Origin of the sequence: Streptomyces sp. NPDC057438 (genome assembly GCF_042802995.1) — a bacterium.
Taxonomy (GTDB): Bacteria; Actinomycetota; Actinomycetes; order Streptomycetales; family Streptomycetaceae; genus Streptomyces.
The window spans coordinates 115,344-156,141 of the sequence record NZ_JBHVDD010000007.1; the positions used below are offsets into that span (position 1 = coordinate 115,344).

At 71.3% G+C, this 40,798-nt stretch carries 41 protein-coding genes and 3 pseudogenes (1 of these 44 running past the window's edge); 19 read left to right on the plus strand and 25 right to left on the minus strand.

The genetic code is table 11. The annotated features are described in order from the left end of the window. The 7 genes in view from ACFU5F_RS06940 to ACFU5F_RS06970 are tightly spaced (at most 23 nt apart) and all read right to left on the minus strand, a layout consistent with a single transcriptional unit that may run on beyond the window. A protein-coding gene (locus tag ACFU5F_RS06940) for a V-type ATP synthase subunit A (protein WP_383883009.1) crosses the window boundary here: on the minus strand, positions 1-73 show its 5' portion. 1,688 nt of this gene lie to the left of the window's left edge; the window shows 73 of its 1,761 coding nt (coding positions 1-73); its start codon is at positions 71-73; its stop codon lies off the left edge, out of view. After that, positions 70-597, minus strand: a complete 528-nt coding sequence (locus ACFU5F_RS06945) for a hypothetical protein (protein ID WP_383883012.1) — start codon at positions 595-597, stop codon at positions 70-72. The genes ACFU5F_RS06940 and ACFU5F_RS06945 overlap by 4 nt, the downstream gene beginning before the upstream one ends. Beyond that, positions 594-827 (minus strand): hypothetical protein, encoded by a 234-nt coding sequence (locus ACFU5F_RS06950; protein WP_383883015.1) that lies wholly within the window; start codon positions 825-827, stop codon positions 594-596. Before ACFU5F_RS06950 ends, ACFU5F_RS06945 begins: the two co-directional genes overlap by 4 nt. After that, on the minus strand, positions 824-1,240 hold the full coding sequence (locus ACFU5F_RS06955; RefSeq protein WP_256905926.1) for an ATP synthase subunit C: 417 nt from the start codon (positions 1,238-1,240) through the stop codon (positions 824-826). Before ACFU5F_RS06955 ends, ACFU5F_RS06950 begins: the two co-directional genes overlap by 4 nt. Continuing rightward, a complete protein-coding gene (locus ACFU5F_RS06960) occupies positions 1,237-2,718 on the minus strand; it encodes a V-type ATPase 116kDa subunit family protein (RefSeq protein WP_383883141.1) in 1,482 nt (493 codons plus the stop codon). Before ACFU5F_RS06960 ends, ACFU5F_RS06955 begins: the two co-directional genes overlap by 4 nt. Positions 2,719-2,737: 19 nt before the next feature. Then, positions 2,738-3,673, minus strand: coding sequence for a hypothetical protein (locus ACFU5F_RS06965; protein ID WP_383883019.1), 936 nt, complete (start codon positions 3,671-3,673; stop codon positions 2,738-2,740). A gap of 23 nt (positions 3,674-3,696) precedes the next feature. Further along, positions 3,697-4,200 (minus strand): hypothetical protein, encoded by a 504-nt coding sequence (locus tag ACFU5F_RS06970; protein WP_383883022.1) that lies wholly within the window; start codon positions 4,198-4,200, stop codon positions 3,697-3,699. Positions 4,201-4,374: 174 nt separating this feature from the next. Between ACFU5F_RS06970 and ACFU5F_RS06975 the strand changes: the two genes are divergently transcribed. Next, positions 4,375-5,235, plus strand: coding sequence for a CBS domain-containing protein (locus ACFU5F_RS06975; RefSeq protein WP_383883025.1), 861 nt, complete (start codon positions 4,375-4,377; stop codon positions 5,233-5,235). A gap of 25 nt (positions 5,236-5,260) precedes the next feature. Here the strand turns inward: ACFU5F_RS06975 and ACFU5F_RS06980 are convergent, their stop codons facing one another. From ACFU5F_RS06980 to ACFU5F_RS07015, 8 genes are all read right to left on the minus strand, one after another. After that, on the minus strand, positions 5,261-5,482 hold the full coding sequence (locus ACFU5F_RS06980; protein WP_383883028.1) for an acyl carrier protein: 222 nt from the start codon (positions 5,480-5,482) through the stop codon (positions 5,261-5,263). A 26-nt stretch (positions 5,483-5,508) separates the two neighbouring features. After that, positions 5,509-6,969: a 2-oxo acid dehydrogenase subunit E2 gene (locus tag ACFU5F_RS06985; RefSeq protein ID WP_383883031.1), complete on the minus strand. Its 1,461-nt coding sequence runs from the start codon at positions 6,967-6,969 to the stop codon at positions 5,509-5,511. A gap of 2 nt (positions 6,970-6,971) precedes the next feature. Beyond that, the gene (locus ACFU5F_RS06990; RefSeq protein ID WP_383883034.1) at positions 6,972-7,970 is read right to left on the minus strand and encodes an alpha-ketoacid dehydrogenase subunit beta; all 999 of its coding nucleotides are present in this window, start codon (positions 7,968-7,970) and stop codon (positions 6,972-6,974) included. Between the two features lie 2 nt (positions 7,971-7,972). Beyond that, entirely contained in the window at positions 7,973-9,055 is a 1,083-nt protein-coding gene (gene pdhA / locus ACFU5F_RS06995) for a pyruvate dehydrogenase (acetyl-transferring) E1 component subunit alpha (RefSeq protein WP_383883037.1), read from the minus strand. Continuing rightward, positions 9,052-10,842 carry an acetate--CoA ligase gene (gene acsA / locus ACFU5F_RS07000; RefSeq protein WP_383883040.1) on the minus strand — a complete coding sequence of 597 codons (1,791 nt, stop codon included), beginning with the start codon at positions 10,840-10,842 and terminating at the stop codon, positions 9,052-9,054. Before acsA ends, pdhA begins: the two co-directional genes overlap by 4 nt. 69 nt (positions 10,843-10,911) lie before the next feature. Next, positions 10,912-11,940 carry an alcohol dehydrogenase catalytic domain-containing protein gene (locus ACFU5F_RS07005; RefSeq protein WP_383883144.1) on the minus strand — a complete coding sequence of 343 codons (1,029 nt, stop codon included), beginning with the start codon at positions 11,938-11,940 and terminating at the stop codon, positions 10,912-10,914. Between the two features lie 89 nt (positions 11,941-12,029). After that, complete coding sequence (locus ACFU5F_RS07010) at positions 12,030-13,550, minus strand: AAA family ATPase (protein WP_383883043.1); 1,521 nt, start codon at positions 13,548-13,550, stop codon at positions 12,030-12,032. Continuing rightward, complete coding sequence (locus ACFU5F_RS07015; protein ID WP_383883046.1) at positions 13,543-14,412, minus strand: universal stress protein; 870 nt, start codon at positions 14,410-14,412, stop codon at positions 13,543-13,545. Before ACFU5F_RS07015 ends, ACFU5F_RS07010 begins: the two co-directional genes overlap by 8 nt. Positions 14,413-14,618: 206 nt before the next feature. Between ACFU5F_RS07015 and ACFU5F_RS07020 the strand changes: the two genes are divergently transcribed. The 12 genes from ACFU5F_RS07020 (at position 14,619) to ACFU5F_RS07075 (ending at position 26,894) form a co-directional block, all read left to right on the plus strand. Then, entirely contained in the window at positions 14,619-15,440 is an 822-nt protein-coding gene (locus ACFU5F_RS07020) for a universal stress protein (protein ID WP_383883049.1), read from the plus strand. Positions 15,441-15,692: 252 nt separating this feature from the next. Further along, positions 15,693-16,211, plus strand: coding sequence for a hypothetical protein (locus ACFU5F_RS07025; protein ID WP_383883052.1), 519 nt, complete (start codon positions 15,693-15,695; stop codon positions 16,209-16,211). Positions 16,212-16,241: 30 nt separating this feature from the next. After that, positions 16,242-17,639, plus strand: coding sequence for a nicotinate phosphoribosyltransferase (locus ACFU5F_RS07030; protein WP_383883055.1), 1,398 nt, complete (start codon positions 16,242-16,244; stop codon positions 17,637-17,639). A gap of 11 nt (positions 17,640-17,650) precedes the next feature. Beyond that, on the plus strand, positions 17,651-17,938 hold the full coding sequence (locus ACFU5F_RS07035; RefSeq protein WP_383883058.1) for a DUF1876 domain-containing protein: 288 nt from the start codon (positions 17,651-17,653) through the stop codon (positions 17,936-17,938). Between the two features lie 49 nt (positions 17,939-17,987). Further along, entirely contained in the window at positions 17,988-18,446 is a 459-nt protein-coding gene (locus tag ACFU5F_RS07040; RefSeq protein WP_383883061.1) for an Hsp20/alpha crystallin family protein, read from the plus strand. Positions 18,447-18,576: 130 nt separating this feature from the next. Continuing rightward, positions 18,577-19,482: a DUF1918 domain-containing protein gene (locus tag ACFU5F_RS07045; RefSeq protein WP_383883064.1), complete on the plus strand. Its 906-nt coding sequence runs from the start codon at positions 18,577-18,579 to the stop codon at positions 19,480-19,482. A 57-nt stretch (positions 19,483-19,539) separates the two neighbouring features. Further along, on the plus strand, positions 19,540-20,532 hold the full coding sequence (locus ACFU5F_RS07050) for an Acg family FMN-binding oxidoreductase (RefSeq protein WP_383883067.1): 993 nt from the start codon (positions 19,540-19,542) through the stop codon (positions 20,530-20,532). Between the two features lie 306 nt (positions 20,533-20,838). Continuing rightward, a complete protein-coding gene (locus ACFU5F_RS07055) occupies positions 20,839-21,738 on the plus strand; it encodes a universal stress protein (protein ID WP_383883070.1) in 900 nt (299 codons plus the stop codon). Between the two features lie 52 nt (positions 21,739-21,790). Then, a complete protein-coding gene (locus ACFU5F_RS07060) occupies positions 21,791-24,202 on the plus strand; it encodes a glycoside hydrolase family 65 protein (RefSeq protein ID WP_383883073.1) in 2,412 nt (803 codons plus the stop codon). A gap of 95 nt (positions 24,203-24,297) precedes the next feature. Beyond that, entirely contained in the window at positions 24,298-25,176 is an 879-nt protein-coding gene (locus ACFU5F_RS07065) for a potassium channel family protein (RefSeq protein ID WP_383883076.1), read from the plus strand. Positions 25,177-25,671: 495 nt separating this feature from the next. Further along, positions 25,672-26,091: a CBS domain-containing protein gene (locus ACFU5F_RS07070; protein WP_383883080.1), complete on the plus strand. Its 420-nt coding sequence runs from the start codon at positions 25,672-25,674 to the stop codon at positions 26,089-26,091. A gap of 53 nt (positions 26,092-26,144) precedes the next feature. After that, a complete protein-coding gene (locus ACFU5F_RS07075) occupies positions 26,145-26,894 on the plus strand; it encodes an SDR family oxidoreductase (RefSeq protein WP_383883083.1) in 750 nt (249 codons plus the stop codon). Positions 26,895-27,475: 581 nt separating this feature from the next. Here the strand turns inward: ACFU5F_RS07075 and ACFU5F_RS07080 are convergent. Together ACFU5F_RS07080 and ACFU5F_RS07085 are read right to left on the minus strand one after the other, a co-directional pair. Further along, positions 27,476-27,583 (minus strand): annotated as a pseudogene (locus ACFU5F_RS07080) (NfeD family protein); the annotation flags it as partial. A gap of 332 nt (positions 27,584-27,915) precedes the next feature. Then, the gene (locus tag ACFU5F_RS07085) at positions 27,916-28,497 is read right to left on the minus strand and encodes a rhodanese-like domain-containing protein (protein ID WP_383883086.1); all 582 of its coding nucleotides are present in this window, start codon (positions 28,495-28,497) and stop codon (positions 27,916-27,918) included. Positions 28,498-28,579: 82 nt separating this feature from the next. Here ACFU5F_RS07085 and ACFU5F_RS07090 point away from each other — a divergent pair, with 82 nt between their 5' ends. Next, the gene (locus ACFU5F_RS07090; RefSeq protein WP_383883147.1) at positions 28,580-28,867 is read left to right on the plus strand and encodes a metal-sensitive transcriptional regulator; all 288 of its coding nucleotides are present in this window, start codon (positions 28,580-28,582) and stop codon (positions 28,865-28,867) included. Positions 28,868-28,888: 21 nt separating this feature from the next. Here ACFU5F_RS07090 and ACFU5F_RS07095 read toward each other — a convergent pair whose 3' ends face one another. From ACFU5F_RS07095 to ACFU5F_RS07105, 3 genes are all read right to left on the minus strand, one after another. After that, entirely contained in the window at positions 28,889-29,632 is a 744-nt protein-coding gene (locus ACFU5F_RS07095) for a sulfite exporter TauE/SafE family protein (protein WP_383883089.1), read from the minus strand. Continuing rightward, positions 29,629-30,018 (minus strand): rhodanese-like domain-containing protein, encoded by a 390-nt coding sequence (locus tag ACFU5F_RS07100; RefSeq protein WP_383883090.1) that lies wholly within the window; start codon positions 30,016-30,018, stop codon positions 29,629-29,631. Before ACFU5F_RS07100 ends, ACFU5F_RS07095 begins: the two co-directional genes overlap by 4 nt. A 76-nt stretch (positions 30,019-30,094) precedes the next feature. Next, positions 30,095-31,462, minus strand: a complete 1,368-nt coding sequence (locus ACFU5F_RS07105) for a rhodanese-like domain-containing protein (protein WP_383883093.1) — start codon at positions 31,460-31,462, stop codon at positions 30,095-30,097. Between the two features lie 173 nt (positions 31,463-31,635). Here ACFU5F_RS07105 and ACFU5F_RS07110 point away from each other — a divergent pair, with 173 nt between their 5' ends. The 4 genes and pseudogenes from ACFU5F_RS07110 to ACFU5F_RS07125 all read left to right on the plus strand — a co-directional run bounded on the left by ACFU5F_RS07110 (position 31,636) and on the right by ACFU5F_RS07125 (position 33,791). Beyond that, positions 31,636-32,040, plus strand: a complete 405-nt coding sequence (locus ACFU5F_RS07110; RefSeq protein ID WP_383883096.1) for a DUF302 domain-containing protein — start codon at positions 31,636-31,638, stop codon at positions 32,038-32,040. Positions 32,041-32,282: 242 nt separating this feature from the next. Beyond that, positions 32,283-32,429, plus strand: a pseudogene (locus ACFU5F_RS07115) (IS5/IS1182 family transposase); the annotation flags it as partial. Positions 32,430-32,512: 83 nt separating this feature from the next. Next, positions 32,513-33,214 carry a hypothetical protein gene (locus ACFU5F_RS07120; RefSeq protein WP_383883098.1) on the plus strand — a complete coding sequence of 234 codons (702 nt, stop codon included), beginning with the start codon at positions 32,513-32,515 and terminating at the stop codon, positions 33,212-33,214. 358 nt (positions 33,215-33,572) lie between these two features. Further along, positions 33,573-33,791 carry a dodecin gene (locus tag ACFU5F_RS07125; RefSeq protein WP_383883101.1) on the plus strand — a complete coding sequence of 73 codons (219 nt, stop codon included), beginning with the start codon at positions 33,573-33,575 and terminating at the stop codon, positions 33,789-33,791. A 39-nt stretch (positions 33,792-33,830) separates the two neighbouring features. Here ACFU5F_RS07125 and ACFU5F_RS07130 read toward each other — a convergent pair whose 3' ends face one another. After that, the gene (locus ACFU5F_RS07130) at positions 33,831-34,319 is read right to left on the minus strand and encodes a hypothetical protein (protein WP_383883104.1); all 489 of its coding nucleotides are present in this window, start codon (positions 34,317-34,319) and stop codon (positions 33,831-33,833) included. A gap of 136 nt (positions 34,320-34,455) precedes the next feature. Between ACFU5F_RS07130 and ACFU5F_RS07135 the strand changes: the two genes are divergently transcribed. Beyond that, positions 34,456-35,559 (plus strand): NAD(P)/FAD-dependent oxidoreductase, encoded by a 1,104-nt coding sequence (locus ACFU5F_RS07135; RefSeq protein ID WP_383883107.1) that lies wholly within the window; start codon positions 34,456-34,458, stop codon positions 35,557-35,559. An 81-nt stretch (positions 35,560-35,640) separates the two neighbouring features. Here ACFU5F_RS07135 and ACFU5F_RS07140 read toward each other — a convergent pair whose 3' ends face one another. From ACFU5F_RS07140 to ACFU5F_RS07155, 4 genes and pseudogenes are all read right to left on the minus strand, one after another. After that, positions 35,641-36,168: a MarR family winged helix-turn-helix transcriptional regulator gene (locus tag ACFU5F_RS07140; protein ID WP_383883109.1), complete on the minus strand. Its 528-nt coding sequence runs from the start codon at positions 36,166-36,168 to the stop codon at positions 35,641-35,643. Between the two features lie 40 nt (positions 36,169-36,208). Then, positions 36,209-37,903, minus strand: coding sequence for a hypothetical protein (locus ACFU5F_RS07145; RefSeq protein WP_383883112.1), 1,695 nt, complete (start codon positions 37,901-37,903; stop codon positions 36,209-36,211). Next, positions 37,900-39,753: a flavin-containing monooxygenase gene (locus ACFU5F_RS07150; RefSeq protein ID WP_383883115.1), complete on the minus strand. Its 1,854-nt coding sequence runs from the start codon at positions 39,751-39,753 to the stop codon at positions 37,900-37,902. Before ACFU5F_RS07150 ends, ACFU5F_RS07145 begins: the two co-directional genes overlap by 4 nt. A 72-nt stretch (positions 39,754-39,825) precedes the next feature. Next, positions 39,826-40,345 (minus strand): annotated as a pseudogene (locus tag ACFU5F_RS07155) (oxidoreductase C-terminal domain-containing protein); the annotation flags it as partial. Positions 40,346-40,798: the final 453 nt, after the last annotated feature.

The following is a 40,798-nucleotide window of genomic DNA, read 5'->3' on the forward strand; positions in this document are numbered from 1 at the left end:
GCCCGGTAACGCGCAGGATCCTGGAGACCGGCTGCCGGGCGACAGGCGGGCGGTCCGTCCCGGTGAACGTCATGGCTCCCACAGGCTGCGCACCTCCGCCCCCATGCTGTCCAGGGCGCGATCGGCCAACGCGGTCAGCGACAGGTCGACCCGCCTGCCCGGTACCTGGGCCACCACTCCCCCGTCGGCGGGCTCGGTCACCTCGGCGCCGGGACCGAGGAGCACCCGGGCGCGCTGCTCCAGCCGCTCCCGGAGTGCCACGTAGCCGTCGGCCCGACGCAACTCCCGGACCCGTTCGGCGGCCTCGCGGCACAGTTGCTCGTATGGCTCGCGCCGAGCGGCGACCGTGCGGGACCTGGCCTCCCGCCTGGCCCTGACGAGGCGGTCACGGGCGGCGTCGGCTCCGTCGGCCTCGCCTTGGCGCCGGGCGTCTTCGAGGATCGCCCGGGCCTCGGCCCTGGCCTGATCGAGCCGGGCGGCGGCTTCCCGCTCGGCGTGGGCCAGGAGCGCGTCCGCATCGGCGTGAGCGGCTCGCAGCAGCTCTGACCGGACCGGGTCGAGTGCGTCCGTCGTCGGATCGGCAGTCGGTGACGTCATGGCGTCATCACGGTGGTCAGTCGGCGGCTGCCCGCAGGCAATCCGTGGTCCTGCTCCAGCGCCTGGGCCGCTGCAGGGGTAAGGATCACCAGGTCGACGCCGTCCGGCAGGCTCCGCCAGCCCCGGCGTACGGCCTCGGGATCGTCGGCGGCGAGGACGACCGCTCCCGCCAGGGCGAGACCGGCAACCCGGGCCCGCTCTCCGAGGGCGGCGACGCGTCCCATGGTCATGCCTTCCCGATGAGGATGACCGCGACGACCAGCCCGTAGATGGCGATGCCCTCGGCCAGGCCGACGATGACCATGGCCCGGCCGAACAGTTCGGGCCGTTCGCTGAGCGCCGCGAGGGCGGCCGCCCCGGTGTAGGCGACGGCGATGCCCGCGCCGATGGTGGAGGCGGCCACCGCGATCGCGGCTCCGATCAGAGCGGCGGAGCCGGAGCCCGAGTCCTGAGCGGCCGTGGTCGCGGCCTGGGCGGATCCGCCGCCGAGCGCCAGGGTCAGCACCACGGTGGCGGCCACCAGGAGCACCGCGTCGGCGGCGACCATCCACCACAGGGCCGTCCGGCCCGAGCGCCGCAGCACCAGGCGTGCGGCGACGAATCCCGCCGCGATGACGGGCAGAGCCAAGAACCAGGTGATCACGAGTGCTCCTCCCTCGCCGGGCCGAGCCGGGCGGCCTCCCCATCTGCGGGCGGCGCTGCTGCGGGCGGCCCGTGGTCGGCGGCCGAGTCCGTGATGTGTTCGACGGGCAGATGCCAGGGTCTGAAGGGACGGCCCTCTCCCTCGAAGAGCCGGGAGAAGAGTTCGTAGTACTCCAGGCGGAGCGCCTGGACCCCGGCCACCAGCGCCTCCAGCGAGAAGGCCAGGGCGTTGCCCGCGAGGAACACCAACAACGCGGCGACGACTCCGGCCGGACCCCGGCCGGCCAGAGCCCGCGTGCCGTCCCAGACGATGGCGCCGAGCGCCGCATGGGTCAGCCCGAAGGCAGCGAGTCGCGCGAAGGACACGACGTTGGACCCGATCCGGACCAGAGCGTCGAGGAGCTGGATGCCGGTCTGTACGGCTCCGCCCGGGCCGCCCGCCGTGCTCGCGTACAGCCCCGCCCCGGCCAGGCCCAGGCCGCCGACGGCGATCGCGGCCCCCACGGCGGCGAACGCCGGCTCGCCGAGCCACACACATCCGGCGACGGCGCCGAGACCGAGGTAGAGCGCGGCCCCGGCGACACCGGTCGTCGAATACACGGCCGCAGCCGGTCCGCCCTCCCGCCACCGGTTCACGATGCCCACGGCATAGGCGAGGGCCAGCAGCACGGCGCCGAACACGACGGCAGAGGCCAGCAGCCGCATGGGCTCCTCCAACGGTGCCAGCCACAGCACGGGCAGCACGCCGGTCGGGCCGAAGAACTCGCCGTACGCCATCCCCGCCAGGGTGGCGGCCAGTCCGGCCCCGGCGACGAACGGCCACAGATGGCGCAGCGGCCCCAGTCGGCGCGGCCGGCCGGTGCGCAGCGCAAGGGCGAGGGCGACGAGCAGCAGCCCGTGCCCGGCATCGCCGAACATCACGCCGAACATCACTGCGTAGACGATCCCGGCCGGCAGGGTGGGATCGAGGTCGGCGTAGGGCACGGTGCCGTACGTGCTGACCAGAGGTGTGAAGGAGCGCCGCACGGTTCTCGCCGGGTGTACCGAGGTTGCGGTGTCCGCTCCGGTCAGCAAGGTCGGCGGATCGATGCCGCGCGGGGTCCTCAGCACCACCAGCGCGCCCCCGGCACCAGCGATGCGCGCCGCCGTGGCGCCCACCTCCGCCTCGGGGCACCAGCCGGCCAGTGCGGCGGCCTCGCCGTGCCGGACCGCGCTGCCAAGGCGCTCCTCCAGCTGCGCCTCGCCCGCCAACAGATCCGTCCGGCCCTCGCGCTCCAGGGCGTCCAGGTCGGGGAGAGCCTCGCTGAGAACCGCTTGCCCCGGCTCGGTGCGCAGCCGCCGCAGTCGCGTCGCCACGGGCCTTCGGACTTCCGGCCCACCGTCCCCGGCCAGGTCGATCTCGACGTGGCCCGCTTCGGCGATCCGGACCAGGCTCTCCCGCAACGCCTTCTCGGGGGCCACGACGGCCACCCTGCGCATCCTGACCGGAAGCGCCGGCTCAGCCCGGGGCATCGAGCACCTCCCCGAGCCAGTCCCCTGGGCCACCGCCCCTGGCAGCCAGCTCCAGCGCGCCACGGATCCGCCAGGCGTCGACCGACAGCAGCGCCACGGCTCCCACGACCGGCTGGGGGCCGAAACGGGCCCGGCGCAGTAGTTCACGGCCCTCTCGCTCGACCACGTCCCACCAGCGTGCCTCCGCCCGCCACAGGTCCGCCGCCTCGTCGACGTCGATCAGCAGCCATCCGGCGTTGGCCGGCAGCACCTGCCGGAATTCGGCGTACGACCTCGCGCCCACCGCTCGCGGGCCGAGCAGGCGTGCCGCCCGGTGGGCGGAGACGTCGGGCATCCGGCGGCCGACGACGAAGACCTCGCGGCCGAAGAGCAGGGCGAGCCGGGCCGCCGCCCAGCGGGCCGAGTCGGGAACGGCGGCGGCGAGCCGCACGGCGGCGGAAACCCGCATACCGGTGGCGATCGCGGCCGGCGAGTCGCCCCCGGGGTCACCCCAGGCGGAGGCCGCCAGCGCGGTACGCAGCTCCGACGGCGAACGGGTGCGGGCGACCCGCGTCCAGGCGATCGCCAGCGCACCCAGGCGGTAGGGCGGGGGGTAGAGGCGTTCGGTGCCCGGCTGCGGCGGATCGGCCGCGAGTTCGCCCAGATGGTGTTCGGTGTTGGAGATCTCGAATCCCGCGGCCAGTGCCCGGACGGCGTCCGTGCCGCTGGCCGGTTGCCAGCCGGCGAGGACCCGGAGATGCCACAGAAGTGTCGCCGAGACCGCACGCTGGGCTTCGGCCGGCGTGGCGCCCGGAGTGACATGGTGTCGGTACGGGGTGGCCGCCAAGTAGCGCAGGGCGTCGTCGAGTTCGCGGGACGCCGCCACCTGCCTGGTGCCCTCGACGCCCAGACACCTGGTCCGCAGAGCCCGTGCCCGGGTCACACCCGCCACCCGACCGGCCCTCATCAGGAACCACCTCCCCGTGGCCTCCCGGGGTCCTGAGCCCGGTGGCCTTCCCCCGGCGGCACGGTCGACTCCTCGTTCGCCGCGAGGTCCTCCAGCACCAGGGCGAGCACCCGGTCGACGAGCACGGGTGTCCGGCTCCTGGCACGGCCACGTACGGCGACCGCCTCGCGTTCTGCCTCGGCGAGCAGTGCCGCGGCCTCGCCATCGGCCGCGCGCAGAACCTGCTCGGCGGTGCGCACCCGTACCTGCCGGGCCTCCTCATGCGCCGCGGCCACGATTGTCCCGGCCTGCCCTTCGGCTTCGCTGCGGCGCGACGCGACGGCCGCGTCGGCCCGTTCGCGTATGTTCCGGGCCTCCGCCTCCGTCTGTTCGAGGAGGGCCAGGGGCGGTGTGAGTTCCGCACGGAGTTCGGCGGAGCGGTCCGCGGGGACACCACCCGGTGCGGCGCGGCCGGGTGACGCCGCCGGCCTGAACCGCGTCAGAAAGTCCCGGAAACCCGTCACACGCACTCCTCCAGGTGGGCCGAGGCCCCGCTTCCCAGTCTCCCTGGTGGACGATGGCCTGTCGCGTCGCGCTTGGCCGCCTGTCCCCCGGCGGGGCCGTTCGGCCCAGAGGCCGCACCGGTCGATCGATGCGAAACTGAGCCCACAGGTGAACGGCGTCCCCAGGAGGCAGCCGTGAGCGACTTCGAGCACAGCTCGGCGGAGAAAGAAGCCCGCCACACCATGCCGGGCCGCCCCTGGACACCCCAGGAGGAACCGCGTCAGGACGCACTGCGCCGCTACCTCGGTGCCATCGCCGGCGCCGCGTCGGCGAGGAGCACCGAGGAATCCGAGCGCCCTCACCGCGGGGAGGATGCCGAGCCGCCCGCCACCGCCGCACCCGGTCCGCCCGCCCCGGGACCGGCCGTACTCCGCGTGCTGGACGTCATGCGGGTGCCGGCAGGCTCCGTGGCCGCTGACACGCCGTTCCTGGACGTGGCCCACACGCTGGCCCGTCAGCAGGTGAGCGCCCTGCCGGTGGTCGACTCCGACGACCACGTGATCGGTGTCGTCTCGGAATCGGACCTGCTGGCCAAGGCCGCCGTGATGGCGGAGCCGCGTCGGCACGGAGCTGTCGGCAGGCTGTGGCAGCACCGCCTGTACGACAAGAGCCACGGCGACACGGCCGCCACGTTGATGACCTTCCCGCCCGTCACCGTCCACCCGGAGCAGAGGGTGGCGGACGCGGCGTGGACCGCCGCGCACGGCCGGTTGAAGCGCCTCCCCGTGACCGACCATCACGGCCGGCTCGTCGGTGTGGTGAGCCGGCACGATCTGCTGCGTGCCCTGATCCGCGACGACACCGAGATCCTCGCCGAGGTCGAGTCCCTGGTCGGCCAGTACCTGCTGGACCCGCGGGCTGTCGAAGTCACCGTGGAGCAGGGCGTGGTGACCGTGGCGGGGAAAGTGGACAAGGCGCTCGACCCCGAACTGCTCGCCTCGGTACGGGACATGGACGACGTCGTGGGTGTCATCGACAACACCGAAGCGGCTTGAGCCGTTCACGTCCACGGAGGGCACATCAGCCCGTGCGGGCGACGAGAAAGTCGGCACTGCCGGCCAGCGTGGTCAGCCGGGGTGTGTCCTCGTCCTCGATACGGACACCGGACCGTTCGCTGAGCACTTCGACGAAACTCAGGAAGTCCAGGGAGTCCATCTCCAGCGCGTCACGGAACGCGTCATCGGGCCCCAGTGCGCCGATGTCGGCGTCCGGGACGACCCGGGAGATCGATTCCCTCACCATGTCCAATGCGTCGGTCCGGTTGATGTTCACAGCTGCTCCGGGTTCTGCAGGAGGTGGGTGACCGCCGTGAGGTAGCGGGCGCCGACGGCGCCGTCCGTCGCTCGGTGGTCGGCCGAAAGGGTCGCAGTGACTACGGGCCGCACGCCCAGCATGCCGTCGACGGCGCACGGCCGGTCGACCACCCGCCCGAATCCGACGAGGGCCACCTGCGGTGGATAGATCACTCCGAACACGGCCTCCACTCCCTGATCTCCGAGGTTGGTGACCGTGATCGTGGCGTCCGACACCTCGGAGCCGCGTAGTCTGCCCGTACGGGCCCGCGTGACCAGGTCCTTCAGGGCCGTCATCAGCTGCGGGAGTGCCAGGGTGTCGGCGTGGTGCAGTGCGGGGGCGATGAGCCCTCCGCCGCGCAGCGAGACGGCCACGCCGAGGTGGACGCCCTCACCGGCCGTGAAGTGGTCGTCGGTCCAGGAACCGTTGAGCTCGGGGACATCCCGGGCCGCCAGGGCCGCCGCCTTGAGCAGCAGGGCGGCGGGGAGCAGCCGTTCGCCGAGCGGACTGCGTCGGTTGTGCTCGTGCAGCCAGTCCATGGCGGCGGCCATGTCCACGGTCGTGGAGAGGTAGTAGTGGGGAATGTCCCGGTTGGCGCGGCTCATCAGACCGGCGATCGCCTGACGCATGGCCGCACCCCGGTCCGCCGAGAGACGCTCGACGGACGGACGGACCGTGGGGGCGCCGACCTGCGAGGAGGGGGTCTCGGTCGCAGGGCCGAGGGCCGCCCGGCGTACGTCCGCGGCACGAACGGCCGAGTCCTTGCCCGTCCCCCTCACCATGGCCAGATCGACGCCCATGTCGGCCGCCAGTCTCCGGGCGAGAGGGGTTACCCGCAGGCGCGGTTGCCGGGCGGCCGCCGCTTCCTCGACGTCGGTTCGGGTGACACGTCCTCCGGGTCCGGAACCGTGCAGCGTCTCCAGGTCTACGCCGCTTTGCTCCGCCAGATGCCGGACCAGGGGACCTGCCTCGGTGTGGACGCCTCGTCGAGCGGCGGTCAGTACCGGGGCGGCCGGGACCGTGGCGGGTTCGGGAGGCGGGGACGGGGGCTTGGCAGGCTCGCCCTTCTTCGGTGCGCGACGCGCCGCTCGTCGCGTCGCCGCCTTCTCGGTCTTCTCAGAACCCTCGGGGTGCCTGGCCTTGCGCGGTTCTCGGGTCGTGTGCGGCTTCTTTTCCTCTGCCGGGTGCTCGGGTTTCTTCGTCGGCACCCTGATCAGCGCGAGCGGTGTGCCCACCGGCACCGTCGTGCCGGGCTCGACGAGCAGCTCGGCCAGGGTTCCGGTCTCGAAGCATTCCACCTCGATGGTCGCCTTCGCGGTCTCGACGACCGCGACCGGATCGCCCTTGTGGACGAGGTCGCCGGGCTCCACCAGCCACTCCAGGAGCGTGCCCTCGTCCATGTCGGCACCGAGCGACGGCATGGTGAACTCAGCCATGGTCAGTCCACCGCCCGGTGGGCGGCCGCGACGATGTCGGGGGTCTGCGGCAGGGCGGCCTCCTCCATCTGACGGGCGTACGGCATGGGCACCTCCGCGCTGCACACCCGCTCGACGGGCGCGTCCAGTTCGTAGAACGACTCCTCGGCGATACGGGCGGACACCTCGGCGGCGAAGCTTCCCGTCCGCCATGCCTCGTCGACGACCACCGCACGGTGGGTACGGGCCACGGAAGCGGCGACGGTCCGGGCGTCATAGGGCCGGAGCGTGCGCAGGTCGATCACTTCGGCGCTGATGCCCGCGGCGGCCAACTCGTCCGCCGCCGCGAGGGTCTTGGGCAGCGAACCTCCGTACGTGATCAGCGAGATGTCGGTGCCGGGTCTGCGGACCGCGGCGTGATCCAGGTCAACGGGAGCGGTGGCCGGGAGGAGTTCGCCGGAGACGTTGTAGAGACCTCCGTGCTCGAAGATCAGGACCGGGTCGGGGGCTGCGAGCGCCGGGGCCAGCATGTGGCGGGCGTCCTCGAGGGTGGCGGGGGCGAGGACCCGGATGCCGGGGATGTGCGCGTACCAGCCCTCCAGGCTGTGCGAGTGCTGGGCCCCGAGCTGCCGTCCGGCACCTGTCGTCATGCGGATGACCAGGGGCACGGCCAGTTGGCCGCCCGACATGTGCAGCAGGGTGGCCGCGTTGTTGAGGATCTGGTCGAGGGCGAGCAGGCTGAAGTTGACGGTCATGATCTCGACGATCGGCCGCAGCCCGGCCAGGGCGGCGCCGATGCCGGCGCCCACGAACGCGGACTCCGACAGCGGGGTGTCGCGGACGCGTGCCGGACCGAACTCCTCCAGCAGGCCGAGGCTGACGCCGAAGCCTCCGCCGTAGCGGCCCACGTCCTCGCCCATCAGGAAGACGCGGTCGTCGGCGCGCAGGGCGTCCCGCAGCGCCTCGCGCATCGCTTCCCGGTAGGTCGTCTTCGCCGCCTGCGGCCGCTCACCGTCGCCCATGGTCAGCTCACCTCCGCCGAAGCGCTGGTGACGTGGTGCAGGAGATGCTCCACCGGTTCTTCGGGTGCCTGCTCCGCCGCCTCCACGGCGTGGTCGACCTCGGCGGCGACCCGGCGCTCGATCCCGGCGAGTGTCTCGTCGACCGGCTCGCCGTCCTCGCGCATGCGGTCGAGAAGCCGCGTGATCGGGTCCCGCTCCTTCCACCGCTCCACCTCCGCCTTGTCGCGGTACCGGTCCGGGTCGTACATGGAATGGGCGCGGAACCGATAGGTGCGCAGTTCGAGGAAGTGCGGCCCGGCACCGGACCTGACGGCCTCGGCGGCCCGTCGTGCGGTCTGTTCCACGGCCTCGACGTCCATGCCGTCGACGGCCCACGCGACCATGCCGTACGAAGCGGCCCTCATGGCCAGGTCGGTCTGGGCCTCGTGCCGCGCCAGGGCCGTGCCCATGGCGTAGAGGTTGTTCTCGCAGATGAGGAGCAGGGGAAGTCTCCACAGGGCCGCGAGGTTCGCCGTTTCGTGGAACTCGCCCTCGGCGAAGGCTCCGTCACCGAAGAAGCAGCAGGTGACGCGGGCCTGTCCGCGCATACGGTCGGCGAGGGCGAGGCCGGCGGCCAGCGGGAGTCCACCGGCGACGATCGCGTTGCCACCGTAGAAGCGCCGACTCGCGTCGAACAAGTGCATGGAGCCGCCCCGGCCGCCGCTGCACCCGGTCGCCCTGCCGTACATCTCGGCCATGATGGCCTCGGCCGAGATCCCGCGGGCCAGGGCGTGGCCGTGCTCGCGATAGGTGGCGACGACCGCGTCCTCGGGTGTCAGTGCCTCGTTGACGCCGACGGCTACGGCCTCCTCGCCGATGTACAGATGGACGAAGCCGCGGATCTTGGTGGCGCTGTACAGCTCGACGCACCGCTCCTCGAAGCGCCGGATGCGCAGCATGGCCTCCAGCAGGTCCGTCCGGTGCCCGTCGGCCGAACGGTCGGACGGAGATCCGGCGCCCGTCTTCCGCCTGGTCTTCGCGGCACTCTTGCCGACCTTCCGGTGAGCCGTGTCCTTGCGTGCGCTGGTGGGGTGGGCCGGACTCATGAGGATCCCTCCAGGGTGGACAAGTCGCCCGTGGGCAGGCCGAGTTCGCGTGCGCGCAGCAGACGGCGCATCACCTTCCCGCTGCGGGTCTTGGGCAGGTTCTGCTCGAACGCGATCTCCCTGGGTGCGACGGCGGGCCCCAGCTTGCGGCGGCCGAAGGCGAGCAGCTCACGCTCCAGATCCGGAGTCGGCGGGACACCGGGGCGCAGCGACACGAACGCCTTGACGACGTTCCCGGCGACCGGGTCCGGCCGTCCGATCACCCCGGCCTCGGCCACCGACGGGTGCTCCATCAGCGCGCTCTCCACCTCGAACGGGCCGATCAGATGGCCGGCCGACTTGATGACGTCGTCGGCACGCCCCACGAACCAGTACCAGCCGTCCGCGTCCCGGCGCACCAGGTCACCGGTCAGATACCAGCCGTCCGCGAACGCGGCGTCGTAGCGCTCCTTGTCGTGGAGATAGCCGCGGAACATCGCGGGCCAGCCCGGCCGGAGCGCCAACTCGCCCTCGACCTCGGGGCTTCGCACCTGCGTGACCCGGCCGTCGGTGACCAGGGCCCGGCCGTCCTCGCCCTGTTCCAGCACGGTCGCCTCGACGCCGGGCAGTGGCCGCCCCATCGAGCCGGGCCGTATCTCACAGGCGGCGAAGTTCGCGATCATGATGCAGCCGGTCTCGGTCTGCCACCAGTTGTCGTGCACCGGCAGGCCCAGCACGTCCTGGCCCCACCGGACGGCCTCCGGGTTGAGGGGCTCGCCAACGGAGGCGATGAAGCGCAGGGCCGACAGGTCATAGGAGCGCGGCAGGTCGTACGGGCCCTGGCGTGGTGTGGCGCGCATGAGCATGCGCAGGGCCGTGGGGGCGGTGTACCAGACGCCGACCCGCTGCTCGTCGAGGATCCGGTACCAGCGCCGGGCGTCGTAGTCCCCCTCGTCGACGACCACCGTCACGCCGTGGACGAGCGGGGCGATGATCCCGTACGACATGCCGGTGACCCAGCCGGGATCGGCGGTGCACCAGTACACGTCCCCGGGGTGCAGGTCGAGGGCGTACGCGGCTGTGGCGTGGTGGGCGACGACGGCCTCGTGGACGTGGACCGCGCCCTTGGGGGTGCCCGTGGTACCGCTGGTGAAGTGCAGCAGGGCCATGTCCTCGGGCGAGGTCGGCGGGATGGTGAAGGTGTCCGGGGCGGCGGCCATCACGTCGTCGAAGGAGACAGCGCCGGACAGTTCCGCGGTCCCGGGCCCGACGATCAGGACGTGTTCCAGTCCGGGAACCGAGGCCCGCCGTACGGCGACCTTGCGCCGGTACAGGGCCGCGGTGGTGACCAGGACACGGGCGTCGCCGAGCCGTAGCCGCTGCTCCACCGGGTCGGGGCCGAAGGCCGAGAAGAGCGGACACAGCACGCTGGTGTTCTTCAGCGTGCCCAGCACCGTGGTGTACAGCTCGGGGCAGCGGCCGAGCAGGGTGAACACCCGGTCTCCGCGGCCGACGCCGAGTGACCGCAGAACGTTCGCGAAACGCGCCGTACGCCGGGCCAGTTCCGCGTACGTGACGGTGGAGACCGAGTCGTCGCGGGCGACGCACCGCAGGGCTGCCCTGTCCGCGTGGGCGGACGCCGCGTGCAGGTCGACCGCCTCGTGGGCCATGTTGAGGCCGCCGCCGGGCAGCCCGGCCAGCTCGGTGCGCGCCTGTGCCCAGGTGAAGTCCGAGCAGGCTCGGTCGTAGTCGGCGAGACGGGGTGGGACGACCGATGTGGTGTCCTTGCGGATTGTTTCCCAGTGCATCGGTGCTCCTCCCGGCACTGCGTCCAATGGACCGGCCGACCCGTTCGGGCTCCTGCTTCCGGGCTCCTCTCACTCCCGGTGCAGCACGACCTTGAGGGCACCTGTGGTGGCGCCCTGCGAGAACACCTCGTAGGCGTGCTCCATCCGGCCGAGGCCGAAGGTGTGGGTGACCAGCTGGGAGACGGGCAAGCGTCCGAACCTCAGGAGCTCCAGTAGCCACGGTGTGGAGGACGTGTCCACCTGGCCGGTGCTGATCGTCACGTTCTTCCGCCACAGGGACTCAAGGTGCAGCGTGGCCGGTTTGCCGTGCGTCCCGATGTTGGCGATGTGCCCTCCTGCCCGGATGGCCCGGGTGCAGAGGACAAAGCCTTCCGGTTCGCCCGATGCCTCAATGGCGACGTCGGCGCCCGGTCCCTCGGACAGCTCGGCGATCATCTTCCCCGCCACTCCGGCGGCATCGGCCCCCACCCGGGCGGCGGCTTCCAGCCGGGCGCTGGACAGGTCCACCACGATGATCCGGCGGGGTGAGTAGAGCCGTGCGACGGCGACCGTGGCGAGACCGATGGGCCCCGCGCCCACCACGACGACGGTGTCACCGGGGCCGACGTGTTCGTTCCGTACCCCGACCTCGTAGGCGGTGGGGAGGACCTCGGCGAGCAGAAGCGCGTCGTCGAGCGGGATCGCGGGAGGCCGTCGGTGGGTGGAGTGGTCGGCGAAGGGGACCCGTACGAACTCGGCCTGGGTTCCGTTGATCTGGTTTCCCAGGATCCAGCCACCGCCCCCGCGGCATTGCCCGCGCATGGTGTCTCGGCACGCCTGACAGCGGCCGCAGGACGAGACGGACGACACGATCACCTGGTGGCCGGAGCGCAGACCGTGCACATCACGGCCGACCTCCAAGACCTCGCCCACGGCCTCGTGGCCGAGGACCGTCCCCGGCTTCACCTCAGGGAGCTCTCCTCGCAGAATGTGCAGATCACTGCCGCAGACAGTGGTGGCGTCGACGCGCACGACCGCGTCGGTCGCCTCCTCCATCTCGGGGTCCGGGGCGGTGTCCCAGGAGATGTGCCCCGGGCCGTGATAGACGAGCGATCGCACGGTGCTCACTCCCTCGCTCCCCCACCTCCACGGTCACCCCGGCGGAGCACCCCGGCAACAGGGACCCCCCGGTCGTCGTGCGTCTCCCGTCAGTCCGGCTCCATGTAGGGGCGGCGGAAGACCGGGGCCTGGCCGGTGCTCCAGGGGCGTACGGCTGCCAGCGCCCGGGCGACCGCGGACTCCAACGGGCCGCTGGTGTCGACCGCGACGGCCTCGGGCCACGCGGGTTCCCTGGCCGCCATGGCGGTGGCGATGTCCAGGTCGGCGTCGGACGGGCCGGACGCGCGCGTGCTCAGTCGGGCCGCTGACACGTCGTCCGGGACGTGGCAGTGCAGAGCGACCAGGTCGGCGCTGGTGCGTTCGGCCACGCGCTGTGCCGCTTCACGCTGTGCCGTGTCCGACCATGTGGCGTCCAGGACGACCGACTCACCGGCGGACAGCAGGGCCGCCGCCCGGTCGAGGAGGGTGGCGTAGGTCCTGGCCGTCCACTCGGGCGTGTACAGCCCTTCGCCGTAGCCGGCCGCCGCGGACTGCTCCGCGGGAATGCCCGCCAGTTCCTTGCGGGCGCGGTCGCTGCTGAGCAGGGTGACTCCCAGCCGGTCGGCCAGCGCGCCGGAGAGGGTGGACTTCCCGCTGCCCGGCAGCCCGCCGACGACGGTCAGGCCGACGGCGGAGGTGCGCAGGTGGCGCAGCGTCGTCGCGACCAGCCTTTGTGTCGCCGCCTCCGCGCCCGGCGCGCCCTGACGGGCCTGGATCAGGGAGACCTTGGCGCGGACGAACGCGCGGTAGGCGACGTAGTGGTGCCACAGGGACGCGGGGGCGGGGTCGCCGGAGTATTCGCTGTACTGCGCGAGGAAGTAGGAGGCGGCCTCCGGAGCGCCGAGCTGTTCCAGGTCCATGGCGAGGAAGGCGGCGTCGTCCAGGCCGTCGACGTAGCGCAGCCGGTCGTCGAACTCCAGGCAGTCCAGGACACGGGGGCCGTCATCGAGGCAGAAGATGTCCTCGGCGAGCAGGTCGCCGTGGCCGTCGACCACGCGCCCTTGCTCGATACGGGACGCGAACAACCGCTCGCGGCCTGCTAGATAGCGGCGCACCAGTTGTTCCGTCTCCGTCATCCCCTCGGGCACGGAGCCGTCGTCGGTCAGCGCGTGGACCTGCTCGAAGCTGGCCTCCCAGCGCGACGAAAGGGCGTCCCGCGTGCCCTGCTCGTCCACATCCCGGCCACGGGGCGCGTCCGCGTGCCACGCGGCGAGGTGCCGGGCGACGGCCCGGAGGACGTCGTCCGGGACGGCCCCTTCTCGTACCAGGCGGGAGAGACGCCGGTCCGCGGGCATGCGTCTCATCACCACGAGGGGCTCGGGACCTTCGGCGTCCGGGCTGCTGAACTCGCCCAGGCCCAGATAGACGTCGGGGGCGAAGCGGCGGTTGAGCGTGACTTCGCGTTCGCACGCTGTCCGGCGCGCCGCGCGCGTGGTGTAGTCCAGGAATCCGAGGTCCACCGGTTTCTTGACCTTGTAGGCGCGGTCCCCGGCGAAGAACACGATCGCGGTGTGCGTCTCGCACACCTCCGCGCGCGGGGGCGGTGGCCCGTGGTGGGCGGGCTCAGTCATGGGGGACGACGGCGACCGGGCAGCGTCCGTGATGGATGGCGGCGTGGGCGACCGGGCCGAGGTGGGGTGCCACACCGTGCCGGTGTGTCCGCCGGCCGACAACCAGCGGCGCCGCGCCTTCGGCAGCCTGCACGACGGCCTTGGCGGGGCTTGCGAGACGGATGCTGTCGGCCACGTCCACCTGCGGGTACTTCTCGCGCCAGGCGCGGAGAGCCTTGCTCAGCTCCGTCTGCGCGTCCCGCGTCATCTCGTCGGTGGCGGAGTGGTCCACGCCCCAGGGCACGCGCGCGTGAAGCGGCACGCTTCGGCCGTGAACGGCCAGGAACGGAACCCCTCTGGCCGCGGCGGTGTGGAACGCGAAGTCGAGCAGGTCGTCGGAGGATCCGCTCAGTTTCAGGGCCACGACCACACGGCCCGCAGGTGCCGGTGGTGTTCCCTCCACCCGGGTTTCGGCGCGGACCAGTACCACCGGCCGCTCCGCCCGGGCCACGACCGACATGCTGACGTCGCCCAGGAAGTAGCTCTCGACGGGCTCCAGCCCCCGTGAGCCGAGCACGATCATCTCGGATTCCGACGCCGCCTGGAGCAGAGCGTCCTGGGCGTCGTCGGCCACCAGACTCCCGACAATGGGCAGGCTCGGGTGACGGGCTTGCAGTTCCGCCCGCGCGGTGTACACGAGACGCTTCGCCCAGTAGTTCTGATCGACCTCGGAGGGGGCGTGGGCGGGTTCCGGCGCGAGCAGTGGCCACGCGTGCAGCAGGCGCAGCGTGAGCTTGCGCTTCTCGGCCTCGTCGGCGGCCCAGTGGGCGGCGGCGAGACTCTCGGGTGAGCCGTCGAGGCCCACGGTGACGACCGGCTGCATGGCGGCGGCCTCCGTCTCGTACGAAGCTGGATACGACGGTGGGTGACGGTGAACGAGTCCGCTGGCATGCATGCTCCGGACGTCGCCGACATGCCGAGCGCGGTGCTTCTCTCCTTCGAGGAGTACCCCAGTCCCCGCTCCGGCGCATGTGGAGCCGCGGAGGGGGGCCGGGCATGGGGCACCCGCCACGAGAGGAGACAGGTGCGGTGGCGATTCCCCTGGTGGTCGGCATCGACGGGTCCGAACCAAGTCTGGAGGCGGTGGACTGGGCCGCCGACGAGGCGGTCCGGCACAGCGTGCCGCTCCACCTCGTGCATGCGGCGGCCGGTGACCGCGAGCCGTCCGACGTGATCAGTGCCGCCTCGAAACGAGCCAGGGAAAGAGCTCCCACGGCGCAGCTGTCGAGCGAGGTGCTGCACGAGGACGCCGCCGCTGCCCTCGTCGACAAGGGACGCAACGCCTTCGCGCTGGTGCTCGGGTCCAGAGGGCTTGGAGACCTCGCCGAAATGCTCCTGGGCGCGGTCAGCCTGGCCGTGGCAGCCCGGGCGGACTGCCCGGTCGTCGTGGTGCGCGGTGCCGCTGAGCACCGGGACGGCCGGTTCGGGAACATCGTCGTCGGTGTCGAGGAGGGGGAGGGCAGCGGCACGGCCTTGCAGTTCGCGTTGCAGGAGGCTCAGGTGCGGAGCTGCCGGCTGACGGCGGTGCACGCCTGGAATCCGTCGTCCAGGGCTCTCACCACGCGGCCGGCTCCGTCGTGGTACGCCATGGAGGCCCATCGGCGCCCGCCGTCCCAGGTCCTCGACGAGGCCCTGCGCGGCCTTGCGGAGCGGTATCGCGACGCCCGGGTGAGCTCCAGGGTGATCGAGGGCCCGGCCCGCCGAGCGCTGCTGGACGCGGCCTCGGAGGCGGACCTGCTCGTCGTCGGCGCCCGCAGGCGACAGGGCCACCCGGGCCTGCAGCTGGGCCTGATCAGTCACGCACTACTGCATCACGCGCCGTGTCCCGTCGCGGTCGTTCCCCAGATATGACGAACGTGACCGCGGGTCTGCGGAAACGGACAAGGCCGGCAACCGGTGGGCCTGGGCCGAATGCCAGCCCGACAGGGACTTTCGGCCCTGTACCCCGAACTCGCTGCCGGTCGACAGTGGGAGCAGGTGGTGGGGGACGGCCGGCGAGTTGCTGGAGGCCGACTCATGAGCGCACAAGGTTCGCCGTATGCATCCGGTCCGCCGCCCCGGCGCGGCGATCACGTGCCCAAGGGCGCGAACTCCCTGAGCCGTATGTCCGACAGGTTCGAAGGCTGGTTCCGCCGCGTCCTGATGGTCGTTCTCGTGCTCGGGCTGCCGGCCGCCGCGGTCAGCGCGGGACTGACGGCGTACGAGGCGTCGATGCGCACCGTGCGAGCCCAGGCAGCGGAACGGCACCAGGTCACCGCCCGGCTGACAACGGACGTCAAGAGCGACGACGACTGGGTGAAGCGACCGGCGCGGGTCCGCTGGACCGACCCCGACGGTGTCGTGCGCACCGGAACGGCCCTCGTGAAGCCGGGAAGTCCCAAGGGCGCCACCGTGCGTGTGTGGGTGACACGGCAGGGAACCGTCACCAGTCCGCCGACGAGCACTCTCAATGCGACGACCAGTGGCTGGATGGTGGGCGGTATGGCGGCGTTCGGCGTGGCCGCCGGCTCCTACGCGACCTGGGCGGGCATGCGCCTGGTCCTGGACCGGAGAAGGTATGCGCAGTGGGACGCCGAGTGGGACCTGGTGGAACCGCAGTGGTCCGCGCGCTTCCGCCGGTGACGAGCAGGAGGCCGGACGGAAGCCCAGGAGGTGACACCGATGTCGGATGCGACGACCACCGATCTGTACGAAGTCACGATGGCCATGTCCTACCTGCGGGAGGGGATGACCGGCCCGGCGACATTCAGCCTCTTCGTCCGCAACCTGCCCCCTGAACGCGGCTTCCTGGTAGCGGCGGGGCTGGAGTCGGCACTCGACTACCTGGCCGGCTTTCATGTCGGCCCCGAGGACGTCGACGCGTTCGCTTCCGCGCTGCACAGGCCGCCAGGGGACCTGGAGCCGCTGCTCGGCCTGACGTTCACCGGCCAGGTGCGGGCGGTCCCGGAGGGGAGGATCGTATTCGCGGGAGAGCCGCTGCTGGAGGTGACCGCACCATTTCCGCAAGCGCAGTTGGTCGAAACGTATGTGCTCAACCGACTCAGCCATCAGACCGCGATCGCTTCGAAGGCCGCACGCTGCGTGCTCGCGGCGGCCGGTCACCCGGTCGTCGACTTCTCCCTGCGGCGCACCCACGGTCCGCAGGCGGGGTTCCAATCGGCTCGTCTGGGGGCGATGGCCGGCTTCGCCGGTACGAGCAACGTGGCGGCGGCCACCGCTGAGGGCATCCCCGCCGTCGGCACAATGGCCCACTCCTTCGTGGAGGCGTTCTCCTCGGAGGAGGACGCGTTCCGCGCCTTCGCCCGCTGCCACCCCGGTCCGGTGACCCTGCTGGTGGACACCTATGACACGGAGGAAGGCGTCCGCGTCGCGGCTCGCGTCCTGCGGGACCTGGACCGCGGGCCAGGCTCCGCCGTGCGGCTGGACAGCGGTGACCTCGGGGACCTGGCGGTACGGGCCCGGTCGATCCTCGACGACGCGGGTCTGCCGGGCGTGCGGATCGTCGCCAGTGGTGGTCTCGACGAGTACGCCGTGGACGACCTCGTGCGCTCCGGAGCACCGATCGACACGTATGCCGTGGGCACCCGTGTCGGCGTGTCGGCCGACGCGCCGTACCTGGATTCCGCGTACAAGCTGGTCGAGTTCGACGGCCGCCCGGTGATGAAGCTCTCGTCGGCGAAGGTGACGGCACCCGGCCGCAAGCAGGTGTTCCGCCTCCCCGGCTGCGCCGACGAGATCGCTCTCGCCGACGAGCAGCCCCCCGACGACGGCGTTCCGCTGCTGGAGACGGTGATGCGGAACGGGCGGTGCACCGGCAGACGGCCCACGCTCGCCGAGTGCCGGGAGAGACTCGCCGCGGACCTGGGAGAGCTTCCCTCGGCCGCCCGCCGGATCCGAGCACCCGTCGCGCCCCGGGCGACGACCTCCGAGCGACTGCGCGCACTCACGACCCGCATCCGGCAACGCATCGAGGACCAGATGGCAGCTGCCTCCGCACGGCAAGCCCCAGAACGAGCCCCATCAGGGTCGCATCGGTCCGTACCGAGGTGAGGAGGAAAGCGATGCCGCATACGTTGGAATGGACGGTTCGTCTTCATCTGTTCGAGGACGACGAGGGAACGACGAATGCACGTCTGATCCTGGACACCGGCACCACGGAACTCACCGGTCACGGGACCGCGCACTGCCATCCGGCGGACTCGAACGTGCCGGAGATCGGTGACGAACTGGCAGCGGGCCGGGCCATGAACGACCTGGCCGGGCAGCTGCTGAAGACTGCCGAGCGCGACATCGAGGGCATGGGCGTACCGCGGCCACACGGCCGGGAGGTCGCCGGGTGGCCCATGTGACCGACTGCGGCACGGCGACCCCAAGGCAGAAGGCAAGGAGGCATCAGCCATGACACATCCCGCACGCCACAGCAGAAGCGGGCTTCCGGCAGCCCTGCGGGAGCTGGAGGACCTGCGTACCAGGGTCGACCAGCTCATGCACGCCGCCTTTCCCAGTGGTGGCTTCCCCGGGTTCGGCGCGGCCGAGCCATGGGCACCCCTGGCCGACATCGAGGACACCGATGCCGCCTACCTGGTGGAACTGGAGCTGCCCGGAGTGGACAAGGACCAGATCACCGTGGAGGTCGCCGAAGGCGAACTCGACATCCACGGCGAGATCAGGGAAAAGGAACACACCGGGAAGGTCCGCCGGCAGACCCGCCACATCGGCCAGTTCGACTACCGAACGATTCTGCCGCCGAACTCCGACACGGAGCACATCAGCGCGGACCTGAACAACGGAGTCCTCACGGTGAAGGTCCCCAAGACCGAGAAGGGCAAGGCTCAGCGCATCGAGATCACCGGCTGAGTCGGCTCGGTCGGTCGACGGCCGTTCGGGCGCGAGGCGGGGGCGGCCTCCCAGGCTGATCGTCCCGTGCGGCCGCCCGTCGCGCGTGGCACGTTGGATACAGCACCATTCTGAGGAGAGGGCGGACGTCATGCGAGCTCACCTCGGCGACCAACTCGTCATCGAACGCACGACGACCGGCGCCGCCAAGCGCGACGGCGAGATCGTCGGACTCCATCACGAGGACGGAACGCCTCCTTACGACGTGCGCTGGTCGGACACTGACGAAGTGACGCTCGTGTTCCCCGGGCCCGACGCACACATCCACCATCTCGAACACGCACAGCCCGGGAGCACCCACACCCCCTCCGGCCCCCACACGGCCGAGGCGGAGGTGTCGCCCGGGGCACCCGGCCCCGGTGACATCGGCCGACGCGTGGCCCTCGAACGCCACCGACAGCGGCTCAGCCGCGAGGAGACGGCCCGCCGCGCCAGAATGTCCCCCGGCTACCTGGAGTACCTGGAGTCACGGCCTGCCGACCCGAGTGTGGCGAGCCTCATCAGGCTGGCCGACGCGCTGGGCACCACCGTCACCACGCTGCGCGGCGGAGGAATGGATCTGCCACCCGGCCAAGGACAGGCACTGCTGCATCCTCAGTTGCGGGACATCGGCCCGGAGGAATGCCGCACGTTGCTCTCCACCCACGGCGTGGGGCGCATCGCCGTGTCTGCGCCCGACGGCCGCCCGGCGGTCGTGCCGGTCAACTACGACGTCATCGATGACGCGATCGTCTTCCGGACCGCGCCGAACCTCACACCCGCGGCAGCCGTCGGAACCGAGGTCGCCTTCGAGGTCGATCACATGGACGAGGCCCTGAGTCAGGGCTGGAGCGTCCTCGCCGTCGGCCCCGCGAGCGTCGTGACGGAGCCTGACGCCGTGCGCAGGCTCACCGAACACGCCCACACCACGCCATGGCCGGGCGGTGAACGCGAGATGTGGGTGTCGATCCGGCCCGCAGACCTCACCGGCCGCCGCATCACTCCAGCCGATGGATGACCAGGCGCCGGCCACCGAAGAGCGCTCCCGTCCCGACGGCTCTCGAAGGGTGTTCCGATGAGCCAGCCAGCACCATCCGACGAGTGGGTGGCCGCCGTGGTAAGCGACGCGTCGGCCGCGCCGTCGATGCACAACGCGCAGCCCTGGCACTTCCGTTATCTCCGGCAGAGCCGCGCTTTCGAGGTGTGGGCCGACTTCGAGCGCGCCATGCCGCACTCCGACCCCGACACCCGCGGCCTTCATCTCGGCTGCGGTGCCGCCCTGTTGAACCTGAGGGCCGCCATCGCCCACGCGGGCTGGCACCCGGAAACCCGGCTACTGCCCGACCTCACCGACCGGGCACTCCTCGCGAGCGTGCGGTTGGCCGGCCGTACGAAGGATGTGAGCGGCCTCGGCGCGCTGTATCCGGCGATCCGCCAACGGCACAGCAGCCGATACCCGTTCGAGGAGAGACGGATCCCCGAGGCCGTGCGGGAGGCTCTCGCCGCGAGTGCTCGCGTCGAGGGAGCGGCACTGACGTTCCCCGACTCATGGCATCTGTGGGAAGTGCTGGAACTGGTTCAGGAAGCCGAGGCCCGCAACATCACCGACCGCGGCAGCGACCAGGACCTGGCCCGGTGGACGCGTATCGACGCCCCGTCGGTGAGCACCGCCGACGACGGAGTCCCGCACTACGCCTTCGGGCCGCGCAAGCGAGGGGGCAAGGCGCCCATGCGCGACTTCGCCGGCCCCCGGCAGGTGGCGGGACGTGACGCGGCGGACTTCGAGCAGAACCCTCAACTGGCTCTCGTCAGCACGGATCACGACCGCCCGGAGGACTGGCTCCGCGCCGGCCAGGCGATGGAACGCGTCCTGCTGCTGACCACCCACGAGGGCCTCGCCAGCTCCTTCGTGACCCAGCCTCTCGAATGGACGGACCTGCGCTGGCCAGTGCGCGACCCGATGACCGGGACGGGCTACACGCAGATCCTGCTACGCCTGGGCTACGGCCCCACCGGCCCCATCACGCCGCGCCGCGCTGTCTCGGAGGTACTCGACATCGAACCCTGACCCGGGACTGTCCACGGCGGGGGTCCACGCCCAGACGTCGAGGGTGGACCCGTAACCCCGGGAGCGGTCATGTGCTCCTCGGCGGTCACCGCCCCCTCCTCGGCAAGCTCGGATGTCCCAGGTGCTCGAGGAGCGCTCGGTGGTTGGTGGGGCCGTGCGTCTCCAGCGTCGTCGGGACCCGAGGCTCCGCAACCCGGTGACGGCCCCCGGGTCCGAGCGCCTGCCCGTATGTCGCGGCGGCGCGCGGGCGGTGCGACGGTATTCAGAGGGGGTTTGTCAGCAACGGGACGGAAGGCGGTGGCCCCGATGGAACTCCCGCTGGTCGTGGGCGTCGACGGATCGGACTCCAGTCTGCTGGCAGCCGACTGGGCGGTGGACGAAGCGGCCCGCCTCGGACTGCCGCTGCGGCTCGTCCATGCCTCCCTCTGGGAGCGTTACGAAAGAGTCCGGCCTTCCTTCAGCACCGATCGCCCCGCCGGAGAGGTCATGGCGCAGAACATCGTCGCCTCCTGCGCGGAACGCGCCCGGCTTCGCGACCCCGAGGTGAAGGTGTCCACCGACGTAGTGGCCGCCGATGCGGTCTCCACGTTGCTGCGGGCCGGGTCCGAGGCGTTCGCCCTGGTCACGGGCGCACGTGGGCGCGGCGAGGTCGCCGGGCTGCTGCTGGGGTCGGTCAGCCTCACGGTGGCGGCTCGTGCCATGTGCCCGGTCATCGTCGTCCGAGGCGAGGAGCGCAACCTCCAGGGGTCCCTGGGCCGGGTCGTGGTGGGAGTCGGCGATGCGACCGGCGGCACGGGTGCCGTACGGTTCGCCGCACGCGAGGCCGAGGCGCGGGGCTGCGCCCTGACCGCCGTACGGGCCTGGCGCAGTCCGATTCACGAACCGGGCTCCCCTGCCGCAGAGTCCGTCCCGGGGGACCCTCGGCTCGCGGCGGACGCCGCCGTGGCGCCCGAGGAGCAAGTCTCGGCCACCCTCGACGACGCGCTACGCGAGGTCGTACGGGAGCACCCCGAGGTCGATGTCGGCCGCCGCGCGGTCGAGGGCCCCGCCCACCGTGTCCTGCTGGAGGCGTCGGCCGATGCCGACCTGATCGTCGTCGGCGCTCTGCGCCGACACGGGCACTTCGGTCTGCAACTCGGCAGTGTCGCCCACGCCCTCCTGCACCACTCCGCGTGCCCGGTCGCCGTCGTCCCTCATCGAGTCTGAGGTTCGCCGTACAGGCCAGCTCCCACGGCTTCCGAACTGAGGAGGGCGACGGATGTCGGAGTGGACGTGGGAGTGGAAGGGGTACGACCCCGCTGCCGAACGGCTACGGGAATCGCTCTGCACGCTCGGCAACGGCTACTTCGCCACAAGAGGCGCGGTGCCGGAGTGCCGGGCGGGCCTGGTGCACTACCCGGGAACCTACGCGGCCGGATGCTACAACCGCGCGGAGTCGACGATTGCGGGACGACAGGTGGTGAACGAGGATCTGGTCAACCTCCCGAACTGGCTGCTCCTGCGGTTCCGCCTGCGCCGCGCCGATGGTGCGTGGGGCCCCTGGTTCTCCCCCCGTCCGCACACCCTCCTGGACCACCGGCACACCCTGGATCTGCGCCGCGCCACACTCACCCGTGCCTTCCACCACCGGGACGAGGGGGCAGGTGTGGTCGCTGTCGAGCAGACCCGCCTGGTGCACATGGGTGATCCTCATCTGGCCGCACTACGGACGGTCTTCACCGCCGAGGACTGGTCGGGAGAGGTCGAGATCGAGTCCTGCCTCGACGGCGAAGTGACCAACGGCAATGTGCACCGCTACCGTGCCCTCAACCACCACCAGCTGACCCAGGTGCGGACCGGGACGCGGGACCCCCACACCGTCTGGCTGACATGCCGGACCACCACCTCCGACATCAGTGTCGCCATGGCCGCCCGGACCGTCGTCACCGACCGGCCACCGGCCTCGTCGGAGCTCCGCCCAGCCCGCCACCGTGCCGTTCACCGCCTGGTGCTCCCACTCGCTCCCGGCCGTCCCGCCGCCGTGGAGAAGACCGTGGCGCTGCACACCTCACACGACACGGCCATCAGCGACCCTCTCGAGGCGGCGGTCGACCGAGTGTCCTCGGCGGCGGACTTCGCTGGCCTGCTGAACTCCCACGTCGCGGCCTGGGAGCGGTTGTGGCGGCGCGCGGAGATCCAGGTTCCCGGTCAGTCCGGGCGCGTCCTGCGCTTCCACCTCTTCCACCTCCTGCAAACGCTGACCCCGCACACTGCGGACCTGGACGTGGGCGTCCCCGCCCGGGGGCTGCACGGCGAGGCGTACCGGGGCCACGTCTTCTGGGACGAGCTGTTCGTCCTGCCGTACCTCAACCTGCACTTCCCCGAGGTCTCCCGGGCCCTCCTGAACTACCGGTACCGACGCCTCCCACGGGCCTGCCGGGCCGCCGCCGCGATCGGCCGGGTCGGGGCGATGTACCCCTGGCAGAGCGGCAGCGACGGCCGCGAGGAAACCCAGGAGTGGCATCTCAACCCCCACTCGGGGCGCTGGTTGCCGGACCACTCCCGGCTCCAGCACCACGTGGGCTCGGCAATCGCGTACAACGTGTGGCAGTACTGCGAGGCCACCGGCGACACCGAATACCTGCACACCAAGGGTGCGGAGATACTCCTGCAGATCGCCCGCTTCTGGGCGGACCTCGCGGTGTTCGAGCCGGAGACGGAGCGCTACCACATTCGCGGAGTCGTCGGCCCCGACGAGTACCACGACTCCTACCCGGATGCCGCTCTGCCAGGGCTGAACGACAACGCGTACACCAACGTCACCGCCGCCTGGGTGCTCGGCCGCGCCCTGGACCTCCTGCGGCGCCTTCCCGCATGGCGCCGGCAGGAACTACTCGATCGCATCCGGCTGGACGACGACGAACCCCCCGAGTGGGAGGAGATCTCCCGACGGTTGTGGGTGCCGTTCCACCGTGGCGTCATCAGCCAGTTCGAGGGCTACGACGATCTGACCGAGCTGGACTGGGACGCCTACCGCACCCGCTACGACAGCGTCCGACGGCTGGACCGGATCCTGGAGGCCGAGGGCGACACGGTCAACCGCTACAAAGCGTCCAAACAGGCCGACGTCCTCATGCTCGGCTACCTCTTCTCACCGCGCGAGCTGCGGCAGTTGTTCGAGCGACTCGGCTACGACCTGGATGACGAGGTCTGGCGCGGGACCGTCGACCACTACCTCCGGCGCACCAGCCACGGCTCCACACTCAGCGGCCTCGTCCACGGCCTGGTCCTCGCCAAGGCCAGACGAGCCGAGGCATGGCAGTACGTCCAGGAGGCCCTGGAGGCAGACATCGCCGACATACAGGGCGGCACAACTGGTGAAGGCATTCATCTCGGGGCCATGGCCGGAACCCTCGACCTGGTCCAACGCGGCCTGACCGGACTGGAGACGCGCGAGGACGCGCTGTGGCTGGACCCCGTGCCTCTTCCCGCACTCTCCGAGTACGGATTCTCGCTGCGCTATCGCGGCCACTGGGGGGTGCGCATACGGCGCCTGAGCGGGCGGCTGGAGATCGGCGTGCCCGACTCGGAGGAGTCGGCGATCCGCGTGGTGCTGGCGGACCGGGCCGTGACCGTGGCGCCCGGGGAGTCCTGCACGCTCGTTCTGAAGGCGGATGATCCGAGCGAATGAGCGTGGCGTACCCGCATCCGAGCCCTCACGCGCCGTACGCGGCCTAGGCTCCGAGGTGGGTTTCCGTTTCATGCCAAAGGGCCGTGGGAGACGCTGTGAAGTGGTTGGTCTCGCTGGTCGGTGCCGGGCTCGTCATGGTCACCCTTCGGGACCTGTTCCACACGCTCTGGCACCCCACGCGCCACGGTGGCCTGAGCCGCCTCGTGATGACAGCACTGTGGCGCCTCGCCCGGCGCTTGCGTGCGCCCGGCCGCGTGGTCGGGCTCGTCGGGCCGCTGGCCATGGTCACGGTCGTGAGCATGTGGGCCGTCACCGTCGTACTCGGCTGGGCGATCGTCTACTGGCCCCACATGCCCGGCGCATTCACCTTCTCCCCCGGGTCCCAGGCAGCACAGCAGCCGGCACTGCTCGACTCCGTGTACCTGTCGCTCGTCACGGTGGCCACCCTGGGACTGGGCGACATCGCACCCGACGAGGCCTGGCTCCGCCTGGTCTCACCGCTCGAAGCCCTCATCGGTTTCGCTCTCCTGACGGCCACCGTCTCCTGGGTCCTGGAGATCTACCCGGCGCTGACCCGCAGGAGGGTCCTGGCCGTCCGGCTGGCTCTGCTGCGCGACGCGGATCCGACGACACGGCAGATCGACTGCACTGCGGGGGCGCTACTGCTGGACAGCCTGGCCACCGACATCGCCCGCGTCCGCATCGACTTCACCCAGTACGCCGAGGCGTACTACTTCCATGACGGGGAGGACCACTCCTCGCTGGCGGCCATGGTCGGCTACGCCGCCGTGCTCGCCCAACGCGGGCAGGCGGCGGAGCGGCCGGAGGTGCGGCTGGCCGGCGCGCTGCTCGCCGGCGCGCTGAAGGACCTCGCCGCCATCCTCGACCAGCGTTTCCTCCACACGGGCCGCCCGCCGACGGAAGTGTTCGCCGCATACGCCGCCGACCACGGCCGCGACGGCGCTCAGCCCTGAGCGAGCAAGGGTGGCATGCCGAGCTGGGTCGCCCCGAGCAGCAGGAGGATCATGGACTGCTAGCGGCATCTGGTCGCCCATGCCCCCGCCGGCCGCAGGGTGGCACTCAGCTCCCGGGCAGCCTGGCCCACCCGTTCCTGCTCGTCGCGGCAGCCTTCGGTTTCCAGGCAGCCGACGTCTACCTGCCTCCCCTCCAGAACCCGCTGGGTACGGAGCCGCTGTCTCCCAACGGTCTGGTGATCGCCTGTGCCTGCCCGGCCTCGGTCATGTCGTCATGCGGCTTCAGACATGCGTGACCGGAACGCCCGCCGAGTGGGGCCCGCTGACGGCCAGGGACGTCGTCGAGCGCACCGCCACGCGATGACGTGACCGTGTTCCCCGGCATGCGTAAGGGCAGAGAGGAGCCGACACTGGTCATGAGGACGAGACCGGCCGGGGCGGGTCAGACTCCACGAGTTCCTCCCGCGCCGACAGCCCACGCCGGAAGGACACACCATGACGACTGCCCAGGAGATCATGCACGCCGGTGCCACCTGCGTACAGGAAGGCGAAACGCTTCAGGACGCGGCGCGCAGGATGAAAGAACTGGACGTGGGGGCCCTGCCGATCTGCGGGCCGGACGACCGACTCCACGGCATCATCACGGACCGCGACATCGTGGTGAAGTGTCTCGCCAGGGGCAAGGACCCCAGAACCATGACCGCCGGTCAGCTGGAGCAGGGCAAACCGATCACGATCGATGCCAAGGCCGATGCCGGCCAGGTCCTGCACACCATGGAGGAGCACAGGATCCGTCGTCTGCCGGTGATCGACGACCATCGCCTCGTCGGCATGATCAGCGAGGCGGACCTCGCACGTCACCTTCCCGAGGACCAGGTGGGCCACTTCGTCGAAGTCGTCTGCGCGACCTCCTGACCGACCGTCGTTTCCCGACGAATCTTCGTCGAACATCGGTTCAGGAGGTCGTGATGGGACGTCTCAACGAGCGAGTGGCGATCGTCACCGGTGGAGCCAGAGGGATCGGGGCCGCCGTGGCACGTCTGCTAGCCACGGAAGGCGCTGCTGTGACGGTCGCCGATGTCCTCGACCCCGAAGGGGAAAAGCTGGCGGCCGAACTCGGTGCCCCTGCCCGGTATGCGCACCTGGACGTCAGCGCCGAGGACGGCTGGCAGACGGTGGTGGCCGGGACGGAGCGGGAGCTGGGCCCGGTCTCGGTGCTGGTGAACAACGCCGGCATCCTCGAATGGGGAACCATCGAGGAACAGTCCCTCGAATCCTTCCGCCGTGTCATCGACGTCAACCTCCAGGGCTCCTGGCTGGGCATGCGTACGACTGCCCCTTCCCTTCGTCGGGCTGGTGGAGGCGTGATCGTGAACATCTCCTCACTCGCTGGCCTCACCGGCTACGCAGGTATCGGAGCCTATGTGGCCAGCAAGTGGGGACTGCGCGGCCTGACCAAGGCCGCAGCGCTGGAACTGGCCCCGGACGGGATCCGAGTCTGCTCGGTCCATCCCGGTGCGGTGCGCACTGCGATGACGGCCGATTTCGACGAGTCCTTCACGGCCGCGCAGCCCCTCCCTCGATTCGGTGAGCCCGAGGAGGTCGCCCGCATGGTGCTCTTCATCGCCGCCGACGCCACCTACTCCACCGGCACGGAGTTCATCCTGGACGGCGGCGTCACCGCTGGTCCACCGACCGCTCTGACGCCCGACCACTGATGGGGCTGCAGCACCAGATCGTCGACCTGTCCGTCTCTCACCAGCGCGAGTACAGGTGCTGGATCTCGTGGCCCGCTATGGCCGGAAGCCGCCGGCGTCGACACGAGCGACACCTGCAGGCAGCGGCTGTCCAGGCGCCGGCGGCTGTCCGCTTCGGCAGGAGGCCCCTCATGGGTGAACAGCCACCCCTCGCCCTGGCGAGGGGTGGCGGGCACTGGCCGCTTGCTTCTGAAATGGTGCTTACGATCAGCCCGCCCGAGTAACGCCAGGGCCGAGACGGTGACGTTTTCGGGTTGTCCGCCGCTCCGGTCCCACTCGTTCCTTCGGCAGACGGAACCGGCGCCGCGCGAAGCAGCAGCGGTCCGGTGGCGAGATGTCTCCGCACGAGTGCACACAGGCGGCGCAGGGTTGACGAGTGTGCAATTGCTAGTGCCGCATCAGGCAACGTTCGCCCTGGTGAGGAACCAAGCCAACACAGCCACGCCGATGTGCGAGTTGCCCTGGCGGAGACGCCGTCGGCCGTCAGCGAGGCGGGTGAGACGGGAGGGCGTTGGCAGTGACGGCCTCGGTCTTGGCTGCGTCGTGACCGAGGCGGCCGCACTCAGCATTCCGAGCGCAGCAGTCAGGGTGAAGATCTCCGCCGCAGCCAACACGGCTGCGATGATCAACCAGATCAGCCATGGATCCATTACGTGCCTCTTCTGACCGGTACGGGTACGGAAGGGCCTACCCGCGCTGCACCCCGATACGGGACAGCCGCGACATTCCCGGGAAACGGAAACCTGCCGACCGCCGGAGGGGCCGGTGCAATGCGCACCCCGCGCAAGCCACTTCACCCTTTGCGGCATTTTCCCCCCTAGGGGAAGATCCGCGAGCTCCTCAGCGCGGCCAGCTGGACAGGAAGATCGCCCACCCGATGCTGGGGCCCACCAAGCGCCCGAGCGACGATCATGGTGGTGTTCCTGCACATGATGGTCGGCGAGTTGACTCCGAAATCCTGGGGCGCCCGGGAACGCGCCGCTCAGCGGTTGCGCAGAGCGGCGAGCGTGGCGTCCAGGTCGGCCGCGCGCGGGCGGTTGTGGGGCAGCTTGCCGAGCACGGCCGCCATGCCGCAGGTGTTCGTGAGGGCGGAGAAGACAAGGCCACCCGCGATGCCGGCCGATATCAGCAGGAGGCCCGGGTGCACCAACAGGCCGAGGAGGATACCGAGCAGGACCAAGCTGCCGGCGGTGAAGCGGACCTGGCGTTCCAAGCTCCAGCCCGCCCGCGTGTCGCCGGCGGCCGGTGTGTGCAGGTCGTGCCCCTCGGCGGCCCAGGCGCCGGTGCCGCCGGCGAGGGTGGCGGTTGGGATGCCCTGCTCGGCCAGCAGCTCGCAGGCGTTCTCGGAGCGGGCGCCGGAGGCGCACACGAGAAGGACGTCTCCTCGTTCGGCGGCGTGCCGGATCTCCGGCAGGGCGCTCCGGATGTGGCCAAGGGGGATGTTCAGGGCTCCGGGCAGGTGGCCGGAGGCGTACTCGGCGGGCGTGCGCACGTCGATGACGGTGAGCTCGTGCAGCCGGGTGCGGGCGTGGCCGGCACCGAGGGTGACGGGGGTGTCGGTCATGGCAGATGTGATCCTTTGCTGGTCGACGCCGTCCCGGGCCGGGACGTACAGTACCCCTAGGGGTATTTCTTGAGGAGTGGTCGTGGAGCTGGAGCTTGAGGGCGCGGACCTGAAGGCCGTGCTGAACCGGTTGCGCCGCGCGCAGGGTCAGATCTCCGGTGTGATCCGGATGATCGAGGAGGGACGTGACTGCGAGGACGTCGTCACGCAGCTCGCCGCGGCCTCCCGTGCGCTCGACCGCGCAGGTTTCGCGATCATCGCGACCGGCCTGCAGCAGTGCATTGCGGACGTCGACTCCGGGCGGAGGAACGGTGAGGACCCGAACGCGATGCGCGCCCGGCTGGAGAAGCTGTTCCTGTCGCTGGCGTGAGCGCTTGCGCCGCCGCGGCCGTCACAGCGCCGCGTCGATCAGCATGAAGGCCGCCACTGCCAACAGCACCCCGGCAAAGACCCGCTGAAGCGTGTACCCGGAGACCTTCGCGGTCAGCCGCTTCCCGTCCCACGCGCCGAGGATCGCGGTGCCGACGAACGGGCCGACGACCGCCCAGTCCAGTCGCTCGACCGTACCGGCGCGCGTCGCCAGCGCGGCCAGCGAGTTGACGGTGATGACCAGCAGGCTGGTACCCACCGCGTTCCGCATCCGCATGCCGAGCACGCCCACCAGCGCCGGTACCGCGAGGAAGCCGCCGCCGACCCCGAGCACGCCGGTAACCGCGCCGAGTCCGGCACCTGCCCCCGCGGCCCGCACCGGCCGCGCGGGCACGGCACCCTCCGCCGGCCTGGACCGCAGCATGCGCAGGGCCGCTGCTCCCGCGACCACGGCGAAGGCTGCCGTCAGCACGGCCGCCGGGACACGGGCGGCGAGCGCGCCGCCCAGCATCGCCGGGCCGATCCCGGCTGCCGCGAACAGAAGCCCTGTCCTCCAGCGCACGTGACCGTCGCGCGCGTGCGCGGGCAGGGCAGTGGCCGATGTCAGGGTGACGATGACCAGGCTCGCGGTCGTGGCCCCCACCGGACTGAAGCCGAGCAGGTAGATCAGGGCGGGGACAGCCAGCACACTCCCGCCGCCCCCGAGCGCGCCGAGCGCCAGACCTATCACGGCCCCGGCGGTCAGGGCGAGGATGAGAGCGCTCACGCGACGGTGCCGTTTCCGCCGTTTATGTCCACCACGGGCAGACCCGCTCCCGCCCAGTCGCGCATCCCTCCGATCACGTCCACGGCCACCGCGCCGCGGGCCGCCAGCAGCTCGGCGGCCTGCCGGGAGCGGCTACCGGAGCGGCAGATCACGATCAGGGGCCTCGCCTGCGCGTGAGCGGGCAGCCCCGCCCCCGCGGCCAGCGCGGACAGCGGCAGGTGCACGGCTCGGGGCGCATGCCCCGCCTGCCACTCGTACGGCTCGCGCACGTCCAGCAGCACGGCGTCACCTCCGCTGTCGGCAGCGCCGCCGTGACCGGTGCGCGTGGCCGCTTCCGCCACGGTCACCCGGCCCGGGACTCCCTGACCTCGTCGGAACATGCTCATTTCTGGTTCTCGCTCCTGATTCCCATCTCGGTACGGCGGATCGGCTGAGGGCCGGCCTGTGCGGCGCACGCGCCCGTCAGGAGTTCCGGACGGTGAGCCCGGCCTTCTCGGCCTCATCGAAGGAGTCGTCGACGGCGACGACGTCGCGGCCGACGGCCTCCAGCAGGGAGGCGGCGATGGCTGCGCGCATGCCACCCGCGCAGTGCACCCACACCTCTCCTTCGGGGACCTCACGGAGGCGGCGACGCAAGTCGTGAACCGGAATGTGGACCGAGCCCTCGATGTGCGCGTCAGCACGCTCCGAAGCACGCCTGACGTCGAGGACGACGACGCCCTCCGCCGGGTGCCGGCTCGCGAGGTCGACGAATGTCGCCCGCGGGAAGGAGGCCGGTGCCTCACCCTGGCGCACCCAGGCCGACGGCTCACCCGTGGCCGCGGCGGCCGGCCGGTCGATACCCACGCGGACCAGCTCGCGCTGGGCGACGGCGAGTTGCTCGGCGGACTCCGCGAGCAGGGTCACCGGCCTGCCCCACGGGATCAGCCAGGCGAGATACGTGGCGAGCTGCCCCTCGGCCTCGAAGTTGAACGAGCCGGAGACGTGTCCCGCGGCGAAGGCGACGCGGTTACGCAGGTCCACCACCCACTCCCCCGCGGCCAGCCGGGCGGCGATCTCGTCCGCGTCGGCGACGGCGGGCGGGGTGAGGTCGACGGGCGCGGGCCCGGCCGCGTTGGTCGGGCCCATGTGCGCGTAGTAGGCAGGGATGTCGTCCAGCCCGGCCAGCAGGTCGGCGACGAAGGTGTCCACGTCCCGGGTGAAGGCCTCGTTGGACACCTTCTCCTTGCCGATGGTCGTGGCACTGCCCTCCGCCTGGGATGACGAACAAAAGCTGCCGAAGCCATGCGTGGGGAAGACCGTCGCCTCCTCGGGCAGCTCGGCGGCGAGCCGGTTCACCGAGGCGTGCTGCGCTCGGGCGAGGTGTTCGGTCAGCCGTGGCTCGACGAGATCCGGTCTGCCGACGGTGCCGATCAGCAACGAACCGCCGGTGAACACCACGACCGCCGTGCCGTTCTCCTCCAGCACGTAGGAGGTGTGGTGCGGAGTGTGACCGGGCGTGGCCAGCGCGCGCAGGGTCAGGCCGGCGTCGCCGTCGATGACCGCCCGGTCGCCGTCGTGCACCGGTACGCGCTCGAAGGAGACGCGGGCGTCGGCGGGTACGAGGTAGTCGGCGCCGGTGACCCGGGCTAGCTCCAGCCCACCGGTGACGTAGTCGTTGTGGACGTGGGTCTCGACGACATGCAAGATCCGCACCCCGCGCCGAGCAGCGGCCGCGATCACTCTGTCGATGTCGCGCGGCGGGTCGACCGCCACTGCGGTCTCCTCACCGCCCGCGAGATAGCTCCGGTTGCCGAGCCCTGACACCTCGATCGTGTCGACGAAGAACACGGAGGTACTCCCTTCCAGTGAAGAATTACCCCGGGGGGTATGTAATCGACGGTAGCATAAGTACCCCGGGGGGTATTTTTCGAGGCGGGAAAAGCCCCAGAAACACCCCATGCGTACCTCGCACACGGCCGGACACCCGTCCAGCCCATGCCACGACGAGAAAGGCCGACGCCATGCGCTACGACCGGACCGTGCAGCTCGACACCGATTTCGCCACCGCCGTCGCCCGCACGCGCGACGCCCTCGCGGAGCAGGGGTTCGGCATCCTCACCGAGATCGACGTCGCCGCCACTCTCAAGGCCAAGCTCGACCACGACATGGAGGACTACGTCATCCTCGGCGCCTGCAACCCGTCGCTGGCCCACCGCGCCCTGGACACCGACCGCTCGATCGGCCTGCTCCTTCCGTGCAACGTCGTCGTCCGCCGCGACGGCGACCACACCGCCGTACAGGTCCTCGACCCGAACACGATGATCGCGCTCACGGAACTCGACGCGCTGCGCCCGGTCGCCGAAGAGGCCACCCGTCGCCTCGACGCCACCCTCACCTCACTCACCACACCCGGCACGAGCAACTGACTCACCAGCTCGGCAACAACAGGGGGTGCCCCTATGTCTTCGTTCAAGGGAAACGGGTGGGCAAGCCGGTGTTGATGGACCGGGAGGGGGACTGGGGTCTCCGGTGCTCGGCTTCGTCGTCGACGGATCCTCTCCGGCTCTTTCAGGAGGGCCGCCCACGCGTGCTTGTCGGCGGGTGAGGTGAGAAGCGAGCGGAGGTCGAGCACGTCGAACATCGCGCCATAGCGCTTGTTCCGGTGAGCAATCGCGATCACGCCAAGATCCGCAGCCTCGGCGAACGCGCCATGGCCATCCTCAAGTCTTGGCGGCTCCTGCGGAAACTCCGCTGCAGCACCACCCGGATCACAGCCGCTGTCCGTGCCGTCGTTGCCCTCGAACTCACCACCTGATCAGGGTCGGAAGGGCTCCCTGCGCCGATGGCTGGCCGGCACGGTGACGGTCCGCTCGCAGGATGCTCGTAGGCTTGCATGCCATGACGACGCGGATAGCGGGGGATCAGGTGCTCAATCCGTGGACACGCACGACCAGGAACGCACCCTACGCGGTCCCCGAAGACCTGCCGCACTTGCAAGCCCTCGCCGACACCCAAGTCCACCCCTCGCACGCGCCGTACCAGCTCAACCTGACACTCCCGCCGGAACCGTTCATCGGCCTCCACGACGCGCCCCTGGTCATGCTGCTGGCAAACCCAGGCGTGAGCGACGCAGACCCGGCCGCCTACGCCCGGCCCGGCGTGACCGAGCGAACCCTGCAACACATCGCGAACGCCGGCGGGACCCCCAACCACTTCCTGACGCACCCCGACAAGGACCATCCAGGACTGCGGTGGTGGTCCCGGACCCTGAACGGCCTGACGAAGCAGGGGCACAGTCATGACGAACTCGCCCGGCAGATCCTTGCCGTGCAGTACCACGGCTACCATTCGCAATCGTGGCGGCCGATCCCGTACACACTGCCCTCCCAGTCCTTCGCCTTCTACCTGGTGCGCCGCGCCATGTCCCGTGACGCGGTGATCGTCCTCGGGCGCATCGCGGCCACCTGGAAGATCGCTGTGCCGGAGCTGGCGTCGTATCCGAATGTGGTGACGCCGAAACAGAACCGGAGCGTGCAGATCAGCCGGGGCAACTTCAGCCCTGAGAACTTCGAGCGGATCGAGCAAGCCCTCAAGAGCTGAGCACGCACGGCGATGCGGTGCGCGCCCAGCGGGAAGGGCGGTCAGACGCACTGGTGGACGGATGACCAGGGCCGGTTCGCGCTGTCGTTGAGCGGGGTGGGACAGAGGACGAGGGTGCGTTGACGGGGGCGGGTGCGGTGGCGGACCCGAAAAGCACGGGACGCAGTCCCTGCTTTTCAGGGACGCGGGGAACTGCTTTTCAGGGGCGCGGGGAACGGCGCGAGAAGCCCACCCACCCGCACCCGACAGCGCACCCCCGCCCACCCCTGCCCCCTCGCGAACCGGCGGAGCCTGAGGCACCGTGGAAGGACGTGTGGCGCATCGGCCACGATGGAGCTCGCGACAAGGGAGAACCCGCATGACCGACCATGTGTACCGGGTCACCGAGATCGTCGGCAGTTCGGAGGAGAGCGTCGACCACGCCATCCGCAACGGCGTCGCCCGCGCCGCCCAGACGCTGCGCAACCTGGACTGGTTCGAGGTGACACAGGTCCGGGGGCACATCGAGGACGGACAGATCGCGCACTACCAGGTCGGCCTGAAGGTCGGCTTCCGGCTGGACGACGACACCGACTGACCGGCTGGACCGGCCGACCGGAAGGGTCAGGGCGGGCGCTCAGGTCCGCCCTTCCCCTTCCTGCGCCGCCTTGAGCGCGGCGGAGTCCGCGGCCCAGCGTGCCCGTACGACCGTGAAGCCCGCCCGCTCCGCGTCCACGCAGACGAGTTCGTCGTCGTCGACGAGGACACGGATCTCGCGGGTCCGGGCGAGGTCACGGAGGATCTCCAGCTTGGTGCGGCGGGCGGGTCTGCGGTCGTTGTCGCGGCGCATCCGGATCCGCCCCTCGGGCAGCCCGTGCGCGGCGAGCCAGTCGACGGTGTCACGGCGGCAGCGCTCGGGCCGCCCGGTCAGATACAGGACCTCGCACTCCCGCGCGCTCTCCCGCGCCAGCGCGACGCCTTCGGCCAACGGCGGATCCTGCGGTGCGGCGGCGAAGAATCCGTTCCAGTCGCGCGGCTTCCGCTCCAGGAACCGCTGCCGGTGCGCGGTGTCGGCGAGGGTGTTGTCGAGGTCGAAGACGGCGAGGGGCCGCTCGTTGTCGGTCACGGCACCAGCCTAGGGAAGCAGCTGACTCGTGTCGCCCGTTGCCGCTTCACACAACACACACGAACTCCGCCCTTAGGTTGAGGTTTCAAGCGTTACGCTCGTCGCTCCTCCCCCCACACAGCACAGGAGAACGGGCGTGCCTGACGGCGAAATCATCGTGATAGGCGGCGGATACGGAGGCATCCGCCTCGCCAGACAGCTGGACGAGGTCGCACGGGTCACCCTCGTGGACCGCAAGGAAGTCTTCTTCCACCGCATCGCCGCACTGCGCGCGGGCGTGCACGAGGCGTGGACGACGGCGCCCTTCATCCCGTACGACCGTCTGTTGCGCAACGGCCGGGTCGTGACGGGCAAGGCGGTCGGCATCGACACCGGCGAGCGGCGGGTGACCCTCGCGACGGGTGAGCGGCTGCCGTACGACGTGGTCGTGATCGCGACCGGCGCGGACTATCCGGAGCCGGCCCGTTTCCTCGGCACCACCACCGAGGAGGCGGGCAAGACGTTCGCCGCGCACCAGGAGAGCGTGGCCGCGGCCGAGCACGTCCTGATCGTCGGCGGCGGGCCGGGCGGCGTGGAGCTCGCCGCCGAGGTCCGGCTGGCCCGGCCGGACGCGCGGGTCACCCTCGCGCACGCGGGGTCCGAACTGCTCAGCTCCACCGGCAGCAAGTGGGCGGGACGGCGAGCCCTGACCTGGCTGGAGGCGCACGACGTGGAGGTGCGGCTCGACTCTTTCGTCTCCCCCGGGCCCGACTTCGGCACCTACCGGGACGGGCGGGGCGGTCTCATCGAGGCCGACCTGTCGTTCTGGGCCAACGGCACCACGCCGAACACGCTCTGGCTGCGGCTGGCCGGGCACGGGGACTGGCTCAACGCGGCGGGGCACGTCAAGGTGGACCGGACTCTCCGGGTCGACGGACGCCTCGACGTGTTCGCGGTCGGTGACGTCAACGACGTCAGTGAGCTGAAGGTGTCCCCCGTCGCGTTCGCCCAGGCGGACATCGCCGCGCACAACATCCGTGCTTATCTGGCGAATTCGGGCAGACACCGCAAGGAGCCGCGGCTGTACCGGCCGATCAGGCGGACTCCGCTGATCGTGCCGCTCGGGCCGGCCGACGGCATCACCCTCCTGCCGGTGCCGGGGGGCGAGACGGCGGTGCTCGGCGGCCGTACCTCCACGCTGGCGAAGGCGAAGACGCTCATGACGCCGTACATCAGGCGGCAGCTCGGGTACCCGGGCTGAGGGGCGGGGCCGGGGCAGGAGCGACGCCCGGGGCCCGGTCGGCGCCGGGAGGGGCGGCGGCGACCGTACCGGAGCCGGACCTCACTCGCCCCGGACCGCGCCCGCCTGCTCCTGCTCCCCCAGCTCGCTGGCGTGGGCGAGGAAGTCGTCCACCATCCGGTGGAAGAGCCCCGCCAGCTGCCGCAGTTCCTCGGGCGACCACGCGGACAGCGCCATCTGCATACCGCGCACCCCCGCTTCGCGGATGCTGCCGATCGCCCGCCCGCCCGCCGCCGTCAGCTCGATGCGCTGGGCGCGCCGGTCGTCCGGGTCGGGCACCCGCGTGACGTACCCGGTCTTCTCCAACTGCTGGACCTGGCGGGTGACATGGGACGCCTCGACGCCGAGACGGTTGGCCAGCTCCCCCGGCCGCAGCGGCTCGGAGTCGGCGATCTGCCGCAGCAGGGCCACCGCGGCACGGTCGAGCGGTACCCCGGCCAGGCTCATCAGGCGCTCGTGGGCCCGGGCCCGGGTGCTGAGATAGGTGATGCGCGTCAGGGCCCGCTCGATCTCGATCACTTCCGGGGAAGCGGACTCGGGGGGTGGTGCGGGGGACGTGGGGTCTGGCATGAGATCCACTTTACCATCTTGTTGCCTAACTCAAGTAAATTCAGCGCTCCGGTCGGCCCTCCCCCTTCCGCGTCAGCCGCAGCACCGTTCCCTCGCCGTTGGCGGACAGCAGGAGGGTTCCGTCCGGCGCTGCCGCGAGGCCCGCGAAGCGGCGCGCCAGACCGGGCATGACGTCCGCGAACAGCGCCGGTTCCGTGCGGGGGACGACACCCGGGGGCGGCCCGACGGGCAGCTCCTCCGCCTCGATCCGCGTCTCCCCCGTGACGAGGGAGACGGAGCTCAGCCTGCGGTGCCCGGTCTCCACCACGAAGAGTTCCGCGCCCAGGACCGCCAGTCCCTGCGGTGCGGAGAGCCCGGTCGCGACGACGTCCCTGGCGCCGTCCGTCCCGATCCGGAGCACCGTGCCGAGCCGCTCCTCACTGACGTAAAGACGGCCCTCCGCGTCGAGGACCACGTCCGTGGGCCGGTCCATACCCTCGGCGAGCACGCTCACGGAGCCGGGGCCGTCCTCGTCCCCGAGGGCGAGGACCCGGCCCGCGCCCGTCTCCGCGACCACGAGCGCACCGCCGGGTCCGACCGTGATGCCGATGGGGCGGTCCAGCCCCCGCGCCCGCTCCCGGACCGCCCCGCTCACGGTGTCGTACGTCCGCACTGTGCCGAACTGCGAGGTGTGGTGCAGCAGTTCGCCGTCGGCGACGATGCCGTGGGCGAAGGGCAGCAGGAGACGGGTCCGCACCCCGCCGGGACCCGCAGCCGGAGACGGGCCGAGCGGCTCGCCCTCGTCGGTGACCGCCGGGCTCGCCAGGCGGTAGTGGTCGGCGGCGTGGACCGTGCCGCCGAGGTCGACGGTCACGCCGTAGGGGCCGCCGAAGCCGCGGCGCACGATCTCGCGGGTGCGGCCGTCGGGGTGCAGCTCGGTGACGCCGCCGGCGGCGAAGCTGGAGACGAACATACGGTTCTCGGCGTCGAAGGCCGCGTTGTCCAGGCCCTTCAGACCGCTGGTGAGGAGCGTGCGGGTCCCGCTGCCGTGCAGGTCGATCCGGGTGACGAAGCCCTCGACGCCCCGGGAGAGGACGTGCAGGACACCGCCCTGGTCGAAGCGGACCGCGACCGGTTCGTGCACGTTTTCGGCGACCACCTCGGGCGTACCGCCGTCCGGTGGGATGCGCCAGACCTGGGCGGTGATCATGTGCGGGTAGTAGATGTGGCCGTCCGGGCCGAGCTGCATCGCGTTGCCGAGCGCCAGGCCCCGGGTGAGGACCACCGGGTCGCCGCCGTCCGGGAACAGCTCCAGCAGACGGCCGTCGGGCCTCATCTCGTTGACGAACAGTCGGTCCCCGACGCACATGATGCCGTTCGGGTTCGTCACCTCATCGCTGACCAGCGTGTACTCCCCGACCGGCGTCCGGCGCCACACCCGGCCGGGCACCAGGTCGGCCACGTACATCGAGCCGTCCGCGCCGAACGCGAGGTCGTCCGGTGACTGCACCGGACCGTCCATGGGCACGACGACCTCGACGTCCCCCGAGGCCGGGTCGACGGCGCTGATCTGCCCGGCGAGGAACTGCGCCACGTACAGCCGCCCGTCCGGGCCGAACGCGACACCGTTGGAACCCCACAGCGGGGTGGGCGGGTTGAGCCGCCGCGCCTGCCAACGGGCGCCGGTGGTACGAAGTTCGCCGCTCTCGTCGTAGCGGTTGCCCCGCGCCCGCGGGGCCGCTCCGGAGCCGGTCACGCCCCCGCCCGCCCTTCGCGCTCGGCACCCACAAGCACGTCGTCCATGCCTCCGTCGGCGCGCCAGCGGCGGAGCAGTTCGTGGAAGGCGACCGGGCCGTCTCCGTACGCCTCGCTGCGCTGCCGGGGCCGGCCCTCGTTGTTGTAGTAGCCGGGTGTGCACTCCGCCTGGAACCGGTACAGGTCGGCGGCCTTCTCCCGGACGGTGGCGACCCAGGCGGCCTCGGCCTCGGCGGTCGGCTCGACGTACCGGGCGCCGCGCCTGCGGGCCTCGGCGACGACCTCGCCGACGTGGACCGACTGCTGGTCGAGGATGTGGACGTAGTTGACCGCGCCGGCGTTCTGCAGGGGGCCGAGCTGGAACAGGTTGGGAAAGCCGTGGCTGTAGAAACCGTGGAGCGTCCTCGGGCCGGCCGTCCGCCAGGTCTCCAGCAGAGCGGTTCCGCCGCGGCCGTACGCCGGGAGCCGGCCGGACAGCAGACCGGAGACGCCGACCTCGAAGCCGGTGGCGAAGATGACGCAGTCCACCTCGTACGCGACCCCGCCGACCACCACGGCCTTCTCGGTGATCCGCTCGACGCCGTGGGTGTCGGCCGTGTCGACGAGGGTGACGTTGGGCCGGTTGAAGGTCTGCAGGTACTGGTCGCTGAAGGTGGGCCGCTTGCACATGTAGCGGTACCAGGGCTTCAGCTTCTCGGCGGTCTCCGGGTCCTCGACGAGCTGCGCCACCCGGTCGCGCAGCTCGTTCATCTTCTGGAAGTCGGCGATCTCGTAGGCCCGTTCACGCTCCTCCTCCGGTACGTCGGCGTAGGCGTCGGTCGGGATGAGCTTCTCCTGCAGCCGGGCGCTGCTGGTCCAGGCGTCGTTCACGAGGTCCGTGCCGTCGCGGACGCCGGTGACGGTCCGGAGGAAGTTGTCCATGCGCCTGCCCTGCCAGCCGGGGGTGAGCGTCTTCGCCCACTCCGGGTCGGTGGGCCCGTTGCCGCGTACGTCGACCGTCGAGGGGGTGCGCTGGAAGACGTACACGTGGGCCGCGTCGGCCCCGAGGTGGGGGACGACCTGGATGGCGGTGGCGCCGGTGCCGATGACGGCCACCCGCTTGTCGGCGAGGCCGGTCAGGCCGCCGTCGGCGTCCCCTCCGGTGTAGGCGTAGTCCCAGCGGCTGGTGTGGAAGGTGCGGCCCCGGAACGTGTCGATGCCGGGGATGCCGGGCAGCTTGGGCCGGCTGAGCGTGCCGCCGGAGACGACGACATAGCGGGCCCGCACGCGGTCGCCGCGGTCGGTGGCGACGATCCACTCCACCTCGGTCTCGTCCCAGCGCAGTTCGGTGACGACGGTCTGGAAGCAGGCGTCGCGGTAGAGGTCGAAGCGGCGGCCGATGGCGCGGGTGTGCTGCCGGATCTCCTCGCCCGGCGCGTACTTCCACCGGGGGACGTAGCCCAGTTCTTCGAGAAGCGGCAGATAGATGTACGACTCGATGTCGCAGTGGATGCCGGGGTAGCGGTTCCAGTACCAGGTCCCGCCGAAGTCGCCGCCCTTCTCGATCACCCGGACCGACTCGACGCCGGCCTGCCGCAGCCGGGCCCCGGCGAGCAGCCCGCCGAAGCCGCCGCCGACGACGACCGCCTCGACGCGGTCGTGCAGCGGCTCGCGGGTGAACTCCCGGTCGGCGTAGGGGTCGTCGTCGTAGGAGGCGAACTCACCGTCGATCCGCTGGTACTGCGCGGCGCCGTCGGGCCGGATGCGGCGTTCGCGTTCGGCCCGGTAGCGGGCGCGGAGGGCTTCGGGGTCGAAGCCCAGCTCGCGCGGGTCGAGGGAGGCGGGGCCGGACGGGGTGTGGGGGGTGGACATCGGTGTCCTCTCTGCGGTCCTGGTACGTCTGGTGGCGTGGAGCGGGTGAAGTGAGGGCCGGTGAGCGGGCGTTCAGGGCGGGAACGTCTCGTGCCGTCCGGCGCCGGACGTGACGACCTGGCGCCACCACCGGACCGTCCTCGGCGGCATCCCGGCCGCGAGGACGCCGGTGACCCGGTCGCCGGCCCGGTAGGCGGCCACGAACCGCCGTTCGGCCAGGTCGCCTTCCACGACCGCGACCCGGTCGTGGCCGCGCAGCACGCCGTACGCCTGGACCTTCACGCCGTACTGGTCGGACCAGAAGCACGGCACCGGCGCGAACGGCCGGCGCCCCTCGGCCCCGAGGAGGTTGCGGGCGACGGCCATGCCCTGCTCGGCGGCGCTCGGCGGCGTTCGTGCGGCGCTCGACGGGCATCGAGGTGCCGAACAGCGGGTTGCGCCAGCGGGCCACGTCACCGGCCGCGTACACGTTCCGCGCGGCCTCGCAGTACCGGTCGCGCAGCACGCCGTCGCCGAGGGGCAGGCCGCTGTCCGCGAGCCACTCGGTCCGGGAGTCGGACGCCGGCCGCTGCAGAACGACGGAGGCGGCGACAGCGACATGCTCCTCACTCTACCTTCCTCATTGCCTAACTCAAGCAATCCCCTCAGTAGGTTGCTTGACTCAAGTAATCCCCTTACGCTTGCCCGGCTTCAGCATCTCGACGTCCGGCAACGGCGTCGTTCGTATGACGTCGCCCCGGGCCTCCCGGCCATGGGCGACCCGGGACCCGAGGCCGTTCGAGCGGGACGGCCCCGGCGCGTCACACCCGTGGGGACGGGGCCGGCGCCGTCCCCCTGGACCCCGGCCGCCGGTCACTCCCCCGACCGGCGCCGGGCCCGGGGACACCCTCGCGTTTCCCTGTCCCGCACGCGGTCGGGGGCGCACCCCATGAACCACCGGAGCACTCGTCGTGGGCCGGTCGCCGGGCGGGCATCCCAGCCCCGCGACCGGCCCCCCCCGACCGGACAGGGTCAATTGAATAGAAATTAAGGGCGAGAACGGCGC

What these genes read in the sequence shown, in the direction of transcription:
- ACFU5F_RS06945 (WP_383883012.1), bottom strand. Translation starts at nt 597, where the DNA reads ATGACGTCACCGACTGCCGATCCGACGACGGACGCACTCGACCCGGTC.
- ACFU5F_RS06950 (WP_383883015.1), bottom strand. Translation starts at nt 827, where the DNA reads ATGACCATGGGACGCGTCGCCGCCCTCGGAGAGCGGGCCCGGGTTGCC.
- ACFU5F_RS06960 (WP_383883141.1), bottom strand. Translation starts at nt 2,718, where the DNA reads ATGCGCAGGGTGGCCGTCGTGGCCCCCGAGAAGGCGTTGCGGGAGAGC.
- ACFU5F_RS06980 (WP_383883028.1), bottom strand. Translation starts at nt 5,482, where the DNA reads ATGGTGAGGGAATCGATCTCCCGGGTCGTCCCGGACGCCGACATCGGC.
- ACFU5F_RS06985 (WP_383883031.1), bottom strand. Translation starts at nt 6,969, where the DNA reads ATGGCTGAGTTCACCATGCCGTCGCTCGGTGCCGACATGGACGAGGGC.
- ACFU5F_RS06990 (WP_383883034.1), bottom strand. Translation starts at nt 7,970, where the DNA reads ATGGGCGACGGTGAGCGGCCGCAGGCGGCGAAGACGACCTACCGGGAA.
- pdhA (WP_383883037.1), bottom strand. Translation starts at nt 9,055, where the DNA reads ATGAGTCCGGCCCACCCCACCAGCGCACGCAAGGACACGGCTCACCGG.
- acsA (WP_383883040.1), bottom strand. Translation starts at nt 10,842, where the DNA reads ATGCACTGGGAAACAATCCGCAAGGACACCACATCGGTCGTCCCACCC.
- ACFU5F_RS07010 (WP_383883043.1), bottom strand. Translation starts at nt 13,550, where the DNA reads ATGACTGAGCCCGCCCACCACGGGCCACCGCCCCCGCGCGCGGAGGTG.
- ACFU5F_RS07015 (WP_383883046.1), bottom strand. Translation starts at nt 14,412, where the DNA reads ATGCAGCCGGTCGTCACCGTGGGCCTCGACGGCTCACCCGAGAGTCTC.
- ACFU5F_RS07025 (WP_383883052.1), top strand. Translation starts at nt 15,693, where the DNA reads ATGTCCGACAGGTTCGAAGGCTGGTTCCGCCGCGTCCTGATGGTCGTT.
- ACFU5F_RS07035 (WP_383883058.1), top strand. Translation starts at nt 17,651, where the DNA reads ATGCCGCATACGTTGGAATGGACGGTTCGTCTTCATCTGTTCGAGGAC.
- ACFU5F_RS07040 (WP_383883061.1), top strand. Translation starts at nt 17,988, where the DNA reads ATGACACATCCCGCACGCCACAGCAGAAGCGGGCTTCCGGCAGCCCTG.
- ACFU5F_RS07045 (WP_383883064.1), top strand. Translation starts at nt 18,577, where the DNA reads ATGCGAGCTCACCTCGGCGACCAACTCGTCATCGAACGCACGACGACC.
- ACFU5F_RS07050 (WP_383883067.1), top strand. Translation starts at nt 19,540, where the DNA reads ATGAGCCAGCCAGCACCATCCGACGAGTGGGTGGCCGCCGTGGTAAGC.
- ACFU5F_RS07055 (WP_383883070.1), top strand. Translation starts at nt 20,839, where the DNA reads ATGGAACTCCCGCTGGTCGTGGGCGTCGACGGATCGGACTCCAGTCTG.
- ACFU5F_RS07060 (WP_383883073.1), top strand. Translation starts at nt 21,791, where the DNA reads ATGTCGGAGTGGACGTGGGAGTGGAAGGGGTACGACCCCGCTGCCGAA.
- ACFU5F_RS07070 (WP_383883080.1), top strand. Translation starts at nt 25,672, where the DNA reads ATGACGACTGCCCAGGAGATCATGCACGCCGGTGCCACCTGCGTACAG.
- ACFU5F_RS07075 (WP_383883083.1), top strand. Translation starts at nt 26,145, where the DNA reads ATGGGACGTCTCAACGAGCGAGTGGCGATCGTCACCGGTGGAGCCAGA.
- ACFU5F_RS07085 (WP_383883086.1), bottom strand. Translation starts at nt 28,497, where the DNA reads ATGACCGACACCCCCGTCACCCTCGGTGCCGGCCACGCCCGCACCCGG.
- ACFU5F_RS07100 (WP_383883090.1), bottom strand. Translation starts at nt 30,018, where the DNA reads ATGAGCATGTTCCGACGAGGTCAGGGAGTCCCGGGCCGGGTGACCGTG.
- ACFU5F_RS07110 (WP_383883096.1), top strand. Translation starts at nt 31,636, where the DNA reads ATGCGCTACGACCGGACCGTGCAGCTCGACACCGATTTCGCCACCGCC.
- ACFU5F_RS07120 (WP_383883098.1), top strand. Translation starts at nt 32,513, where the DNA reads ATGACGACGCGGATAGCGGGGGATCAGGTGCTCAATCCGTGGACACGC.
- ACFU5F_RS07125 (WP_383883101.1), top strand. Translation starts at nt 33,573, where the DNA reads ATGACCGACCATGTGTACCGGGTCACCGAGATCGTCGGCAGTTCGGAG.
- ACFU5F_RS07140 (WP_383883109.1), bottom strand. Translation starts at nt 36,168, where the DNA reads ATGCCAGACCCCACGTCCCCCGCACCACCCCCCGAGTCCGCTTCCCCG.
- ACFU5F_RS07150 (WP_383883115.1), bottom strand. Translation starts at nt 39,753, where the DNA reads ATGTCCACCCCCCACACCCCGTCCGGCCCCGCCTCCCTCGACCCGCGC.